At 60.1% G+C, this 43,970-nt stretch carries 29 protein-coding genes (1 of these 29 only partly in view); 9 read left to right on the plus strand and 20 right to left on the minus strand.

Annotation, left to right across the window (positions count from 1 at the left end):
* The 5 genes from JNB91_RS24590 to JNB91_RS24610 form a co-directional block, all read left to right on the plus strand.
* On the plus strand, positions 1-1,000 hold the 3' portion of the coding sequence (locus JNB91_RS24590) for an ABC transporter substrate-binding protein (RefSeq protein ID WP_220328112.1). It extends 593 nt beyond the left edge of the window; 1,000 of the gene's 1,593 nt are visible here — the last part of the coding sequence; the start codon falls outside the window, past its left edge; it ends in the stop codon at positions 998-1,000.
* 98 nt (positions 1,001-1,098) lie between these two features.
* Entirely contained in the window at positions 1,099-2,106 is a 1,008-nt protein-coding gene (locus JNB91_RS24595) for an ABC transporter permease (RefSeq protein WP_220328113.1), read from the plus strand.
* Complete coding sequence (locus JNB91_RS24600) at positions 2,106-3,041, plus strand: ABC transporter permease (RefSeq protein WP_223218363.1); 936 nt, start codon at positions 2,106-2,108, stop codon at positions 3,039-3,041. Before JNB91_RS24595 ends, JNB91_RS24600 begins: the two co-directional genes overlap by 1 nt.
* Positions 3,038-4,684 (plus strand): ABC transporter ATP-binding protein, encoded by a 1,647-nt coding sequence (locus JNB91_RS24605; protein WP_220328114.1) that lies wholly within the window; start codon positions 3,038-3,040, stop codon positions 4,682-4,684. The genes JNB91_RS24600 and JNB91_RS24605 overlap by 4 nt, the downstream gene beginning before the upstream one ends.
* Before the next feature lie 356 nt (positions 4,685-5,040).
* Positions 5,041-5,760: an SDR family NAD(P)-dependent oxidoreductase gene (locus JNB91_RS24610; protein WP_220328139.1), complete on the plus strand. Its 720-nt coding sequence runs from the start codon at positions 5,041-5,043 to the stop codon at positions 5,758-5,760.
* Positions 5,761-5,767: 7 nt separating this feature from the next.
* On the opposite strand, the gene JNB91_RS24615 is transcribed toward JNB91_RS24610, so the two are convergent.
* The 7 genes from JNB91_RS24615 to JNB91_RS24645 form a co-directional block, all read right to left on the minus strand.
* On the minus strand, positions 5,768-6,787 hold the full coding sequence (locus tag JNB91_RS24615) for an Ldh family oxidoreductase (RefSeq protein WP_220328115.1): 1,020 nt from the start codon (positions 6,785-6,787) through the stop codon (positions 5,768-5,770).
* A 111-nt stretch (positions 6,788-6,898) separates the two neighbouring features.
* Entirely contained in the window at positions 6,899-8,578 is a 1,680-nt protein-coding gene (locus JNB91_RS24620; RefSeq protein WP_220328116.1) for an amidohydrolase, read from the minus strand.
* Positions 8,579-8,587: 9 nt separating this feature from the next.
* Positions 8,588-9,766 carry a serine hydrolase domain-containing protein gene (locus JNB91_RS24625; RefSeq protein WP_220328117.1) on the minus strand — a complete coding sequence of 393 codons (1,179 nt, stop codon included), beginning with the start codon at positions 9,764-9,766 and terminating at the stop codon, positions 8,588-8,590.
* 58 nt (positions 9,767-9,824) lie between these two features.
* Entirely contained in the window at positions 9,825-10,859 is a 1,035-nt protein-coding gene (locus tag JNB91_RS24630) for an extracellular solute-binding protein (protein WP_220328118.1), read from the minus strand.
* A 17-nt stretch (positions 10,860-10,876) separates the two neighbouring features.
* Positions 10,877-11,686, minus strand: coding sequence for an ABC transporter permease (locus JNB91_RS24635; RefSeq protein WP_220328119.1), 810 nt, complete (start codon positions 11,684-11,686; stop codon positions 10,877-10,879).
* Positions 11,679-12,602, minus strand: coding sequence for an ABC transporter permease (locus JNB91_RS24640; protein ID WP_220328120.1), 924 nt, complete (start codon positions 12,600-12,602; stop codon positions 11,679-11,681). Before JNB91_RS24640 ends, JNB91_RS24635 begins: the two co-directional genes overlap by 8 nt.
* A gap of 4 nt (positions 12,603-12,606) precedes the next feature.
* Positions 12,607-13,704 carry an ABC transporter ATP-binding protein gene (locus tag JNB91_RS24645; RefSeq protein WP_222857624.1) on the minus strand — a complete coding sequence of 366 codons (1,098 nt, stop codon included), beginning with the start codon at positions 13,702-13,704 and terminating at the stop codon, positions 12,607-12,609.
* A gap of 343 nt (positions 13,705-14,047) precedes the next feature.
* On the opposite strand from JNB91_RS24645, the gene JNB91_RS24650 reads away from it, so the two are divergent.
* On the plus strand, positions 14,048-14,386 hold the full coding sequence (locus tag JNB91_RS24650) for a cupin domain-containing protein (RefSeq protein WP_220328121.1): 339 nt from the start codon (positions 14,048-14,050) through the stop codon (positions 14,384-14,386).
* A gap of 159 nt (positions 14,387-14,545) precedes the next feature.
* On the opposite strand, the gene JNB91_RS24655 is transcribed toward JNB91_RS24650, so the two are convergent.
* The 4 genes from JNB91_RS24655 to uxaC all read right to left on the minus strand — a co-directional run bounded on the left by JNB91_RS24655 (position 14,546) and on the right by uxaC (position 19,051).
* Positions 14,546-15,829: a TRAP transporter large permease gene (locus tag JNB91_RS24655; RefSeq protein ID WP_220328122.1), complete on the minus strand. Its 1,284-nt coding sequence runs from the start codon at positions 15,827-15,829 to the stop codon at positions 14,546-14,548.
* Positions 15,820-16,317, minus strand: coding sequence for a TRAP transporter small permease (locus tag JNB91_RS24660; protein ID WP_223218364.1), 498 nt, complete (start codon positions 16,315-16,317; stop codon positions 15,820-15,822). Before JNB91_RS24660 ends, JNB91_RS24655 begins: the two co-directional genes overlap by 10 nt.
* 197 nt (positions 16,318-16,514) lie before the next feature.
* On the minus strand, positions 16,515-17,501 hold the full coding sequence (locus tag JNB91_RS24665; RefSeq protein WP_220328124.1) for a TRAP transporter substrate-binding protein: 987 nt from the start codon (positions 17,499-17,501) through the stop codon (positions 16,515-16,517).
* Between the two features lie 140 nt (positions 17,502-17,641).
* A complete protein-coding gene (gene uxaC / locus JNB91_RS24670) occupies positions 17,642-19,051 on the minus strand; it encodes a glucuronate isomerase (RefSeq protein ID WP_220328125.1) in 1,410 nt (469 codons plus the stop codon).
* Positions 19,052-20,047: 996 nt separating this feature from the next.
* Here uxaC and JNB91_RS24675 point away from each other — a divergent pair.
* From JNB91_RS24675 to btsR, 3 genes are all read left to right on the plus strand, one after another.
* Positions 20,048-20,758, plus strand: a complete 711-nt coding sequence (locus tag JNB91_RS24675; protein ID WP_220328126.1) for a GntR family transcriptional regulator — start codon at positions 20,048-20,050, stop codon at positions 20,756-20,758.
* A 113-nt stretch (positions 20,759-20,871) separates the two neighbouring features.
* Positions 20,872-22,389 carry a UxaA family hydrolase gene (locus tag JNB91_RS24680; protein ID WP_220328127.1) on the plus strand — a complete coding sequence of 506 codons (1,518 nt, stop codon included), beginning with the start codon at positions 20,872-20,874 and terminating at the stop codon, positions 22,387-22,389.
* A gap of 267 nt (positions 22,390-22,656) precedes the next feature.
* Positions 22,657-23,373 carry a two-component system response regulator BtsR gene (gene btsR / locus JNB91_RS24685; RefSeq protein WP_220328128.1) on the plus strand — a complete coding sequence of 239 codons (717 nt, stop codon included), beginning with the start codon at positions 22,657-22,659 and terminating at the stop codon, positions 23,371-23,373.
* A 77-nt stretch (positions 23,374-23,450) separates the two neighbouring features.
* On the opposite strand, the gene JNB91_RS24690 is transcribed toward btsR, so the two are convergent.
* From JNB91_RS24690 to JNB91_RS24730, 9 genes are all read right to left on the minus strand, one after another.
* Positions 23,451-25,259 carry a carbon starvation CstA family protein gene (locus JNB91_RS24690; protein ID WP_220328129.1) on the minus strand — a complete coding sequence of 603 codons (1,809 nt, stop codon included), beginning with the start codon at positions 25,257-25,259 and terminating at the stop codon, positions 23,451-23,453.
* A 164-nt stretch (positions 25,260-25,423) separates the two neighbouring features.
* Positions 25,424-27,229: a sensor histidine kinase gene (locus JNB91_RS24695; protein ID WP_220328130.1), complete on the minus strand. Its 1,806-nt coding sequence runs from the start codon at positions 27,227-27,229 to the stop codon at positions 25,424-25,426.
* A gap of 366 nt (positions 27,230-27,595) precedes the next feature.
* On the minus strand, positions 27,596-29,041 hold the full coding sequence (locus JNB91_RS24700) for an NAD(P)(+) transhydrogenase (Re/Si-specific) subunit beta (RefSeq protein WP_220328131.1): 1,446 nt from the start codon (positions 29,039-29,041) through the stop codon (positions 27,596-27,598).
* Between the two features lie 20 nt (positions 29,042-29,061).
* Entirely contained in the window at positions 29,062-30,636 is a 1,575-nt protein-coding gene (locus tag JNB91_RS24705; protein ID WP_220328132.1) for a Re/Si-specific NAD(P)(+) transhydrogenase subunit alpha, read from the minus strand.
* Positions 30,637-30,958: 322 nt separating this feature from the next.
* Positions 30,959-32,437: an amidase gene (locus tag JNB91_RS24710; RefSeq protein ID WP_220328141.1), complete on the minus strand. Its 1,479-nt coding sequence runs from the start codon at positions 32,435-32,437 to the stop codon at positions 30,959-30,961.
* Between the two features lie 152 nt (positions 32,438-32,589).
* Positions 32,590-34,290 (minus strand): hypothetical protein, encoded by a 1,701-nt coding sequence (locus JNB91_RS24715; RefSeq protein WP_220328133.1) that lies wholly within the window; start codon positions 34,288-34,290, stop codon positions 32,590-32,592.
* Between the two features lie 45 nt (positions 34,291-34,335).
* Complete coding sequence (locus JNB91_RS24720) at positions 34,336-35,532, minus strand: HlyD family type I secretion periplasmic adaptor subunit (protein WP_430736360.1); 1,197 nt, start codon at positions 35,530-35,532, stop codon at positions 34,336-34,338.
* 3 nt (positions 35,533-35,535) lie between these two features.
* Entirely contained in the window at positions 35,536-37,788 is a 2,253-nt protein-coding gene (locus JNB91_RS24725) for a type I secretion system permease/ATPase (protein WP_223218365.1), read from the minus strand.
* An 18-nt stretch (positions 37,789-37,806) separates the two neighbouring features.
* The coding region (locus JNB91_RS24730) for an Ig-like domain-containing protein (RefSeq protein WP_220328134.1) at positions 37,807-43,970 on the minus strand (6,164 nt) is incomplete at its 5' end.

Below are 43,970 nucleotides of genomic sequence, written 5' to 3' on the forward strand. Positions count from 1 at the left end.
CGGCCCGTTCAAGCTCGGCCGTTGGGAACCGAATGTTCTTTATGAAGCAGAAGCCGTTGCCGATTACTGGAAGGGCTGGCCGCAGGGCGAGGAAAACCGTCCGGCCGGCGTGATCTACAAGATCATCCGCGAGCCCGCCGCCCAGAAGGCTGCTCTGCAGCGCGGGGAAGCCGATATCGTCGAAGGCCTGACGCCGGACGATTACGTCCAGATCGCGCGTGCCAAGGGCATCGCCATCGAAGACCACAAGGGCATGACGACCTTCGGCATCAAGTTCAACACGCAGCAGGGGCCGACCGCCGACATCAACCTGCGCAAGGCAATTGCCTATGCGATGGACTATGATGCGCTGATCCAGGTCTATAACGGCGCTGCGTCTCTCGAGACGAGCCCGATCCCGGATGCGATGCGCGGCCATATCGACGTGCCCGGCATCCCGCGTCAGGACCTTGCCAAGGCAAAGGAATATCTGGCGAAGTCCGGTTATCCGAACGGCGGCATCACCCTGCCTTATGTTCACGTTGCCGGACTTGAAGAAGCCCGCCGCATCGGTCTCGTGCTGCTCGACAGCCTGAAGCCGCTCAACATCAATGTCGAGATCAAGCCGGAACAGTGGCCGAACATGGTCGCCAACGGTTCCAAGGTCGAGACCTCGGCTGCGATGACCTCGGTCTACACGACCCCGGTTTCCACCGATCCGGATGCTGTCGCCTACCAGTATCACAAGAACAGCTGGGGCCAGTATTTCGCGATGATGTTCTACGACAATCCGAAGGTCACCGAGATGATCGACAAGGCCCGTTCCTCGTCGAACTGGGATGAGCGCGCAAAACTCTATGCCGACATCCAGACCCAGATCGTTGCCGACCAGCCGGAAGTGTTCGGCATGCTGCAGAACCGCCGCTGGGCGCGCCGTGATTATCTGCAGGGCTTCCAGTTCAGCCCGGTCCGGTTCACCGGGGAAGTCGACATCTACCCGCTGTGGGTGAAGGCTGAATAAACACTGGCTGAAGTCCCCTCACTCAAGCCAGAATAGCGCGCATGGTCCGCTTTCCCCAACCGCGGGCCATGCGCCAATCATAACAAACGGAGAAGACGATGCTGACATTCGCCTTCCGAAAGTTGCTGACGCTGGTCGGCACGATGATCGGCATAGCTGCGCTGACATTTCTCATCACCAATGTCGCGCCCGGCGATCCGGCCCGTCTCGTGGCCGGTCCCAATGCGACCGAGGATATGGTCGCGACGATCCGCACGGAATATGGTCTCGACAAGTCGCTGCCGGAACAGTTCATCGTCTATATGGGCGAGCTTGTTCGCGGTGATCTCGGCACCTCGATCGTCACCACGCGGCCGGTCTTGGAAGAAGTGATGCGCTATGCGCCGGCGACGCTGGAACTCGTCTTCGTCGCGATGTTTCTCGGCATCGTCATCGGTGTTCCGCTCGGCATGCTGTCGGCCGTCTACAAGGATGGGCCGCTCGACCAGGTGACGCGCATCTTCTCGATTTCAGGCGTGGCGATCCCGGCCTTCTGGTTCGGTATCCTGCTGCAGCTGCTGTTTTCCGTCGATCTGGAATGGCTGCCCGTCTCGGGGCGCCTGCCGCTCGTCACCCGCCCGCCGGAATTCGTTACAGGCCTGCTTTTGGTCGACAGCCTGATTGCCGGCAATTTCTCGACCTTCTGGACCTCGCTGCAGCATATCATCCTGCCGGCGATCGTGCTCTCCTTCCCCTGTCTTGCCTCGATCCTGCGCGTCAACCGCGCCGAGATGATCGAAGTGCTGCAGTCGGATTATATCGTCGCCGCCCGCGCCCACGGCATCTCGTCCTTCCGCATCATCGCGCTTTATGCGCTGAAGAACGCCATGTTGCCGACGCTGGCGATGATCGGCCTGCGTTTCGGCTGGATGCTCGGCTCCACCGTTCTGGTGGAAACCGTGTTCGACTGGCCGGGCATCGGGCTTTATGCCGTCTCGTCCGCGCTGTCCTCCGACTTCAAGCCCGTGGTTGGCGTGACGCTGATGATCGGTTTCTTCTTTATCGTCGCCAACACCCTCGTCGATCTCGCCTATGCCTGGATCGACCCGCGTCTCAGGAAAGCGTGATGACGGCTCATCCCATGACCCCTATCGACACCCCAATGGAAGACACGCGCCCGCTCACCTTCCGCGAGCGCCATGCAAGCCAGATCCGTCAATGGCGGCTCTATGCGCACATGTTCCGCAAGAGCTTTTCGTCGATGCTCGGCCTCTCGCTCGTTGTGCTGTTCCTAATCCTGGCCGCCATCGGCCCCCTGATCGTGCCTTATCCGGAAGCGGCAAGCGGTGCGATCAACATGTCCGCCAAATTGCAGCCGCCGAGCAGCACCTACTGGTTCGGCACGGATGAAATGGGTGCCGACATCTTTTCGCGCGTCATTATCGGGGCGCGGACGTCGCTTTGGATCGGCGTGGTCATCACCGGCATCGCGGCGATCGTCGGCATCACGCTCGGCATCATTGCCGGTTATCGCGGCGGCTGGGTTCGTGCGGTGATCATGCGCGTGACCGAACTGTTCCTCGCCGTTCCCGGTCTGGCGCTTGCGCTTGCCATCGTTGCCGCACTCGGCCCCGGCATTACCAATTGCGTGCTGGCGCTCGCCATCGTCTGGTGGCCCGGTTACGTGCGGCTGGTCGAGGCGAAGACGCTGTCGATCAAGGAAGAGCTGTTCATCGAATCCGCCCGCTCGATCGGCGCGAAGACGCCGTGGATCCTCTGGCACCATATCCTGCCGAACTGCATGTCGCCGATCATCGTCAAGATGAGCATGGACATGGGCATGGCGATCCTGTCTGCCGCCAGCCTCGGCTTCATCGGGCTTGGCGCCCAGCCGCCGTCGCCGGAATGGGGTGCGATGATCTCGGTCGCGCGTACTTATATGCCGGACTGGTGGTGGTATTCGCTCTTCCCGGGTGCTGCGATCTTCCTCACCGTGCTCGGCTTCAACCTTCTGGGTGATGGCCTGCGTGATATTCTCGATCCAAGGAGCCGCGACCGATGACAGCTCTGCTCGACATCAAGAATTACCGGCTCGATATCGGCACGTTCGATGGCCCGGTGCATGTGCTGAAAGGCATCAACCTTACCGTCAACCGCGGCGACACGCTCGGTATCGTCGGCGAGAGCGGTTCGGGCAAGACGGTTCTGGTGCGCTCGGTGCTCGGCATCGGGCCGCGCAATTCCAAGGTCGTCGAAGGATCCATCTCGTTTGACGGGCAGGACATCACCAACCTGCCGGAGAAGGACTGGACGAAGATCCGCGGCATCCGCATCTCGATGATCTTCCAGGACCCGATGACCTATCTGAACCCGCTGTTTACGATCGGGCGGCAGATTTCCGATGTCATCGCGGCGCATGAGAAGGCTGCGGGGCAGGGCGTCTCTTCCAAGGCGGCGCGGCGTGCGCGCACCGAGGAACTACTCGATCAGGTCGGCCTGCCGAACCCGTCCATGCTCTATTCGCAATATCCCCACCAGCTGTCCGGCGGCATGCGCCAACGCATCCTGATCGCCATGGCGCTGGCCGGCAAGCCGGATATCCTGATCGCCGACGAACCGACGACGGCGCTCGATGTGACCGTGCAGGCGCAGGTGCTGGACCTGATCAATTCGCTGGTCGAAAAGCTCAACCTCACCGTCATCATGATCAGCCACGATATCGGCGCGATCGCCACCGTCGCGAAGCGCTGTGCCGTGATGTACAAGGGCGAGATCGTCGAGCAGGGGATGACGCAGGACATCCTCAACCGTCCGCAGCACGAATATACGCAGCGCCTGCTCGCTGCCGTGCCGGATATCGATGTCCCGCCGGAACGGGTAGCGGCGGAGGTTGCGGAAGCAAAGCCCGCCAAGCGCGGCAATCTTCTCGAAGCCATCGATCTGAAGAAGGTATATCGCACGCAGGCCGGTGCCGATTTCACGGCGGTCAACTCGATCAGTCTTGCCGTGAAGACCGGCGAGATTTTCGGCGTGGTCGGCGAAAGCGGTTCGGGCAAGTCGACGCTCGCACGCATGCTGATGCGTCTGATCGAGCCGACATCAGGCGATATCATCTTCGACGGGCAGAATATTTCCGGCCTGTCCGGCGAGCCCTTGCGGCAGATGCGCCGGCACATGCAGTTCGTCTTCCAGAACCCGCATTCGGCGCTGAACGGTCGTCACACGATCGGCGACGCGATCGGGGAACCGCTGCGCATCCAGACGAACATGAGCCGGCGGGATATCGAGGCACGCGCCGAGGCCTTGCTCGACATCGTGCAACTGCCAAAAATGTTCAAGTATCGCTACCCGCACGAGCTTTCCGGCGGCCAGAAGCAGCGTGTCTGCATTGCCCGTGCGATTGCACTTAATCCGCGCCTGCTGATCCTCGACGAGCCGACTTCGGCGCTCGATATCTCGGTTCAGGCGCAGGTGCTTGACTTCCTGCAGGAACTGCGTTCCGAACTGAACCTCACCTACGTGTTCATCTCGCACAATCTCGCCGTCATCCGGCAGATCTGCGACCGCACGATCGTGATGAAGCGCGGCGAGATCGTTGAACAGGGCGATACCGAGCAGATTTTTCTCGCGCCGCGCGAGGAATACACCAAGGCGCTTATCGAGAGCGGTCGAAAGACGTCGCAGGCTGCCAATCTTCAGGCATAAGCCTGAGCCGCCACTGGAGTTATATAGGACCCTGTACCACCTGTGGTGCAGGGTTTTCTCGTCCTGGATAAACGGATTTGCTCTGTCTCAGGATATATTGGCGATTGTTTGCTAGAGCATTTCCGACTTTCTTCGAAACGCGAAACTGCTCTCTCCCTCTTTGTTCAACGCAATTCCGGACGCAAAACCGGCTCCCACTTTTGCTGGAATTGCTAGTTGAAATTCCGGGCGTGAAGCGCAATTTCTTCGCAATTGCGAAGCAGACCTGAAATGGTTTCACGGCCCATGTTTAGGCCAACATCCAGTTGCAGGTTCTGTCGATTTCAGGGAGTTCGTCTTTGACTACCACCCCCTACATGCTTCTGACCGGTGCCAGTCGCGGCATTGGCCACGCGACCGTCAAGCTGTTCATGGAACATGGCTGGCGCATTCTGACCGTGTCACGTCAGCCGTTTTCCGAGGAATGCCGCTGGCCTTCCGCACGCGAGAGCCATATCCAGGCGGATCTGGCCGATCTTTCCAGCATCGATGACCTGGTTGCCGAGGTGCGGCAACGTTTGCCCGACGGCAAGCTGGCGGCGCTCGTCAACAATGCCGGGATTTCTCCCAAAGGTGCCGATGGCGCCAGATTGGGTGTCGCGGGTACGGATGCGGATACCTGGACGAAAGTGCTGAACGTCAACCTCATCTCGACGGCGCTTCTGGCGCGGGCGCTGATACCGGAGCTCGAGGCTGCGCGCGGATCGATCGTCAACGTCACCTCGATTGCCGGTTCCCGCGTTCACCCGTTTGCGGGCGTCGCCTATGCTGCCTCGAAGGCCGGTCTTGCCTCGCTCACCCGCGAACTCGCGCATGAGTTCGGCCCGCGCGGCGTGCGTGCCAATGCCATCGCTCCTGGCGAGATCGCCACATCGATCCTGTCGCCGGGAACCGATGAACTGGTGAAGGCCGAGGTGCCGTTAGGTCGGCTCGGAACGACTGCCGAAGTTGCCAAAACCATCTATTTCCTCTGCACCGAGCAGTCGTCCTATATCAACGGTGCGGAAATCCACATCAATGGCGGCCAGCATGTTTGATATCGGCTCAGCCTTCGGCCAGCGCCTTGAGCTTTCCATGATTTTCGGCGGTTAGCGGAATTCCGTTCTTCTCCGCCTTTGCGCGTGTCACATGCCTGCGGTCGCCCGGCAGGCGTTCCTGGCCGGCTTCCAGAACGAGATCGCAAATGCCCGCAACACGTTCGGCAAAGACGTGGTTGCCGCCGCGGGCAGGATCGATGACGATGAAGAACTGGCCGGTGAACGGCGTCTGTGCGCCCTTGTGACCGCTCCAGTCGAACTCGCCGGAAAAATAACCGCCGGTCAGCGCGGCACTGAGGATTTCGACCATCAGGGCGATGGAATTGCCCTTGTGGCCGCCGAAGGGCATCAGCGCGCCGCCATCGAGAATGGCCTTCGGATCGGTGGTCGGCTGGCCTTCGCGATCGACGCCCATGCCGGGTTTCAGGTCATGGCCGGCGCGGGCGGCGATCTGCACATCGCCATGGGCAATTGCGCTCGATGCCTGATCGAACACGAAGGGAGCTGCGCCTGCGCGCGGCGAAGCGAAAGCGACGGGATTGGTGCCGAACACGGCCTTCTTGCCGCCATGAGGCACGACGCAGGCCATGCTGTTGACGACGCTCAGCGCGACAAACCCCTCTTCGGCAAAGGGTTCGACATCTGGCCAGAGCGCGCTGAAATGGTGGGAGCGGCGGATCGCAAGGACGGCGACGCCATTTTGTTTCACTTTCTCGATCAGCAATGGGCGCGCGGCAAGCATGGCCGGCTGGGTGAAGCCGCCTTTGGCATCGACGCGGACGAAGGCCGGGCCGACATCCTCCACTTCAGGGACCGCCTTGCCATCGACCCAGCCGCTGTTGAGTGACGAGACGTAACCGGCCATGCGAAAAATGCCGTGGCTGAGTGAGCCGTCGCGTTCGCAGGATGCGCAGTTTTCCGCAAGGATCTTCGCATTTCTTTCGGAGACGCCGTTCCTGACGAAGATCTTTTGCAAGAGCGCCACGAGGTCGGCATAGGAGAGGTGGATGTCGGCGGCTTCGGTCATGGCATTCTCCTGCGTCACTTTTATGCGCTGATGTGGCTGCACGAAGATACAAACAAAGAGGTGCGGTTCAACCGGCTTTGTGGTGCATTCTGCGGCGGGTTTACCGTTGGCTCAGACGGGGGCTTTCTCGTAGGTGATCTTGCCGTCGCAGATCGTCACGACCGGCCGGATCGAGGCGAGATGTTCGGAGGCGGCTGCTTCGACATCGCTCGAAAGAAGCACGATATCTGCGAGATAACCCGGCTTAAGCATGCCCTTTCGGTCTTCCATGAATTCGACATGGGCGCCGGTGCTGGTATAGGCGGCAAGCGTTTCGGTCAGCGTCAGGCGCTGGTCCGGCAGATCGTCAGCCCAGCGCTGCCGCGTCATCGCATCATGGATGCAGCCCATCGGGTCGAGTGGCGAGACCGGCCAATCGGTGGCGAAGACGATCTCCGCTCCGGCATCGGCGAGCGTCCGCCAGGCGAAGGCCAGCGGCCAGCGATCGCGGCCGATGAAGGAGAGATAGGGTTCGAGCGGCAGGCCGGCATTGCCGGGCGGATGGGTGGGCTGCATCGAGGCGATGACGCCGAGGCTCTTGAAACGAGGGACGTCATCCGGATGCACCACCTCGATATGTTCGATGCGGTTGCGGGCATCGCGACTGCCGTTGGCCTCTGCCGCCGCCTCGTAAGCATCGAGCACCATGCGCACGGCGCCATCGCCGATCGCGTGGACGGCGACCGGGAGTTCGAGCCGGTCGGCCTCGGTGACGATCTGGTTCAGATGTTCCTGGCTGAACAGCGGATCGCCCTTCCAGCCGGGCTTGTGGGCGTAGTCTTCGAGAAAGACCGCGCTTTCGCCTTCGGTCACGCCATCGATGAACATTTTTACGAAATTGCAGCGCAGCCGGTCGGTGTGGAAACGGTCGCGCCATGTGGCGGCTTTTTCCGAAAGGTCGGAGAGCGGCATGAAATTCTTCATGTGATAGGGCATGCGCACGCGAACGGGCAGGCCCGAAGTGTTTTCGATCTCTTCGAGGATTTCCAGCTGGTAGAGATTGCCGTCCATGTTTTGGATCGAGGTTATGCCCAGCGATGCGCAATAGGCGAGGCCATCGCGGATGATATCTAGGTCAATGGCGCGTTCTTGCGGCGTGACGCTGCCCGGTTCGCCGCCGGTGCCGATGCCGAGGCCTTCACGGCCACCGGTTTCGCTCAGATCAAAGACCGGCTGCATGGCGTCGGCTTCGCGAAGTTCACCGGAGGCGAGGCCATCCTCGCCCATGACAACCTCGTTGCCGACGCTCACCTGCCTGCCATTCAGAAGGCCGGCGAGTTCCAGCGCTTTGGTGTTGGCCCAGGCGGTGTGATGATCCGGCGAGATCATTGCGAATGGACGATCGGAGATGACGCGGTCGAGATCGTGGCGGGTGGTGCGTTCGGTTTCAGACAGGATCGTGTAATCGGCAGAACGGGCCAGAAGCAGTTTCAGCTTCGGGTTCTTCGCCGCATAGTCAGAGACCTTGGCCTTCAGTTCGTCAAAACCCTTGACCTTGTAGAGCGACAGCTGGCGCAGGCCGACCGACCCCATGAAGATATGCATATGGGCTTCGTTGAAACCGGGAAGAACCGTGCCGCCCGCCGCATCGATCACCCGGGTTCCCGGGCCTCTAAAGGTCTCAATCTCGTCATTGGAGCGTACGGAAAGGATCGTCTTGCCGGCGATCGCGATGGCTTCCGCGTTAGGTGCCGCCTCGTCCATGGTCAGGATGCGCGCGTTGAGGATTATGATGTTGGCGAAGGGCTGCATGCGTGTTCCTCAGAGGTCCAGACGGGTAAGGGTTCGGAAGAAGGCGAGATTGTCCTGTTTCAACTCGTCGTCGAGCGGATTGGGCTGCGACGACAGTTTGACGATCACCGCCTCGTTTTCAGGATCTATGTAAAGCCATTGGCCGTGGATGCCGATGGCGCAATAGGCGTCGTCCGGTTCGCCGGTCTGGTACCACTGGCTGCGGTAACGGCCGTTCGGCATGGTCGTGCTGTTGGATGCCTTCCAGGCTTCGGGATCGCCGTTCTTCAACATGTCAGCGATCCAGCTTTCGGGGATGATCTGCCCGACGTCGATCGCGCCGCCCTTGCGGATCAGCTCGCCGACACGGGCAAGATCGCGAGCGGTCAGGCAGACGCCGCCGGCGGTGCGGGAAGTGCCGATGCTGTCGACCGTCACATAGGCATGGTTGCAGGCACCCATCGGCTTCCACAAAAGCTCCGACAGTAGCTCGCCGTAGCGGCGGCCGGTGACGCGCTCGATGACGACGCCGAGAAGGTCGGCATTGGGGGAGAGATAGGCATGTCCGCCGCCATGTGGCCGGTCGGCCTTTTTCAGCGTCATCAGGAAAGAGGCGAGCGTTTCGATCTCGAAACCCAGCTCGACCGGGTTCCACAACATGGCACGGCGGTAGCGGGCAAAGGGGCCGTTCCTGTCGAGATAGGTTTCCTCGAAATCGAGGCTGACGCGCATGTCGAGCACATCGCGATAACGGCAGTCCTCATAGGCGCTGCCCTTGGCTTCCGGCAGATAGGCGGCGACCGGCTTTTCGGGGTCGATCAAGCCCTGTTCCTCAAGGATGCCGGAGAGGATGGCGGTCAGTGACTTGCTGATCGAGAAGACCAGATGTTTGGCGTTCACATCGGCATGCGGGGCATAATATTCGCCGACGATCCTGCCGCGCTTCATCAGCAGGAAGGCATCGGTATGGGCGTATTGCAGAAAGCCTTCGATGGTCGAGATGCCGTCCAGCCCGGTCTCGATGTCCCGGGCGAGGAATTGCGATGAGGGGAGTGCCTCTTCCGGCCGTTCGGTGCCGCAGGAGATTTCGGATGTCGGCACCAGTTCGCGGACATTCTGGAAACTCCAGCGGCTGAAGGGTGTCTCGCGCCAGTTGGCAAGCGTCACCGATGCCCGGTCAACGGTGGTCATGTCGTTTATGCTGTCCATGTCCCTGCGGTCGCGACAGCACGGGGCTTGCCCGCACTGTCGGCCTCCCTTGTTCGGCTTATTTCTGCAGCTCGGTCCAGATCTTGGTGTAAAGTTCCTGCACTTCGGGCGCGCAGGCGAGGTTGAACTTGCCGGCAGCTTTCGAGGCTTCCGGGATGTTGACCTCGGGCGCCGTCTTCATGTCTTCCGGCATGAAGGCTTCCGAACCCTTGATGCCGTTGGAATAACGGGCAAAGGCGGAGATCAGGGCAGCATTCTCCGGCACCATGATGAAGTTGATGAAGAGCTTTGCGTTCTCGACATTTTTGGCGTCGGAAAGGATGGCGGCATTGTCCATCCAGACCGGATAACCCTCTTTCGGGTAGCCATAGACGATGTTCTTGTTGGCAAGACGGCCACGGAAGGCCGCACCATTCCAGTCGACGCTGGCTGCAAGATCACCCTTGGTGTATTTTTCGACCGTGCCGTAGTCCATCGAGATCCATTTCGGCTTGGCGGCGACAAGGATGTCGCGGGCCTTTTTCAGGATCGTCAGGTCGCCGGTGCAGGGCTCGCCGCCCGCATAGGTGACGACCATGTGCATGACATCCGACATTTCCGGGACGACATTGACCTTGCCGACCAGTTCCGGCGGCGGATCGAGGAAGATGGCGGAGGTGTTCGGGTCGCCGGAATAGATGGATTTATCGACGGTCACGCCGGTCGTGCCCCATTGCCACGGGACCGAATAGTGACGGCCGGGATCGTAGGCGACATCCACCCATTGCGGGTCCATGTTCTTGAAGTTTTCCATCTGGTCGGGCCGCGATTCCAAGAGCAGGCCTTCCTTGATGAAGACCGGCATGGCGCTGGCGGATGGCACGACGATATCGAAGCCGTGGCCGCCCTGGCGGATTTTGGCCAGTGCCGTGTCATTGCTGTCATAGTCGGTGATCGTCACCTTGACCTTGTAGGCCTCTTCGAACTTCTTGATCAGCTCCGGATTGGTGTAATTGCCCCAGTTGAAGATGTTGAGTTCACCCTCCGCATGGGCAAGTGTTGTAGACGCGAAGAGGACCGCCAGACCGGCAGCAAGTTTTACGGCATGCTTCATGGTTCCCACTCCTGTTTTCATTCGGATTTTTCGTTGGATCTGCTGAGAAAGAAGAAGATCGTCACGATCGCCAGCGACAGCAGCAGAAACACAGTCGATATGGCGTTCATCTCGGGCGTGATGGCGCGGCGCAATTGGCCGAGCATGTAGGTCGGCAGCGTTTCCTGACCGGCTGATTTGACGAATTCGGTGATGACGATGTCATCCAGCGAGATGACGAAAGCGAGCATCAGGCCGGCAAGGATGCCGGGCCAGAGCAGCGGCAGGGTGATGTAGCGGAACACTTTGAACGGCGTGGCGTAAAGGTCGGCGGCCGCCCGTTCCAGCGCCAGATCCATATTCTCCAGCCGCGCCCTTATCGGCAGATAGGCAAACGGGATGCAGAAGGCGGTGTGGGCGAGGATGAGGTAGCCGAGGCCGGAATAACCGGTCCAGACCTTTATCCGCGAAAAGAGGATCAGCAGCGCCACGGCGGTGACGATTTCGGGCACCATCAACGGCATGTTGATGAAGGAATATTTGAAGGTGAGGCCACGATAACCGGCCGTTCGCGTGGTGGCGATTGCCGCGAGCGTGGCGACGGCCGTGGCGATGACGGCTGCGATGGCGGCGATCTGGACGGAGCGGATTGCGGCCTCGATGACGAGATTGTTGTTCCAGGCGGCGACGAACCAGCGGAAGGAAAAACCTTCCCAGCGGGCGATCGAGATACCGGAGTTGAAGGCGTAGACGACCAGCGTGAAGATCGGCACGTAGAGAATGAAGAAGCACAACATTGCGATCGTCGCGAAGCCCGGCTGAACGCGGATATCGAAGCGTTTACGCATGGCCGCCTCCGGTCTTTCCGGCATTCTTCACGTAATAAAGCATGGCGAAGAGGACGATGATGACGAGGGTGATGGAGAGGGCCGCGCCCAGCGGCCAGTTGCGGCCCTGACCGAATTGCAGCTCGATCAGGTTGCCGACCATCAGGTTCTTACCGCCGCCTAAAATGCGCGGGATAACATAGGATGACAAAGCCGGGATGAAGACGAGGATGGAGCCGGCGATAATGCCGGGTTTGACCAGCGGAATGATGATCCGCCACAGTACCTTCAGCCGCGTCGCATAAAGATCGTATCCGGCCTCGACGAGGCGAAAATCGAGTTTTTCGAGGCTCGCATAAAGCGGCAGCACCATCAGCGGAAGATGGACATAGACCATGCCGAGCAGGATGGCGAAATCGGTGTAAAGCATCTGGATCGGGGCCGAGATGATGCCAAGCTTGATCAGGATCGTGTTGGCGAGCCCCTCGTTGCGGATCATTTCCTGGATGGCAAAACCGCGGATCAGCATGTTGGTCCAGAAGGGGATTGTGATCAGGAACAGCCAGATCGACCGGTTATGCGGTGCACGGCTGGCGATGAAATAGGCGGTGGGGAAACCGACGATGAGGCAGAGAACGGTGGTGATGATGGCGAGTTTTGCGCTGCGCCAGAGGATCGTCACATGCGCATCGGCGAGCGAGACCGTGTCGTCGAAAATGTCGCGCGAGAAAAAGACGTTGAACCAGCCCTGACCGGAAAACTCCCATTTCACATCGCCATAGGAACCGGGCGCCAGCACCGAATAGAGGAGCACGATAAGCAGGGGGCCGACGGAGGCGATGGCAATCAGCGCAAGAGCAGGCGTGCTGAGCAGCCAGCGATTGATGGTTTCCTGTCTCTGTGCCGCCGAGGCGGCCTGTCTCGTCCGCTCGGTCATTGTCTCAATCCTTCAGGATTTGTGCTGCGCCTTCGCTGATGGTCAGCGATACGGGATCACCGGCGGCAAAGCCGATCGGCCCGATCCGGCTGTTCTGCTGCCTGATGGTGAAAAGCGAGGTGTCGGGAAGCCTGACCCGGATATGGGTGTCGGTGCCGAGATAGGTGAGATCCTCGATCTGACCGCCAAGTATCGCTCCAGCTGACGGCGCTGCGAGCTGTACATGTTCTGGCCGGATGACGATGGTTACCTTTCCTTCCGGCGTGAGGTCAGAGGGATAGGTTGCGTCCAGCGTGGTGCCGTTGGACAACCGGACCCTGGTTCGTTGTCCGTCGATCGAGATCACGTCCGCCGTCAAAAAGTTCGTTTCGCCGATGAAATCCGCAACGAAACGCTCCGCAGGGCGATCATAGATTTCCCACGGCGCGCCGACCTGCCGGACTTCGCCATGGGACATGACGGCGATCCTGTCGGACATGGCGAGCGCTTCCTCCTGGTCATGAGTGACGAAGATGAAGGTGATGCCGGTTTCGGCCTGAACCCGCTTCAGTTCGACCTGCATTTCCTTGCGCAGCTTGTAGTCCAGTGCCGAGAGCGGTTCGTCGAGCAGCAGGACTTTCGGCTTGGGGGCGAGGGCGCGGGCAAGCGCGACGCGCTGCTGCTGGCCGCCGGAAATCTGCATGACCTTGCGGTTGCGCATCGGCTCCATGTGGACGAGCGCCAACATTTCATCGACGCGGGTCGTGATTTCCTGCTTTGGGCGGCCGAGCATTTCCAGCCCGAAGCCGATATTCTGCGCGACCGTCATATGCGGGAAGAGGGCATAGTTCTGGAAGACGGTGTTGACCGGGCGCTTGAAGGGTGGAAGCGGCGCGATGTCCTCGCCATAGAGCAGGATTTCGCCGGCGGTCGGGAAGTCGAACCCGGCGATCAGCCGCAGCAGCGTGGTCTTACCGCAGCCGGACGGACCAAGAAGCGTGAAGAACTCGTTTTGCCTAATATTCAGGAAGATGTTGCTGAGGGCGGTGACCTGGCCGGCGCCGTCGCCATAGACACGGCCGACGCTCCTGACTTCGATTGCAAGTTCCTGCTGTTTTCTCAAGCACGCCTCACATTTCGTTGCTCGTCATTGCAACTAAAGACAGCATTTCATGCCAAATTGTCGCGGGCAAGCTGTGTTTGCGACATGACGGAAATAATAAGCAAGCCATATGCCAGCAGGTCGCGTTTCCGGCTGAAAGGGCTGCGTCGGCTGCGGTTGCGACTTTTCATCGGTGGCGGCAGTTACGCCGGGGCAGGTCTGCTGCGAGCCTTGCGCGGGGTAAAGGAAGCTGATCAAAAACAATAGCTTGTCTTTTGATAGTTCTTCTCAGGGTAGTGGTTGTTGCCGATCTGGCTCTATGTCATATCCCGATACATCAACGAATTTCAGGTGAGGACAGGTTATGGCAGCAAGCGATCTTTTTGTTTCGGCGGATGATGGTGAATGGGTCAATCCCGAACCCGGCGTCACGCGCCGTATCATGACCTATCTGCCCGAAATGATGATGGTGGAGGTCGTGTTCGAAAAGGGCGCGATCGGTTCGAAACATTCCCATCCGCATATCCAGGCAAGCTATGTTGCAGAGGGCAGTTTCGAAGTCACGATCGATGGTAGGACCGAAACGCTCAACAAGGGCGGAAGCTTCATCGTGCCGCCGGATCTGGTGCATGGCGTCAAGGCGCTGGAGGCTGGCCGTCTGATCGACGTTTTCAACCCGCATCGGGCTGAATTCCTCAAGTAATGTTCTTTTTGGGCCGCGATTGCGGCTAGGATGCATGAAGCCGGTCGCAAAAACTGCGGCCGGCTTTTGGCGTTTTGTGAGCTTGTGGGTCGGGGTGAACCGAACGCAAAAGCGCCCGGCCGGAGCCGGGCGCCTGACTTTTGTGCTTCTGGCCGCTGCTTAGTGCATCAGCAGGCGCGGCAGCCACATGGAGAACATCGGCACGTAAGTGACCAATGCCATGGCGAGGAACAGCGCACTGTAGAAGGGCAGGATCGACTTCATGACTTCGCCGACCGAGATTTCACCAATCGCGCAGCCGATGAACTGCGTGGTTCCGACCGGCGGCGTATTGAGGCCGAGCGCACAGTTGAGCAGCATGACCATGCCGAACTGAACCGGGTCCATGCCGTATTGCATGGCAATCGGCAGGAAGATCGGCGTGCAGATCAGGATGGTCGATGCCATATCCATGAACGTGCCGAGCAGGAACAGGATGATGTTGATCATCAGGAAGATGACGATCGGGTTGGTCGAGATGTTGCTCATCAGCTCGCCGGTCATGTCGGCAACGCCGTAGAGACCCATGAGATACTGGAACATGGTCGACACGCCGATCAGGAGCAGGACGATGCCGGTCGTCTTGACCGTCTTGGCTGCTGCGGCCAGGAAAGCTTCCCAGGTCATCGTGCGATAGATGAAGAAGGTCAGAAGCATCGTGTAGATCACGGCGATCGAAGCAGATTCCGTCGCGGTGAAGATACCCGAAACGATACCGCCGAGGATGATGACCACGATCAGCATGCCGGGTGCCGCTGCTGCGAGCGAACGCATGACGATGTGCCAGCCGGGGAAGGTGCCTGCCGGATAGCCGCGTTTTCTTGCGACGTAATAGGCCGCACCGAGGTTACAGACCATCAGAAGCAGGGCAGGCATGATGCCGGCCGCGATCAGGGCGCCGATCGAAGCCTTGCCGCTGGCGGCCAGTGCATAGATGATCATGTTATGGCTGGTCGGCATCAGCGCGCCGACGAGTGCAGCATGGGTCGTGACGTTGACCGCATAGTCGGCGTCATAACCTTCCTTCTTCATCATCGGGATCATGACGGCGCCCATGGCCGAGACGTCGGCGACGGGGGAGCCGGCGACACCGCCGAAGAGGGTGCAGGCAACGACGTTGGACATGCCGAGGCCGCCACGAACATGGCCGACCATGGCTTTGGCTGCATTGACGATCTTGTCGGCGACGCCGCCATGCAGCATCAATTCACCGGAGAAAATGAAGAAAGGAATGGCGAGAAACGAAAATACGTTCATGCCCGCCATCATCTGCTGGAAGCCGACGGCGATCGGCAGACCTTCATAAAGAATGGTGCAAAGCGCCGACAGGCCGATCGCAAAAGCAACCGGGATCCCCGCAATGAGGAAGCCGACAAAAGTGATACAAAGAATGGTTAGTGCCATGACGGTACAACCTCCGCCTTACGGAAAATGGCTATGATATGTTCGACTGAAAACATGATGATAAGAACGCCCGAAACCGCGAGCGGAATGTAACGCACGGCCTCCGTCACATGGAGATTGGGCATCAGGTAGGGAGCGACCGACCAGCCAAGCACCCAGCCGTTATAGGCCATGGCGGCACCGAACAGGCAGATGGCGATGTAGATGACGAGTTCCACATAGCGTTGCATGTACTGGGGCAGGAGAACGGTCAGCGAGTCGAGGGCGATATGCCCCGCGTCGCGGACGCCGACGGCAGCGCCGATCATGGTGACGTAGAGAATAAGGACGATTGCCAGGTTTTCCGTCCAGCTGGGTGAATCGTTCAGTACGTAACGGCCGAAAACCTGGTAGAAGACGACGCCCACAAGCGTCAGCAGACCAGAAATTGCCAGGATCATACCGATCTTGGCAAGCGGTGCGTTGATGCTCGTGAGCAATCCCGTCATCGCAGGTGGATGAGCGGCTTCAGATTTGCTGTGAGTATTCATGTTATCCCCCGGGCGCACCCGCGCGAAAACCTGGCTCGGCTTTCGGAGCGTACAATGCACGGTGTCTTGAGGTTTGTAGTGCCCGGCGCCTTAAATCCGGCGAGCAGGCTGTCGGAGGAGAAGCAGCCCCGGTCCGGAGCTGCTTCCTTGATAATTCACTTCGTTTCCTGGATCCGCTTGATGAGATCCTGCAGTTCAGGAGTCTTGGCGAACTGGGCGTAGACGGGCTTCATCGCGTCGATGAATTCCTGCTTGTCGTTGACGTCTCCGATGATGCTGCCGGCCTTTTCGACGATTTCCCTGGACTTCAGCTCACGTTCGTCCCACAGGCGGCGCTGCTCGACGACCGAGTCCTTGGCAGCCTTGCGGATCAGAGCCTGGTCTTCCGGCGGCAGCTTGTCCCAGAGCGGCTTCGAGAAGAGCAGCAGTTCCGGCACCATGGCATGCTCGGTGCGGGTGAAATACTTGGCTGCTTCGTAGTGATGCGACGATTCATAGGACGGGTAGTTGTTCTCGGCAGCATCAATGATGCCGGTCTTCAGGCCGGTATAGACTTCGCCCATCGGCATCGGCGTTGCATTGGCGCCAAGAGCCTGGACCATTGCCACGAACATGTCGGACTGCTGGACGCGGATCTTCATGTTATGAAGGTCGGCAAGCGTCTTGACCGGCTTCTTGGTGTACATCGAGCGTGCGCCACTGTCATAGAAGGCAAGGCCGATCATGCCCTGCTTTTCCAGTGCCTTCAGCACGTCGTCGCCGATCGGACCGTCGAGGACGGCGCGTTCATGCGCCGTGGAGCGGAAGATGAACGGCAGCGAGATGACGATGGTTTCCGGCACCATGTTGTTGACCACGGCAGCGCTGATGCGCAGCATGTCGAGGCCGCCGATGCGCAGCTGTTCGATCGTGCCGCGTTCGTCACCCAGTGCGCCGTTCGGGAAAACCTTGACACCGAGGCGGCCATTGGTGCGCTCGGACAGGATCTTGCCCATGTACATAGCGCCCTGAACGGTCGGATAGTCATTCGGGTGAATGTCGGCCGACCTGAAATCGCGCGACATGGCCGGAGATGCAAGAAGAACACCTGCTGCGCCGGCAGCAAGGAGCATCGTGCGGATCGTCTTTAAAGTTCGTTTCATTCGTATTTCCTCCATTAAAACTGATTTGATCAGAAATCCGGCCAGCCGGACCCGTTGCCGGAAATGGGGCTGATGCTCCATTTCCGGCTTTCCGGAAGCCAGTTTTTGATAGTCTCCTCGTGCCGACGCCTAGGCGTCGTTCAGAGCCGATACGCCTTTTTCGCGAGCGTATAGGCAAGCTCCGTGGCCAGTTCGAAGGCCTCTTCTTCCCTGAGCCTGTGTTCGCTGACGAGTCGCGCCAGGAATGCGCAATCGACCCGTCGAGCAACGTCGTGGCGCGCCGGTATGGACGGGAAGGCGCGCGTATCGTCGTTGAAACCGACCGTGTTATAGAAACCGGCGGTTTCGGTCGTCATCTCGCGGAAGCGCCGCATGCCTTCCGGGCTGTCGTGGAACCACCATGCCGGGCCGAGCCGGAGTGCCGGATAGGCGCCTGCAAGCGGAGCCAGTTCGCGGGCATAGGACGTCTCGTCGAGGGTGAAGAGCACGACGGTCAGGTCACGCTCCGCGCCAACGGCATCCAGCAACGGCTTCAGGGCGCTGACATAGTCGGTGCGGCCCGGAATATCGAAGCCCATGTCGCGGCCATGATTGGCGAACACGGTTGGCGAATGATTGCGCCTTGAACCCGGATGGATCTGCAGCACAAGCCCGTCATCCAGGCTCATCTTGGCCATTTCCGTCAGCATCTGGCCGCGGAACAGCTTGTGATCATCCAGATCCGACTTGCCGGCGCGGATCCGGTTGAACAGTGCCGCAGCTTCCTGGTCCGACAGATTTGCCGTATCGGCCGTTGCATGACCATGGTCCGACGACGTCGCGCCAAAGGACTTGAAATAGGCACGGCGTTTCCGGTGGGCGGCGAGATAACCGGTCCACGAATCGGTGTCTTCGCCCGTCATGTCGCCCAGTTGGTCGAGATTGGCGGAGAAACCCTCGAAATCAGGATCGACCACGGCATCAGGTCGATAGGCGGTAACCACGCGTCCATCCCAGCCGCTGTCGCGGATCGCCTTGTGCCAGCGAAGATCGTCGAGTGCGCCTTCGGTGGTGGCGATGACCTCGATGTTGAACCGCTTGAACAGGGCGCGGGGACGATATTCCGGCAGCGCCAGCTTTTCAGCGATCAGATCATAGGTCTTGTCCGCAGTCTTGGCGGTCAGTGGTTCCTCGATGCCGAACAGGTTGGAAAGGACGAAATCCATCCATTGTCGTGTCGGCGTGCCGCGGAAAAGATAATAGTTTTCAGCAAAAAGCCGCCAGATCCGGCGACCGTCGGTTTCTACGGCTGACCCGTCGAGGCGGCGTACGCCGAGATCCTCAAGGCGGATGCCCTGGCTGAAAAGCATTCGGAAAATGTAGTGATCGGGAACGATCAGAAGCTGGGCCGGATCCGGAAAAGGTTCGTCCAGGGCATACCATTTGGGATCGGTATGGCCGTGGGGACTGATGATCGGAAGATCCGAAACCGTCTTGTAAAGTGCTTGAGCAATGGAACGAATACTGTTTTCGGCCGGAAATAAAACGTCAGAATGTATAAGTGATTTCATTGGGGAGCCGACCTCCTTTCGACGAGATCAACGCTAGATTGCTGTCAATCGAGATGTCAATGACCTTATCGTGATGAGTGAAAGGTTGAATTTCTTGATGTTTGTCTATTCCTGATTGTGCGGCTTTTTCCAGAAATCCGCATTGAATCATGGTCATAAAATCCTCGGTGGCGAGGCCGCAAAAATCGGAAAAATTGGATTTATGCCAGGGCAGGTGTGCGAAATTGTCGCAGGCGCTTGACCGGTTGGTCGAAGGTGTCGCAGCTGCCTAAGACTGTTCTATATTGGTTTGTGCGCTTCCCGATGGTTCATCGGAAGAGATGGACGTGTCATTTCTGCCGGTCGATTCGTGGAATTACCACGGTATAGATTTGGGTCCTCACAAGGGCTTCCGCCGTCTAGAGGGATAATCCGTCTCAGATATGTTCCACGTAAAGCGCTGATATTATATTAAATAATCAGAATGTAATGATGACCGTCAATTTTTGAGTGCTGCCAAAAATGTCGCACGTCATTGTTGAATTTAGCTGTTCAACATCACCCATATGGTAGTATATGTTGATGTCGGTAGATCTCCGGGAGAAAGGGAGGAGCGGCGTGAATGGAGTTGATGACTGGACGCCTGCGAGCCATGGGCGCGCCGTTTATTGCTGTCTGTGAATGAAGTTCACCCCCGCCAAAATCGGTGGCGCCGATAAGTCGGAAGCTGACAGAGGTGTTTTTCATTCCATCCAGGTGAGGTGATCACCTGTTGATCCGGTTTTGTTGAGAGCGGAAGCGGATGCGGGATACGCTCACTTTCTGTCCATTGATATTAGATTCCGAATATGCACGTAATGCGTGTAATTTTGATATTGAAAACCCGAGGCTTTACTTTGACTTTGAGGAACGCGGAAATACGCGGCAGCACGATCTACTGCCATTAAGGTGTCGATACGTCAGGTAGGCAAAAGATGACAGCGCAGCCTGACCGCAATAGAGAAGATGAGTAACTGAATGGTCGATCGCAGCCGTTCCCGCCTGACGAACCAGGTGTTTGAAAAAATCCGGGAAGATATCGTGTGCGGTCGTCTCGCTCCGGATGCGCCCTTGTCCGAGGCGGACCTTTGCCTTGAGCTCGAAGTGAGTCGGACGCCCGTGCGCGAAGCTCTGATCAAGCTGGCCGAAGAAGAGCTGGTCGTCATCTATCCGCATTTCGGGACATTCGTTGCGCCGATCTCCCTGGAAGCCTTCAAGGTTGGCCAGTATATTCGCGAGAAGCTGGAATGTGCGCTTGTTGAAGATGCGATAAAACGCATGGATGATGATGGGCGCGAGCGCATTCGCGCCAATCTGCGCGAGCAGGCCGCCGCTGTCGGGAACGGGGATACGTTCTATCAGCTCGACAATGTCTTCCATGCTCTGATCGCGGAACTTAGCGGCTATGCAGGCGCATGGAATGCTATTCTGCGGGCCAAGACGCAGCTTGATCGCATTCGATATCTCACGACTCAGGACAGTGATCGAATGACGCTTGCCCTGAACGAGCATCAGATGATCGCGGATGCGATTATCGCAGGTGATGCCGACACGGCCGTGGTCCATATGCGTGCCCATCTTCGGACCGTTTTCGGTCACATCGATGGTCTCGGTCTGGATGCTCCCCGGCCAGGCCTGCCGTCTCGCAAGCGTGGCGGCAGAGGCAAGTCAGCTTCGTCTGAAACGTGACGAAAGGCTTCGGCCTGACAGCTGAGGCGCGAGACAGTTCAAGAATCTATGCATGGCCTGGAGACCGGCCGACAATGCAACCGGCATGGGAGCCGGATCAGGAGAAAAGATACATGATCAAGAACAGCATTTGCCTTCATCCTGCCGACAATATCGAGATCGCATTGCGCGATCTCGCCGCTGGCGACATCCTGACGACAAGCGGTGTTGCGACCGGTCAGGCCATCATGCGCGGACACAAGATCGCGACCGCCGCAATACCGGCTGGCGGAAACGTTTTGCGCTACGGGCAGATCATCGGTCAGGCCAAGAGCGATATTGCGGCCGGCGATCATGTCCATGTCCACAATCTTGGCATGGGCGAGCATGAACAGGACTATGCGTTTGCCAGTGCCAACACTCCGCTGCCCGAAATTGCCGAAAAACGCACTTTCATGGGCTACAAGCGCGCAGATGGCAAAGTCGGCACCCGCAACTATATCGGCATCTTGACGACGGTGAACTGTTCCGGCTCGGTCGCCCGGTTCATTACGGAAGCGGCCGAAAAGTCGGGATTCCTCGATGAATTCCCGAATGTCGACGGCATCGTTCCGATCTCGCATGGCACGGGTTGCGGCATGTCGACGGATGGCGAAGGCTATGCCACGCTGTTCCGCACGCTTTCCGGTTATGCGCAGAACCCGAATTTCGGCGGCATCCTTCTGGTCGGGCTCGGTTGCGAGGTGATGCAGATCCCCGATCTCGTCGGCGGAAGGCGCATCCGGCAGGATGGCATGTTGCGTTACATGACCATCCAGCAGGAAGGCGGCACGCGCAAGACGATCGAAAGAGGGCTCGAGGAACTGCGCGGCGTGGCGGAATTCGCCAACCGCACGGTGCGCTCACCCGCTCCGGTTTCCGAGATTACGATCGGCATGCAGTGCGGTGGTTCCGACGGCTATTCGGGCATCACCGCCAATCCGGCTCTCGGTTATGCGTCGGACCTTCTGGTGCGCCATGGCGGCACGACGATCCTGTCGGAGACCTCCGAAGTCTATGGTGCTGAACATCTCCTGACGCGTCGTGCCGAAACGGCCGAGATCGGCAACAAGCTGATAGAGCGACTGAAATGGTGGGAGGATTACTGCGCCCGTAATGGCGGCGAGATGGACAACAATCCGTCTCCCGGAAACAAGAAGGGCGGGTTGACGACGATCCTCGAAAAATCGCTCGGCGCGGTTGCCAAGGGCGGGACGGCTCCCCTGCTTGGTGTCTACAAGTTCGGCGAAAAGATCGATCGCAAGGGTTTCGTCTTCATGGACAGCCCCGGTTTCGATCCTTGTTCGGTCACCGGACAGGTGGCGTCGGGCGCCAACCTGATCGTGTTCACCACCGGTCGCGGTTCTGTTTCCGGCTACAAGCCGACGCCCTGCATCAAGATCTCGACCAATTCGGAAATGTATGAGCGGATGAAGGATGACATGGACCTCAACTGCGGCGATATCGTCACCGCAGGGGTCACGATCGAGGAGAAGGGCAAGGAGCTTTTCGAACTGATCATCCGGGTCGCATCGGGCGAACAGACCAAGAGTGAGGAACTCGGTTATGGTGGTGCGGAATTCGTGCCGTGGCAGATCGGCGCCGTGATGTGATGCGTCTCGTGAGCCAAGAGGGAATTCCATCCCGGATCGCTCACTCATTGCCGTAATGAAAAGTGTCCCGGTGAACAGCTGTTTGCCGGGACATGTTCGTTAAGCCCTATATCGTCTGCATGAATTCTCCCCGCTGGAGATGGGGCGGATCGTTGATCTGCCGCAAGGTCGATTTCTCAAGTGCCGTCTAGGACGACGCTGCGGCATTCTGTACATAGACGGAAATCTGTAGAAGGCATTTTGCCTGCCCCTGGATGATTTAGGCGCATGAGAGCTCTGATTGTAGACGACGAAACCCTGGCACGCGACGAGCTGAAATCTCTGCTCGCAGACGAGAGCGACATCGAAATCGTCGGTGAATGCGCCAATGCCATTGAGGGGATCGCGGCGATCAATCGCCTGTCTCCCGAAATCATGTTCCTCGATATCCAGATGCCGCAGGTGACGGGGCTCGAAATGCTTCGGATGATCGATCCCGACCGGATGCCGCATGTCGTTTTCCTGACGGCCTACGAGGAATACGCACTGCAGGCTTTCGAGGAAAACGCTTTCGATTATCTTTTGAAACCGATCCAGGAAGAGCGGTTGCAGAAGACCCTGGCGCGGCTGAGGAAGGTGAAGTCGGGTCAGCAGGAAAAGCTGCTCGATGTCGCGCCGCCGCTGCGTCATATCCCGTGCACCGGTCTCAACCGTATCCGCCTGATGAAACTGGAAGAGGTCGAGGCGATCTTTTCGAAGCCGGGCGGGATTTATGTGCTTGGCGATGACGGGCACGAGCATTTTACCGAACTGACGCTGCGCACGCTCGAAGAGCGGACGAAACTGATCCGCTGTCATCGGCAGTACATGGTGAATGCCGAACATATCAAGGATATCGCGCTCGGCGAGAATGGCGTTGCCAATATCCTCACGCTCGGGGGGCGCTCTATCCCCGTCAGTCGGCGTTTTCTCGGGCCGCTCAAAGAGCAACTCGGCATTCTCTAAATACGCTAAACCCGGCGCATGTGGGAGACATGCGCCGGGTTTCGAGGCTATGGGAGGATTAGCCTCGGGGAAGTTCTTTATTCTGCGGGCGAAAGCGCCAGCTGAGCTTCACCGTTTTGCCCGGTGCGCAGCATGTCCTTCCACTTGAACATGGCGGCGACCAGAACCACGATGCCAAGCACCATCATGATGATCGACAGGGCCGCGTTGACCGGGTTGTAGCCCTTGGCCGCGTCGTTCAGGTAGACATTGGCGATCATCCAGTAGCCCGCATAGTTCACGGTGACGAACAGGTAGGCGAGCGGGATGAGGCAGGTCAGCATGTAGATGCGCTTGGCCGACATCCGCAGGATGATCGTGGCACCGATGGTGAGGCCGAGCGACGCCATCATCTGGTTCGAGACACCGAACAGCGCCCAGACCGAGTTGATATCGCCCGAGTTGAGGAGATAACCCCAGAGCAGGCAGGCGATGATGCTGGCGGCGATCGAACCGGGCATCCAGTTGATCTGCTTCATCGGAGCCCAGAGGTCGCCGAGAATGTCCTGGATCAGATAGCGGGCGACGCGGGTTCCCGAGTCGATCGCGGTCAGGATGAAGACGGCCTCGAACATGATGACGAACTGGAAGAAGTAGGCGGCGAGCGTCTTAAACCAGGGAATGCTGGTGAAGATCTCCGTCATGCCGACAGCGAGCGTCACGGCGCCACCGGTACGGCCGGCGAGGTCCATGCCGATTGCCTGTTCAAGGCGCGGCAGGTCCTGAACCGTCATGCCGAGCGTGGCGAAGACTTCCGGCGATGCGTTGATGGCAAAATAGTCGGCCATCGGCAGGGCGGTTGCGGCGATCAGGGCGAGCACGGCGACCAGGCATTCGACCAGCATCATGCCGAAGGCGACGGGGCGGATATCGCTCCACTTGTCGACCAGCTTTGGCGTGGTGCCCGAGCCGATGAAGGCGTGGAAGCCCGAGATCGCACCGCAGGCGATGGTGATCGAGATGAAGGGCCAGACCGGGCCGGCAAGAACCGGGCCACCGCCATGGATGAAGTCGGTCAGGGCCGGCATCTTGATTTCGGGGTTGATGATGACGACGCCGACGACGAGGGCGGCAAAGACGCCGATCTTGAGGAAGCTCGACAGATAGCCGCGCGGGGTCAGAAGCAGCCAGACCGGCAGGGCGCTGGCCAGGAAGGCGTAGATCGGCAGCATGATGCCGAGCGTGTCATAGTGGAAGGTGAACCACTGGCCGAGCGCCGATTCCTGCACGTAGGGGCCGGCAAAGACCGAGGCGAGAATGGCGGCGAGACCGACATAGGTGGCGATCTTGCCGTTGCCGCCCATCTTTTCATACAGGCCGACAGCCATGGCGATCGGGATCGTCATGAAGACAGCGAACGTGCCCCAAGGGTTACGTTCCAGCGCATGGACCACGACCATCGAAAGGCCGGCCATGGTGATGGTGATGATGAACAGCATCGCGAGACCCGTGCACCAGCCGGCGACCGGCCCAAGCTCAGCCTTGGCGACTTCCGACAGCGACGAGCCCTTGTGCTTCATCGATGCGAAGAGCACGACCGTGTCATGCACTGCGCCGCCGATGACGCAGCCGACGAGCAGCCAGATCAGGCCGGGGAGATAACCGTATTGCGCGGCAAGCACCGGTCCGACGAGGGGGCCGGCTGCGGCGATGGCCGCAAAATGCTGGCCGGCATTCACCCACTTCTTCGTGGGAACGTAATTGCGGCCGTCAGCAAGCGTGTGCGACGGGGTTACTTCACTGTCGTCGACGCCGAGCACCTTGCGCACGAAGAAGATACCGTAAAAGCGGTAGCAGATCGCGAGGATGCAGGCGGTGCCGATGACGATTGTCAGGGCGTTTGCCATGTTGATGTCCCTCCATTGGATGACATCAAGCTACACAGGCAGATCGCAAGCGGGAGTGGGTGTTTCGGTCAGTGGCGCCAGCGCGGCGTGAGCGGCTGGGAATTGGACCTGAGTGGCGGAGCGATTTTCGCTGCACGGGGCTGTGTTGTCTGTTTTGGACCTGATCAGCCCGTCGGCCAGAAGCGGGCGACCTTCGAGCGGCCGCGCGATGGGGCGCGAACCGGGGTACCGACATCCGGTTCATGCGAATGACCATGGCCATGCTCAGAGGCATGATCGCAGCATTCGCCACCCATCGGTAGCCGCAGGCTGACTGTGGTAAAGACCTCCGGTTCCCACGTCACATCGATGCCATAGGCATCGCCGAAATGGCCTTTCGTGCGGCGGTCGACTATGTTCATGCCGAGCCCCATATCCGCGCTCGGCTTCTTCTCGAACAGGCCGGCATTATCTGTCACGGAGACGAGAAGCGTATCGTTTTCGCATCTGGCTGAAATGGTGATGCGGCCTTCGCCGATCAGCTGCGAGGTGCCGTGCTTGATGGCATTTTCTACCAGCGGCTGGAGCGAGAAGGCGGGAAGCTGCACCTGCGCCAGCTCTTCCGGCACATCGATTTCGACCTGGAGGTGATCGCGGAAACGCGCCTTTTCGATGTGCAGATAGGCGTTCACATGCTCGATCTCGTCCGACAGCGTGACGATGTCGTTTGTTCGTTTCAGGTTCTTGCGGAAGAAGGTCGACAGGTTCTGCACGAGATTGCGCGCCTCGCCCGCATCGATGCGGATGATGGCCGACAGCGTGTTGAGCGTGTTGAAGAGAAAATGCGGATTGACCTGCGCATGCAGCAGCTTGATCTCGGATTCGACCAGCATCTGCTTCTGGCGCTCATAACGGCCGGCGAGGATCTGCGCCGAGAGCAGGCGCGCCACACCTTCTCCGAGCGAGCGGTTGAAGGTCGAAAACAGCTTTGTCTTCGGCTCATAGAGCTTGATCGTGCCGATCACGGCGTTGTCTTCACCCTTGAGCGGAATGACGAGCGATGATCCGAGCGGGCAGTTGGGATGGATCGAGCATTGATAGCTCACCTCGTCGCCGTCTGCATACATGACCTTGTTTTCCGCAATCGCCTCCAGCGTTTGTGCCGAGGTGATGGCACGGCCGGGCAGGTGGTGGTCTGCGCCGATGCCGATGAAGGCGAGAATCTTTTCCCGGTCGGTGATCGCGACTGCGCCGACATTTGCTTCCTCGTAAAGGATGCGGGCGACCTTGGTGCTGTTTTCGGCATTGAAGCCGTTGCGCAGCACGCCTTCGGCGCGCTCGGCAATCTTCAGCGCCTTGCCGGAGAAGATCGTCGAATGGGTTTCGAAAAGCCGGCGACGGTCGCCCAGGATATTCATGAACATCGCCGCGCCGACAGTATTGGCCACCATCATCGGCAGGGCAATGGTCTGCACGAGATGGGCGGAATCGATGAACGGATCGGCGACGAGAAGGATGATCGACATCTGCACGACTTCGGCAAATAGCGTGACGCCGGCAATCAACGGCGGCCAGAAAAGGAGATCGGTCTTGCGCTGACGCAGCAGATAGCTATGCACAAGCCCGCCGATCAGGCCTTCCGCTGTCGTTGCGATTGCGCAGGCGAGTGCCGTGAAGCCGCCCATCGAATAACGGTGCATGCCGCCGGTGAGACCTACGGCCAGGCCGACAAGTGGGCCACCGAGTATGCCGCCGAGCACGGCGCCGATGGCGCGCGTATTGGCGATCGCCTCATCGATATGCAGGCCGAAATAGGTGCCCATGATGCAGAACATCGAGAAGATGACGTAACAAGCGACCTTTCGCGACGGGCGTACGGTGACCTGCATGAGCGGCAGGAAAAGCGGCGTCTTGCTGAACAGGTAGGCGATGACGAGATAGACGCATGTCTGCTGCATCAGGCCGATAACCAGGTCCGTCCAGCCGAACATGAGATGTCCTTTATTCTATCTTCGCCAGCGGATGAGGCGTTCCAGCGCTGCGCCGCGGTGATCCAAACCCAGGATCAGGAGTGTTGCAATACCGGGTGGCACACAACAGCTGTCCCGGGCCTCACACCGGCCTTTTACGCGATCGGATGACGTGGGGCCACTCAATATGGCCGGTGCAGCATGATCGGTCGGGGGTGAGGTGAGACGCATGTCTTTCGTTACGGCTTCGGATCCTTCTGATCGATCCGTCATGAAACTCACCGGTCATCATGTTGCGCATTGACCTGTCTCAATTCGAGGGGAGCCGGTTTCGTGCCGCTAGTGCTGTTCGGGGCCGGCAATGCGGCCCCGAACGTGTTTGTTCTGCTACTTTATCATCGGCAGAAGTTCGGAGACCGACTTCTTTGCGTCACCATAGAACATCCGCGTGTTCTCCTTGTAGAAAAGCGGGTTCTCGATGCCGGAATAACCGGTGCCCTGGCCGCGCTTGGAGACGAAGACCTGCTTGGCCTTCCAGACTTCCAGAACCGGCATGCCGGCGATCGGCGAGTTCGGGTCTTCCTGGGCTGCCGGGTTGACGATGTCGTTGGAGCCGATGACGATGACGACGTCGGTATTCGGGAAATCGTCGTTGATCTCGTCCATTTCCATGACGATGTCGTAGGGCACCTTGGCTTCCGCGAGCAGCACGTTCATGTGGCCCGGCAGACGGCCGGCAACCGGATGGATGGCGAAACGGACTTCCTTGCCGGCCGCGCGCAGCTTGCGGGTGAGTTCCGACACCGCCTGCTGGGCCTGCGCCACCGCCATGCCGTAGCCGGGAACGATGATGACACTGTCCGCATCGTTCAAGGCATTGGCGACACCTTCGGCATCGATGGCGATCTGTTCGCCTTCGATTTCCATCGCCGGACCCGTCGTGCCGCCGAAGCCGCCAAGGATGACCGAGATGAAGGAGCGGTTCATCGCCTTGCACATGATGTAGGACAGGATTGCACCCGAGGAGCCGACCAGCGCACCGGTGACGATCAGGAGATCGTTGCCGAGCGTGAAGCCGATCGCGGCGGCCGCCCAGCCGGAATAGCTGTTCAGCATCGAGACCACGACCGGCATATCGGCACCGCCGATGCCCATGATCAGGTGGTAGCCGATGAAGAAGGCCAAGAGCGTCATCAGCATGAGCGTCCAGACGCCTGCGCCGTTGCAATAGGCAAGCAGCAGCAGGAAGGAGAGGATCGCTGCGCCGGCATTCAGCATATGGCCGCCGGGCAGTTTCTTCGCCTTGCCGTCGACCTTGCCGGCCAGCTTGCCGAAGGCGACGACCGAGCCGGTGAAGGTAACTGCACCGATGAAGACGCCGAGGAAGACCTCGACCTTCATAATTGCCAGTTCGACCGGATCCTTGTGGGCGAGAATGGCGGAAAAGCCTTCGAGCGTTGCACGCGCAGCCTCATCAAGGCCGCCGACGCGCCATGCCTCGATATGAGCATTGTAGCCGATGAAGACGGCGGCAAGGCCGACGAAGGAGTGGAGAGCCGCCACAAGTTGCGGCATTTCCGTCATCTGCACGCGGCTTGCCACGTAATAACCGGCGATGGAGCCGGCGGCGACCATGATCAGGATGATGAGGCCAATGCCGAAGCTGGTGGCGACACCCGGGCCGAAGAAGGTGGCGATGACGGCGAGCGCCATGCCGATGATGCCGTAGAGCACGGCGCGCTTGGCGCTTTCCTGGCCGGAAAGGCCGCCGAGCGACAGGATGAAGAGAACCGCAGCAGAAATGTAGGCGGCCGAAACGATACCGATCGTCATTGTGATAACCCCCTACGCACTCAAGACTTCTGGAACATGGCGAGCATGCGCCGTGTCACGAGAAAACCGCCGACGATATTGATCGTCGCAACCAGAACTGACAAAGCGCCGAGCACGACGACCAGCCAGTTGCCGGAGCCGATCTGCAGGAGCGCGCCGAGGATGACGATGCCGGAAATGGCGTTGGTCACGGCCATCAGCGGTGTGTGCAGCGAATGCGAGACATTCCAGATCACCTGAAAGCCGATGAAGCAGGAGAGCACGAAGACGACGAAATGGCTCATGAAGCTTGCCGGCGCATAGGCACCGACGATCAGCAGCAGAACCGTCGCGACGCCGAGCAGGATGGCCTGGTTCTTCGTCTGCGCCTTGAAGGCTGCGACTTCGTTCGCCCGCTTTTCCTCCGGCGTCAGCTCCTTGGCTTTCTCCTTGGGCTTCTGGGCGGCGATCGCCTTGATCTTCGGTGGCGGTGGCGGGAAAGTTATCTCGCCGTCCTTGGTGACGGTCGCGCCGCGGATGACGTCGTCTTCCATATTGTGGACGACGACGCCGTCTTTTGCCGGCGTCAGGTCCGTCATCATGTGGCGGATATTGGTTGAATAGAGCGTCGAAGACTGCGCGGCCATGCGGCTCGGGAAGTCGGTGTAACCGATGACGATGACGCCGTTCTCCGAGACGATGCGCTCGTCGGCGACGGTGAGGTCGCAATTGCCGCCGCGCTCAGCCGCAAGGTCGATGATGACCGAACCGGGCTTCATCATCGCCACCATGTCGGCGGTCCAAAGCTTGGGCGCGTCACGACCGGGGATCAGTGCCGTCGTGATGACGATATCGATTTCAGGCGCAAGTTCACGGAACTTTTCCAGCTGCTTTTCGCGGAATTCCGGAGACGACGGGGCGGCATAACCGCCGGTCGCAGCGCCATCCTGCTGGCTTTCTTTGAAATAGAGGAAGACGAATTCGGCGCCCATCGACTCGATCTGCTCGGCCACTTCCGGGCGAACGTCGAAGGCATAGGTGATCGCGCCGAGCGAGGTTGCGGTGCCGATGGCGGCCAGACCTGCAACGCCCGCACCGATGACCAGAACTTTTGCCGGCGGTACCTTGCCCGCAGCCGTGACCTGGCCGGTGAAGAAGCGGCCAAAGTTGTTGCCAGCCTCGATGACGGCGCGGTACCCGGCGATGTTGGCCATCGACGACAGCGCATCCATCTTCTGGGCGCGCGAAATGCGCGGCACCATGTCCATGGCGATGACGTTGGCACCCTTGGCCTTGACCTGCTCAAGCAATGCCGAGTTCTGGGCCGGGTAGAAGAAGGAGATCAGCGTCTTGCCCGGGCCGAGTTTTTCCACCTCAGCCGCTTCGGGCGGGCGCACCTTGGCGATCACGTCGGAAGCTTCGATCAGCGCGTCCGGCGTATCGACCACGCTCACGCCGGCGGCGCGATAGGCGTCGTCAGCAAAACCCGCAGCCTTGCCCGCACCCGTTTCGATCACGCAGTCATAGCCCAGCTTCTGCAAGGCCAACGCACTCTCCGGCGTCATCGCAACACGCGCCTCGCGATCCCCGCGCTCTCTCAATACCCCGATCTTCAATCGTTTCGTCCCCAGTTCGTTTTCATAATGCCCCGCCGGCGGTACCGGCACTTCCTGTCGACAAGTGTTACGACAAGGCTTTCAGGGCGGAAAGGCCGGTAATGGTACTTAGCGGTACGGTGAACGCAAGAGGGGCGCGGCTGCAAGTCGCCCTTTTCTGCCGGGTTCCTTGTTTAGCCTGTCATTTGCCCCTTGGGTCTTGCCGGTTTTCCGGGATGGCGTGCCTGCAGCCAGCGACGATAGGTCGCTGGCGAAGTGACATATGGGACGCCCCGTCGAGTTTGGTTCAGCAGTACGAGCGCGCCGCCGCTGAGAGCAGCCGTCAGGCTATCGCGGTCACGTGTACTTTCGGCAGATCGCCAAGGTTCCACTTGCCGTCGATCGCCCGTTCGATCTGGGCTGCGAGTTGGAGCAACAAGCCGTCTCGGCCAAGGCCGGTCTGGATCTGCATGCCGAGCGGCAGGCCATTGGCATGTTTGGCAAGCGGCAGGCTCAAACCCGGCGTGCCGCAGAGATTGCTGAATGGGGTATAGGCGAAAAAGCCCCAGAGATTGGCAAACCAGTCGAGCGCGGAGGGATTGTCGGTCATCGTCAGATATTCGGTCGTGCCGATCGGCGGTGTTTCCCGCGCGGTGATCGGCGTCAGCACGATATCCCATTTCTCGTAGAATTCGCCGAAGGCGCGGGCCGTTTCGTTGAAGGCGAGCTGCATGTCGGCGCGATCGGTATAGGTCGCGTCCTTGCCCTGTTCCCATATGCGAATATTCATCGGCTCGATGAGGTCGGCCGGTGGTTTGTCGATGCCGCGCATGCGCAGAAGGTTGTTCACCGTCTGGGCGAAGTTGGTGATGTAGCAGGCCGTCTGTGCCGCATAGGCTTTTTCGAAGTCGATCTCGGGTTTGATCCATTCGACATGGTGGCCGAGGCTTTCGAGGAAACGGGCGGTACGCTCCAGTTCCGAGACGATATGCGGTGTCGATTTATATAGTCCCCAGTCGTGGGAGACTGCTATGCGCAGCGGTTTCGGATCACTTTCAATCAGCTCCAGAAAGGGCGCTTCGGGCAACCAGTAGGGCATGAACTCGCCCGGTGCGCCGCCACGGCAATTGTCGACGAAGGCGGCCGTGTCGCGCACCGTGCGCGTGATGCAGCCCTGTGTCGAGACGACGGAGGTGAAGTCAGATCCTGCCGGGGCAATGGAGAAAGTGCCGCGAGAGGATTTCAGCCCGATCCCGCCATTGACGCCCGCCGGAATGCGGATCGAGCCGCCGCCATCCGTCGCATGGGCAAGCGGCACGACGCCTGCGCCGACCATTACTGCGGAGCCGGCAGACGAGCCGCAACTGGTGAAATCCGTGTTCCAGGGATTGCGGGTGACATAAAGCGCCGGGTTTTCCGCCGAGCTGCAGCAGCCGAATTCCGGGGTCGTGGTGCGGCCTATGATATTGAGGCCCGCCGCCTTCATTTTCGTGGTCAGGAAGGTGTCTGATGTCGGGCGATTGCCCTTCATGTAGAGCGAGCCCTGCTCCTGCAGCCGGCCGGCAAGTGTCGGGCCTAGATCTTTCAGGAGGAAAGGCAGGCCTGCAAAGGCCCCTTCGGGATTTGCACCGTTGACGGTGGCGTCTGAAACAGCGTCCTCGAAGATCTCGACCACGCCGCTGATCTGCGGATTGACCGCCTTGATCGCCGTTGCCGCCTGCGCTGCGAGTTCGGATGCGGTGACCTCACCGTTTTTCACCAGTTCCGCAAGGCCAAGACCGTCTTTGCCGAACCATTCGGCCCAGCTCATCACCATCGTCATCTGCATTCCCCAATGTTTTCGTTCTAGCGAAATTCTGTTTTGAAAAAGCCTCGGCCAGAACGGCACGGGCCATGTAGTGCAGGGGTGCAGATAATCACGCCTGAGAGAACGTGTCTCATGGAATCGGGAGCCAGAATGGAAAAGTTGAACCGCTAACGGTCGCTTCTGCCGGAGACGTCGTGCGGGGCGTCTTCTCTCAATTCCTGCTCATGCAGGTATCGCAGATAGGCGACGTATCCGGAAAGATAATGTTCGACGTCGTCGATGCGCACCCGGAAGGCATGGTGGCGGATGAAGAAGGAGCCAAGCACCTTCTTCGGGTTACGCATGAACATCGCCATCTCCGGCCAGAAATATCCGTTGAGCAGGTAATGCGCCCGTTTTTCCAAAGCCCGCTCGAAGCGGTTGGGGTCTATCCGGTTCAGGAGGTCAGGAAAGCGGCCGTCGATTTTCAATCGCGTCAAAACCTGCCGCGTCGCCATCATCAATTCGAGAAGCGTCGGGAATGTCGTGATGCGGTTGGCGACGAAATCGAGGTGATCGGCGACGTTGTCGATGGCGAAGCGGTAATAGTCTTCTTCGGGACGATGCCGTGTCAGTTCATTGGCGCAATAGGCGAGCCAGTGGTCGTGATGGCCGGCGTAATTGTTGCGGATGAAATGACCGAAGGCGAGTTCCACGGCATTGAGCCAGCGGTCGTCGCGAAGCTGGTCGTAGAGCCGCATCAGGGCAAAGACGGCCTCTCCTTCATAATAGATTGTGCGGAATTCCTGCCTTATCTCAAGGCTCGGGAAGGTCAGAACGTGGCGGAATGCGCCGGTCTTTTCGTCCTGCATGAAGCAGATGCCCGACGCGAGTCTTTCCATCAGTTCGTCATGCCGGTCGTCATCGAAGACGCTTGCATATTTGGCGAGCGCCAGGATCGCGACGGCATTGCCGCCGAGCTTGATCTCGTTGTTGGCTTCGACGAGGAATGCGGCGATCCGGCCGTTGGGCAAAAGAGCATGGACGATGAGGTCGCGTGTCAGGCAGGCGATCGATTGGTTGATTGCTTCGCGCAGGAGCGGCGTGCAGGTCAGTTCGTAAGCCTCGATCATCGCATAGGTGGTGCTGGCATGGCGAAGGGTATTGTAGGTGCCGATCTCTCTGTCGAAGCAGGGGTGATAGCCGTAGACGAAGCGCCCGTCGGGGCCGACCTGGCGGGCGAGGAATTCGGAAGCGTCGTAGATGAGGGAGGTAACCTGCCCGACATCCAGCTTGTCGATGACCCGGCGTCCGGCATTGAGGCCGGAAGGATGGAGAGGGTAGACCGTCGTTCCGTCGAAAAAGGCGCCCGTGCTGGCGAAAGGATAGATCACCCGATCATCGACAAAATCCGGCGGCGGCTGGTCAGGAAAACGGGCGTTGAAATACAGGAGAAAATTCTTCTCGTTCAGTTCGGCCGAGACGTTCTTGTTGCCGCCGTAAAGCATCGCATTGGCGTTGAGTTCCTGCTCCAGAAAGGCGGTTTCGAACAGGTCATCGAGCGATATACCAAGGCGGAAATAGTTGCGTTTGGTGTCGTTCAGCACATCGCGGAGTTCGTCCCAGGTCGAGGCCTCCAGAGCGGTCGGCCAATCGACCCGCAACCAGCGATGCCGGCCGGACTGGCGGCGCTGAATGGCTCGAACAGCCTCCATGCCACTCTGCCAGGCCTCGTCGAAAGAGCCGCCGCGCGCGATGGTGACGCTCGCGCGCTCTTCTCCATCGGAGCAGGAGAAAAACAGGACAAAGGCTGGATGGGGCAGGGGCAAAGGTCGGCATGCCGAGCGCACATGCTCCAGAAGCAAGGTCATATCCGGTGGCGTCGTCATGTGGATCCTTCCTTCACCCAGGCCTTCCTTCATCCATGCCTTGCCTCAGCGTTCGCGCATTGCCTCTTTGGCCTTGTTGAAGGGCTTTAGCAGATAGTCCATCACACTCTTCTGGCCGGTATGGATATCGACGGTGGCGACCATGCCCGGCGAGATCGGGAATATCTTTCCGGCATGGTTCTCCAGCGCGTCCTTTTCCGTCTTCACGAAGACGCGGTAGTAATAGATTTCCGGGTCTACCTCGTCCTGGATCGTGTCCGGCGAGATGGTGACGACCTTGCCCTCCAGTCCGCCATAGATGGCGTAGTCATAGGCGGTGATCTTCACAGTCGCCCGCTGGCCCGGGTGGATGAAGGCGATGTCGCGCGGAAGGATGCGGGCCTCGATCATCAGCTGGTCGCCAAGCGGGATGATGTCCATCAGCTTGCCGTTCGGCGGAACGACGCCGCCAATGGTGGAAACCTCGATATTCTTGACGATGCCGCGCACGGGGGAGCGCAGCGTCAGGCGGGCCAGACTGTCCGAGCGGCCCTTGATGACGGAGGAAAGCGAGGTCACCTCGGCATTGGCCTTGGCCAGTTGCTCCCGGGCGTCGATGACATATTGGGTGCTGGTCTCGACCTTTTTCAGCTCCAGTTCCGCCCGTTCACGCTTCAGGCGGATGATCTCGACACTGCTGGCAGCACCTATCTTCGACAGGTCTTCGTTGACCGCGAGTTCCTGACGGGAGAGCGCAAGCGATTCATCGATCCATTGCAGCGTCTCTTTCAGATTATGCTGGCGGGCTTCATAGAGCCGCGTTTCCGAGGCGATCAGGTCGGGATAGGCGTTTAGTTCTTCAGGGAAGGTGAGGGGGGTCTGGTTGACTTCCGCCGTCAGTCTTGCCGAACTCGCCAAGGCTGCCCGGTATGTGGCGGCGGATTCTCCGACGCCGGATTCGGTGATCGTCGGATCAAACTGGGCGATCAGTTGCCCCCGTTCGACAACCTGGTTTTCCTGCACCATCAGCTTCGAGACGATACCGCCTTCGAGCGACTGGATGACCTGTTCCTTGCTGATCGGAACGACCTTGCCATCGCCCGTCGAGACTTCGTCGAGAATGGCGAAGTAGGACCATACGAGGCCGACGGCGATGATGAGGGCCATGATCCAAACGACCATCTTGGCTTTTGACAGGCGTACCTCGTCCTCGCCGCCATAGTGCCAGCTTTCGTCGACGATACGCGGGAACGACATGGCCATGGCTTAACTCCCGCCCCTGACGCTGCGCAGCTGCTGGGCCGGTTTCTCACCTTTCAACACCCGCAGGGCTTCTTCCTTGTCCGCATCGAGCACGATGCGGCCGCCGTCGAGCGCCACAACACGCTCGACCAGATCGAGCACGCGCATGCGATGGGTGGCGATCACGACCGTCTTGTTTTTCGCCCAGGCGGAGAAGCGCTGGATGAACAGCTTTTCGGTTGCCTCATCCATCGAAGCCGTCGGTTCGTCGAGCAACACCACGGACGGATTGCGGATCAGAAGCCGGGTCAGGAGCAGAGCCTGCTGCTGGCCTCCCGACAGGCCACGCCCGCCTTCGTCGATCAGGTGGTCGATACCCTTGGGAAGCATGCGGATGAATTCATCCGCGCCGGTCATCTGCAGCGCTTCGAGCATTGCCTGCTGCGAGGCATTCTGGGCACCCATCAGCACGTTTTCGCGGATCGAGCCGTGGAACAGGCGGGAGTGCTGGGTGATCAGGCCGACTTCGCGGCGCAGGTCGGACGGATCGATCTGATCTATTGCCAGAGTATCGATCAGCGCCTCGCCGGTATGAGGCTGCAACTGGCCGGAAAGCGCCTGCAGCAGGGTGGATTTGCCGGCGCCGTTCTTGCCGAGGAGAGCGATGGTATCGCCGGCCTTGGTCGAGAAATCCGAAAGCGAGAGCGCCGGCCGGCCGGCGGGTTCGCCGTAATAATAGACGGCATTGCGAAAACGATATTCGCCGAGCAGCGAACCGACTGAAAGCCTTGCTTCAGCCGGCGGATGGTCGACCGGCATCTTCATGATCGTGTTGAGGCTGGAAAGGCCGATCTTGGCATGCTGCAGGCGGCTGAGAACCTGGGTCAGCTGCGCCATCGGCGCCATCATGCGGGAGCCCAAAATGGAGCAGGCGACGAGCGCGCCGGTGCTCATGTCGCCTGCCATCACCATCGGCGCGCCACAGAAGACGATGACCGCAAAAACGCTCGTCTGGACGCCGTGGCCCCAGCTTGTCAGCGTGCTTGTGATGGAGCGGAGTTTTACCTGCGCATCGGCGCTGGCCGAATTGAACGTGTTCCATTTCTGCTGGAATACGTTTTCGGCCTGTAGCGCCTTGATATCCTCGATGCCCTGAATGGATTCGACCAGCATGGCGTTGCGCAAAGAGGATTCGCGCATCGCAAGGCTGGCATTCCGCTTCAATTTGCCCTGTGCCAGCAGGCCGGGCGCGACCATGATGAGCAGGGCTGCGGCCGGAATGACGGCAAGCCAGCCGCCGATATAGGCGAAGAGACCGAGGAAGAGCAGGAAGAAGGGCAGGTCGGCAATGGCGGAGACGGTTGTCGAGGTCAGCATTTCGCGGACCTGTTCGAGTTCGCGCAGCTGGGCGATGAAGGTGCCGGTGGCTTTCGGCCGGTTCTGGTTCTTGACCCTCAGTGCATGGCCGAAGACGACATCGGAAATGCGGATATCCGCCCGCTTTCCGACGATATCGATGATCGCGGTTCTGACCTTGCGCATGATGAAATCGAAGACGACGGCAACGCCGACGCCGATGAACAGGACCACGAGCGTGCTCATCGAATTGGCGGGCACGACGCGGTCATAGACCTGCATCGAAAAGATCACGCCGGCGATTGAAAGCGCATTGGCGACGAAGGATGCCAGGAGAACGTAGCTATAAGGGCGGAGATCATTGAGCGCCAGCTTGCGGAACCAGCCTTGGGTATCGGGCGCGATATAGGCATCGATCCGTTCATCTGGTCGGGTGCGGGCGTCGCGGGCGATCAGCAGGTGGGTGATATGGCCATCGAGTTCGGAAAGCGGGATCCAGGTCCACTGGCCGTTATCGCCGGCGAAGGTGATCTTCACCTCGTCACGGTTGATCTCCGTGATCAGCCCGATATCGCCATAGGTGAGCTCAAGCAGCATCGGCAGGCGGCGGGCGGTTATGCCCTTGGCGAGCGGCTCTACCGGCTTGGCGTCGAGACCGAAACGTCGCGCCAGCTTGCCGATCCGGTGAACAGGGGGCGCCGCTTCCTGCATGATAGAAATGTAGTTGGTGGCGAACTTCGAATGGGCGATGCCATAGTGCTGCGCCAGCAGCCCCATGATTTCGATCCAGTCTCTGGCATGGCTCAGCGACGCTGCATTTTTCTGGTCGGTGGTATCGGGATTTGGCGGGGGAAGGGCGGTCGCCCTTTCCCCGTCTGTCGTATCTATCTTTTTTTCGGAAGGAGCCTGTCTGGCATCCATCAGGTCATCTCCTCCGCGCTAGACCACCGGCAGTCTTGGTGTTGCAAGATCGTCGTCCTGACTGAGCGGCTCGAACGGATCGAGCGGCGGTGTTTCCACCAGATCCACCACTGCATCGACGGCATTCGAGAGATCGACGTTGGCTGATATGTCGAGACCCGTGCCGTCGCCTCCGCCGACATCAACCGATGTGTCGCCGGTCAAGTTGTCGAGCGCACTGAGATCGACCTCTTCACCGCCTTGAACCAGCAGGCTCAAGCCGTCATCGGCGTTCAGCGCAAGCTCGACCGGTTCCTGCTGCTCGGGCGTGGTGTCGGAACCATCGGCAAGAGCGGCGTCCGATGTCGTGTCATCCGTTACCGTCGTATCGGTGGCGGATATATCGGGATCCGGTGCGTCGGGATTGTCGGAGGACGTGTCGTTCTCCGCCGTCGTCCTTGCGTTGTCATCAGGGCTGTCTGTGACATCACTACCGCCGCCATCGTCGGCGAGGGCGAAGCTCGACATTTCGTCAGATGCCGATGCCATCATCATGGTGCTGGTATCCTGAACATCGACGTCGATGGTGAGATCGGAAGACAATTCGTTTCCCGTCACCGGATCGACAACGACCACGGTGAACTGGTCGGTTGAATCTACCGTGACTGTCGTGTGTGGCGTATAGATGTAGCTGCCATCGGCATTGAAGACGAGCGTGCCGAACGCACCTTCCACCGTGACCGTGCCATTGACGAGCGTGTGGGTGACGCCATTGAACTCGATTTCGGCAATGCGCAGATCATCCGTGTTGCCGGTGGCGGCCGCATCGATGAAGTTGCCTTCGGCCCTTTCGCCAACGCTGATCTGGACATTTTCGACCTGATCGGTTGCCGTGACCGAGATCTCGCGAACTGTCCCGACACCCAGTGTGACACCGGGATTGGGAACGAGCGTGGCGCGATACTGACCGGAATCGAGGTCGGTCAGCGTGATCTCGCCGGTAGGAGATCCAAGGAGATTCAGCCGCAGGATGCCGTTATCGACATTGTCGGTGCCATAGTCTCCTCGCACCCAAGCCGTGCCGTTCCAGCGCTCGATGATCACCGAATAGTTGCTGAGCAGGCCGACATTGATGAGGCCGCCGATGCGCAGATCCAGATCGACCGAGTTGGTGTTTCCTGAAAGGTTGAAGTTGACGACCGGGTTATTTCCCTGACCCAGGTTCACGGTGGCTAGGTTGCCGATCGACAGTGCAAGCAGAGCCGTGACCGTTGCGCTTGCGGCAGAGGGCGCCGCCTCATTCTGGCGGGTGATCGTCTGGTCGAGAATGGCGGTATCGGTCGCATTGGTCAGAGCGAAATCGACGCCGGGTGCTGTCGTGGAGGCTGGAGAGGAGGTATTGCCTGCCGCATCCCGCTGCACGACATCCAGTTCCTGACCGTTCACCTGCGCGGGCGAGAGGCCGACACTGAACGTGCCGTTGGCCGCGACTGTGCCGGTGCCGATGACGGCGCCGCCGGTGCCCGTCACCGTGATGGTGGCTCCCGGTTCGCCGGTGCCCGTCAGCTCGGTGCCCGCAGGGCTGACGGCAAGGTCTTCCGGCGCATCGGGCGGGAGCAGATCGGGTGTGTCGGTGGTTGCGGCGGGAGACGGGTTGTTGGCCGCATCCGTTTGAATGACAGTGAGATCTCGACCATCAGCTTGCGCCGGGCTCAGCGTCACTGTGAAGGTGCCGTTGCCGCCGACAACCGCCGTTCCGACCAGAATGCCGTCGGCATTGGTGACGCGGACTGTCGCACCAGGCTCGCCATTGCCTGTCAGTGCTGTCCCGGTGTCGTTGACGTCGAGCCCCGCTGGGGCCGTCGGGGGGACAAGATCAGGTGAATTGACCGAGGCCACGTCGGATTCATTTCCGGCGCTATCCGTCAGCACGACATCAAGCTCACCGCCATTCACCTGTGATGGCGAAAGGCCGATGCTGAAAGTGCCGTCCGAGGCGACCGTGCCGGTGCCGACGACCTGGCCTGCGGCATTGGTAACGGTCACCGTGGAGCCGGGTTCACCGCCGCCGCCGATCAGCGTGCCGGAACTGTTGACGACAAGGCTTGTCGGCGGTTCGGGCCCGGTCTCATCCTGAGAGGTAACGGTGCCGGGGAGGGAGGTGTTGTCGGCCGCATCGGTCAAGACAACGCTCAGGTCTCCGCCGTCCACCTGCGCTGGGCTAAGCGTGACGCTGAAGGTGCCGTCCGGGTCGACGGTTCCGGTGCCAACGATTTGGCCGGCGGTGTTCCTCACCGTGATCGCGGCACCTGGTTCGCCTTCACCCGTCAGGTCGATGCCGTTGCCGTCAAGGATAAGGTTGGTCGGCGCATCCGGGGCCGTCGTGTCCAGTGTCGAGGTCGTTTCGGGGTCGGACACGTTGCCTGCGGCATCCGTCAGCGTCACTTCCAGTTCGGTGCCATCCACCTGAGGCGGATTGAGCGTGACCGTGAATGTACCGCCCGAACCTACCGTGCCGGTGCCGACGATGACGCCATCTGCCGTTACGGTAACGGTCGTCCCTGCTTCGCCGGCGCCGGTGAGCTGTAGCCCGTTTGTCGTGACGACGAGATTGGTCGGTGCGTCGGGCGGTGTCAGGTCTGGCGTTGTCGCCGTGCCCGGATCGGAATCGTTGCCGGCAGCGTCCGTCAGTACGACATTGAGGGAACCGCCATCGTTGCGTGCCGGGTTCAGGGTGATGGAGAAGTTGCCATTGGCACCAACTGTGCCGGTGGTGATCTCGTTGCCCTGCGCATCGGTGATCGTCACCTGCGCACCCGGTTCGCCCTTGCCGCTGATGGTTGTGCCGGTGGCGTTGACGCTCAGATTAGTCGGCGCGTCCGGGGCGGTGAGGTCATCGGTTGCAACGGTGCCGGGCTGCGATGTGCCGGCGACGTTGCTCAAGGTGACCTGCAGATTGCCACCGTCGTTTTGAGCGGGTGAGAGCGTAATCGAGAACGTGCCGTCCACATCGACCGTACCTGTGCCGACGGTCTCACCGGCAGCGTTCTTGACAGTTATGTTTGTGCCGGCCAGGCCTTCACCTGTCAGCGTATTGCCGTCATCAATGACATCAAGATTGGTCGGCGCAGGTGGCGCGTCGGGATCTGGCGCGAAGACCGTTGCCGGATCTGATATGTTGCCTGCCGCGTCTTCGAGAACGACCTCAAGCTCTTCGCCATTGATTTGCTCGGCGTTTAACGGAACGGTGAATGTTCCGTCCGGCCCAACGGTGGCGCTGCCGAGGAATACGCTGCCGGGACCTGTGACGGTCACTTCGGTGCCGGGCTCGCCAACGCCCGTCAAGGTCAATCCGTCATCGCTAACCACCAGCTCTGTCGGAGGTGCTGGCGGTTGGATGTCGTCAATCGACAGGGTCGTTTCGGGCGAGGTATTTCCGGCTGCGTCGGTCAGAGTGACGTTCAGTTCGCCGGCGTCCGTCTGTGGTGGAGTGAGAGGGATGAGGAACGTACCGTCATCACCCACCGTACCGGTGCCGACGACAACGCCGTCCGCATCGGTCACGGTTACTGTGGCGCCCGGCTCACCTTCACCGAACAGTTCGCTTCTGTCGGGGCTGGGTTCCAGTCCCGTTGGAGCACCTGGTGCAACGATGTCGGGTGTTGTGACCGGGACCGGATCGGTCTCGTTATTGGAACCGTCCGCGAGCGTGACCTGCAGCCCGGTGCCGTCATTCTGGGCCGGAGACAGCGTGATCGTGAACGTACCATTGGCTTCGACTTCGCCCGTGGCAACAACCTGACCGGCAGCATTTCTTACCGTGACATCCGATCCGGGCTCGCCGCGGCCGGTGATCTGCGTGCCGTCGGCGTTGACACTGAGATTGGTCGGCAAGGCCGGCGGTGTTTCATCGACGGAGGCGATGACGCCCGGTGCGGATGGATTGCCTCCCTCATCGGTCTGTACGACCTGAAGATTTCCGCCATCGATCTGCGCGGGGTTTAGCGTGACGCTGAAGGAGCCGTCCTCTTCGACCGTTGTCGTGCCTACAGGTTGACCGGCGGCATTGGTGACGGTGACGGTCGCGCCGGGTTCGCCGGTACCGGTCAGGGTCGTGCCACCTTCCTCGACGACAAGACCGCCTGGTGCTGCGGGAGGCGTCGTATCCGTGGTCGGGACGGTTCCCGGATCGGAGACGTTGCCGCTTTCATCCTCAAGGGTAACGGACAGGTTTCCGCCATCTGTCTGGGCAGGGCTGAGGCCGATGGTGAATGTGCCGTCCGGACCGACCGTGCCGGTGCCGACCGGCTGTCCAGCGGCGTTGGTGACAGTCACGGTGGTGCCGATTTCGCCGGTGCCGGTGAGGATCGTACCCGCAGTGTTTACGGTCAGGTTTCCGGGCTGGTCCGGCTCAAGCGTATCTGGAGCGGTTACAGTGACGGGGGTGGACGGATTTCCGCTTTCATCCTCAAGGACCACCGTCAGGTCGCCGCCGGCCGTCTGTGCCGGATTGAGTGGAATGCTGATCTCCCCGGTCGGCCCGACAGTGCCGGTGCCGACAACCTGTCCGGCTTCGTTCGTGACGGTAACGGTTGCGCCGGGTTCGCCCTGACCCGTCAATGTCGTGCCACCGGTGCCGACCGTGATGCCGGTCGGGGCGTCGGGGCCGATGAGATCGGGAGATGGCGTGATGGTTGGGTCGGACGGATTTCCGCCTGCATCGGTCAGGATCACCTGAAGATCGCCGCCATCGGTCTGCGGCGGGGTCAGTCCGATGCTGAACGTGCCGTTCTGCGCGACAGTGCCGGTGCCGATCGTATCGCCGGCTTCGTTGGTGATGGTCACCGTGGCACCCGGTTCGCCGCGGCCGGTCAAAACCGTTCCGGTGTCGTTGACGTTGAGGTCCGATGCTGCGTCAGGCCCGGTGGTGTCCGGCGATGTCACGGTTACGATTGGCGATGGATTGCCGGCGGCATCCTGCTGTACGACCCTGACGAGGCCGCCATTGTCCTGTGCCGGCGACAGGTCTATGGTAAAGGCGCCGGTGCTGCCTGCTGTGCCGGTTCCTATGACGACGCCATTGGCATCCCTGACCGTGATTGTGGCACCTGCCTCGCCCTGACCGGAAAGCTGGCTTCCGTCACCGCTGACCGTTACGCCGGTCGGAGCCGCGGGTGCGATAAGGTCCGGAGTAGCGACGGTTGCGGGCGGAGATGTGTTGTCACCGCCGTCCTCCAGGATGACGGTCAGGTTGCCGCCATCGGTCTGCGCCGGGGTGAGGGTGATGGTGAAGGTGCCGTTGCCCATCACCGTGCCGGTGCCGACCGTATCGCCCGCAGCATTCGTCACTGTGACAGTCGTGCCGGGTTCGCCGCGGCCGGTCAGCGTCGTTCCTGTATCATTGACGGCAAGATTGGTCGGCGCGGTCGGGTCGATCAGGTCAGGCGAGAGCGTCAGCGCAGGTTGCGAGGTGCCGCCCGCATTCGTTTGCGTGACCCGCACTTCACTGCCGTCGATCTGTGCGGGGCTGAGCGTGATGGAGAAGCTGCCGTCGCCCAGCACGGTTCCGGTGCCGATGGTTGCTCCGGCCGCGTTGGTGACCCGCACCGTCGCACCGGCCTGTCCCTCGCCTGTGAGGATCGTGCCGGTGCCGTTGATGTCTATGTCCGTTGGTGCCGGCGGGGCGTCGGGGTCCGGTGCCAGAACTGTGCCGGGCGTGGACGCGTTGCCTGCCGCATCCGTCAGCACGACATCCAGTTCGCCGCCATCCAGCTGAGCGGGATCCAGCTCGACACTGAATGTGCCGTCGGGGTCGACAGTGTCCTCGCCGATCACGTCGCCCGCGGCGTCGGTGACGGTAACCTTGGTTCCCGGCTCGCCTCTGCCGCTCAGAACCAGTCCGTTGTCGCTGACGGCCAGATTGGTTGGCGCAGCCGGAGATTGGTCATCCTCAAGGGTTACCGTGGCGGGATCAGAGACATTACCTGCAGCATCCTGCTGCACGACCTTCAATTCGCCGCCATTGTCCTGCGCAGGGTTGAGATTGACGGTGAAAGTGCCATTGCCGGCGACCGTGCCGGTGCCGAGGACCACGCCATTTGCGTCGCGTACCGTGACGGTCGCGCCCGGCTCGCCTCGGCCCGTGAGTACTGTTCCGGCGTCATTGACGTCGAGAGAGGTCGGGGCGTCGGGGGCAGTAAGGT

It is taken from the genome of Aliirhizobium wenxiniae (assembly GCF_019511445.1).
Taxonomy (GTDB): domain Bacteria; phylum Pseudomonadota; class Alphaproteobacteria; order Rhizobiales; family Rhizobiaceae; genus Neorhizobium; species Neorhizobium wenxiniae_A.

Excerpts from the sequence above, each read along its gene's own strand:
- JNB91_RS24595 (WP_220328113.1), top strand. The coding sequence starts at position 1,099 with ATGCTGACATTCGCCTTCCGAAAGTTGCTGACGCTGGTCGGCACGATG.
- JNB91_RS24600 (WP_223218363.1), top strand. The coding sequence starts at position 2,106 with ATGACGGCTCATCCCATGACCCCTATCGACACCCCAATGGAAGACACG.
- JNB91_RS24605 (WP_220328114.1), top strand. The coding sequence starts at position 3,038 with ATGACAGCTCTGCTCGACATCAAGAATTACCGGCTCGATATCGGCACG.
- JNB91_RS24610 (WP_220328139.1), top strand. The coding sequence starts at position 5,041 with ATGCTTCTGACCGGTGCCAGTCGCGGCATTGGCCACGCGACCGTCAAG.
- JNB91_RS24615 (WP_220328115.1), bottom strand. The coding sequence starts at position 6,787 with ATGACCGAAGCCGCCGACATCCACCTCTCCTATGCCGACCTCGTGGCG.
- JNB91_RS24620 (WP_220328116.1), bottom strand. The coding sequence starts at position 8,578 with ATGCAGCCCTTCGCCAACATCATAATCCTCAACGCGCGCATCCTGACC.
- JNB91_RS24625 (WP_220328117.1), bottom strand. The coding sequence starts at position 9,766 with ATGGACAGCATAAACGACATGACCACCGTTGACCGGGCATCGGTGACG.
- JNB91_RS24630 (WP_220328118.1), bottom strand. The coding sequence starts at position 10,859 with ATGAAGCATGCCGTAAAACTTGCTGCCGGTCTGGCGGTCCTCTTCGCG.
- JNB91_RS24635 (WP_220328119.1), bottom strand. The coding sequence starts at position 11,686 with ATGCGTAAACGCTTCGATATCCGCGTTCAGCCGGGCTTCGCGACGATC.
- JNB91_RS24640 (WP_220328120.1), bottom strand. The coding sequence starts at position 12,602 with ATGACCGAGCGGACGAGACAGGCCGCCTCGGCGGCACAGAGACAGGAA.
- JNB91_RS24650 (WP_220328121.1), top strand. The coding sequence starts at position 14,048 with ATGGCAGCAAGCGATCTTTTTGTTTCGGCGGATGATGGTGAATGGGTC.
- JNB91_RS24655 (WP_220328122.1), bottom strand. The coding sequence starts at position 15,829 with ATGGCACTAACCATTCTTTGTATCACTTTTGTCGGCTTCCTCATTGCG.
- JNB91_RS24660 (WP_223218364.1), bottom strand. The coding sequence starts at position 16,317 with ATGACGGGATTGCTCACGAGCATCAACGCACCGCTTGCCAAGATCGGT.
- JNB91_RS24665 (WP_220328124.1), bottom strand. The coding sequence starts at position 17,501 with ATGAAACGAACTTTAAAGACGATCCGCACGATGCTCCTTGCTGCCGGC.
- uxaC (WP_220328125.1), bottom strand. The coding sequence starts at position 19,051 with ATGAAATCACTTATACATTCTGACGTTTTATTTCCGGCCGAAAACAGT.
- JNB91_RS24675 (WP_220328126.1), top strand. The coding sequence starts at position 20,048 with ATGGTCGATCGCAGCCGTTCCCGCCTGACGAACCAGGTGTTTGAAAAA.
- JNB91_RS24680 (WP_220328127.1), top strand. The coding sequence starts at position 20,872 with ATGATCAAGAACAGCATTTGCCTTCATCCTGCCGACAATATCGAGATC.
- btsR (WP_220328128.1), top strand. The coding sequence starts at position 22,657 with ATGAGAGCTCTGATTGTAGACGACGAAACCCTGGCACGCGACGAGCTG.
- JNB91_RS24690 (WP_220328129.1), bottom strand. The coding sequence starts at position 25,259 with ATGGCAAACGCCCTGACAATCGTCATCGGCACCGCCTGCATCCTCGCG.
- JNB91_RS24695 (WP_220328130.1), bottom strand. The coding sequence starts at position 27,229 with ATGTTCGGCTGGACGGACCTGGTTATCGGCCTGATGCAGCAGACATGC.
- JNB91_RS24700 (WP_220328131.1), bottom strand. The coding sequence starts at position 29,041 with ATGACGATCGGTATCGTTTCGGCCGCCTACATTTCTGCTGCGGTTCTC.
- JNB91_RS24710 (WP_220328141.1), bottom strand. The coding sequence starts at position 32,437 with ATGACGATGGTGATGAGCTGGGCCGAATGGTTCGGCAAAGACGGTCTT.
- JNB91_RS24715 (WP_220328133.1), bottom strand. The coding sequence starts at position 34,290 with ATGACGACGCCACCGGATATGACCTTGCTTCTGGAGCATGTGCGCTCG.
- JNB91_RS24720 (WP_430736360.1), bottom strand. The coding sequence starts at position 35,532 with ATGGCCATGTCGTTCCCGCGTATCGTCGACGAAAGCTGGCACTATGGC.
- JNB91_RS24725 (WP_223218365.1), bottom strand. The coding sequence starts at position 37,788 with ATGGATGCCAGACAGGCTCCTTCCGAAAAAAAGATAGATACGACAGAC.